General features: G+C 70.7%; 58 protein-coding genes, 1 pseudogene and 1 riboswitch (2 of these 60 cut by a window edge). Of the genes and pseudogenes, 20 read left to right on the top strand and 39 right to left on the bottom strand.

The genetic code is table 11. From position 1 onward, the window contains the following. On the top strand, positions 1–424 hold the final stretch of the coding sequence (locus LY40_RS20855) for a M20 family metallopeptidase (protein ID WP_258937908.1). 701 nt of this gene lie to the left of the window's left edge; the window shows 424 of its 1,125 coding nt (coding positions 702–1,125); its start codon lies off the left edge, out of view; it ends in the stop codon at positions 422–424. A gap of 185 nt (positions 425–609) precedes the next feature. Here LY40_RS20855 and LY40_RS20850 read toward each other — a convergent pair whose 3' ends face one another. The 7 genes and pseudogenes from LY40_RS20850 to LY40_RS20820 form a co-directional block, all read right to left on the bottom strand. Next, positions 610–2,142, bottom strand: a complete 1,533-nt coding sequence (locus LY40_RS20850) for a bifunctional uroporphyrinogen-III C-methyltransferase/uroporphyrinogen-III synthase (protein ID WP_183779977.1) — start codon at positions 2,140–2,142, stop codon at positions 610–612. A gap of 211 nt (positions 2,143–2,353) precedes the next feature. Next, positions 2,354–3,295 carry a hydroxymethylbilane synthase gene (hemC, locus tag LY40_RS20845; RefSeq protein WP_183779980.1) on the bottom strand — a complete coding sequence of 314 codons (942 nt, stop codon included), beginning with the start codon at positions 3,293–3,295 and terminating at the stop codon, positions 2,354–2,356. After that, positions 3,292–4,632: a glutamyl-tRNA reductase gene (locus LY40_RS20840; protein ID WP_258937907.1), complete on the bottom strand. Its 1,341-nt coding sequence runs from the start codon at positions 4,630–4,632 to the stop codon at positions 3,292–3,294. Before LY40_RS20840 ends, hemC begins: the two co-directional genes overlap by 4 nt. Next, positions 4,629–5,408: pseudogene (locus tag LY40_RS20835) on the bottom strand (redox-sensing transcriptional repressor Rex); the annotation flags it as partial. The gene LY40_RS20840 and the pseudogene LY40_RS20835, both read right to left, overlap by 4 nt. Positions 5,409–6,545: 1,137 nt before the next feature. Beyond that, positions 6,546–8,291: a molybdopterin-dependent oxidoreductase gene (locus LY40_RS20830; protein WP_258937906.1), complete on the bottom strand. Its 1,746-nt coding sequence runs from the start codon at positions 8,289–8,291 to the stop codon at positions 6,546–6,548. 302 nt (positions 8,292–8,593) lie between these two features. Beyond that, the gene (locus tag LY40_RS20825; protein ID WP_258937905.1) at positions 8,594–8,965 is read right to left on the bottom strand and encodes an ArsC/Spx/MgsR family protein; all 372 of its coding nucleotides are present in this window, start codon (positions 8,963–8,965) and stop codon (positions 8,594–8,596) included. An 85-nt stretch (positions 8,966–9,050) separates the two neighbouring features. Then, positions 9,051–9,749 carry a YqeB family protein gene (locus LY40_RS20820; RefSeq protein WP_258937904.1) on the bottom strand — a complete coding sequence of 233 codons (699 nt, stop codon included), beginning with the start codon at positions 9,747–9,749 and terminating at the stop codon, positions 9,051–9,053. Positions 9,750–9,869: 120 nt separating this feature from the next. On the opposite strand from LY40_RS20820, the gene LY40_RS20815 reads away from it, so the two are divergent. After that, on the top strand, positions 9,870–10,103 hold the full coding sequence (locus LY40_RS20815) for a glutaredoxin family protein (RefSeq protein WP_183779992.1): 234 nt from the start codon (positions 9,870–9,872) through the stop codon (positions 10,101–10,103). Positions 10,104–10,246: 143 nt separating this feature from the next. On the opposite strand, the gene LY40_RS20810 is transcribed toward LY40_RS20815, so the two are convergent. Then, positions 10,247–11,872 (bottom strand): AMP-binding protein, encoded by a 1,626-nt coding sequence (locus LY40_RS20810; protein WP_258937903.1) that lies wholly within the window; start codon positions 11,870–11,872, stop codon positions 10,247–10,249. Positions 11,873–12,075: 203 nt separating this feature from the next. On the opposite strand from LY40_RS20810, the gene LY40_RS20805 reads away from it, so the two are divergent. The 3 genes from LY40_RS20805 (at position 12,076) to LY40_RS20795 (ending at position 15,515) form a co-directional block, all read left to right on the top strand. After that, complete coding sequence (locus LY40_RS20805; RefSeq protein WP_183779997.1) at positions 12,076–12,735, top strand: sigma-70 family RNA polymerase sigma factor; 660 nt, start codon at positions 12,076–12,078, stop codon at positions 12,733–12,735. 175 nt (positions 12,736–12,910) lie between these two features. Next, the gene (locus LY40_RS20800; protein ID WP_258937902.1) at positions 12,911–14,260 is read left to right on the top strand and encodes a DUF5667 domain-containing protein; all 1,350 of its coding nucleotides are present in this window, start codon (positions 12,911–12,913) and stop codon (positions 14,258–14,260) included. 139 nt (positions 14,261–14,399) lie between these two features. Then, a complete protein-coding gene (locus LY40_RS20795) occupies positions 14,400–15,515 on the top strand; it encodes an HAD family hydrolase (RefSeq protein ID WP_258937901.1) in 1,116 nt (371 codons plus the stop codon). 142 nt (positions 15,516–15,657) lie between these two features. On the opposite strand, the gene LY40_RS20790 is transcribed toward LY40_RS20795, so the two are convergent. The 16 genes from LY40_RS20790 to LY40_RS20715 all read right to left on the bottom strand — a co-directional run bounded on the left by LY40_RS20790 (position 15,658) and on the right by LY40_RS20715 (position 31,381). After that, the gene (locus tag LY40_RS20790) at positions 15,658–16,650 is read right to left on the bottom strand and encodes a lysophospholipid acyltransferase family protein (protein WP_258937900.1); all 993 of its coding nucleotides are present in this window, start codon (positions 16,648–16,650) and stop codon (positions 15,658–15,660) included. Positions 16,651–16,662: 12 nt separating this feature from the next. Beyond that, positions 16,663–17,685 (bottom strand): NAD-dependent epimerase/dehydratase family protein, encoded by a 1,023-nt coding sequence (locus LY40_RS20785; protein ID WP_183780003.1) that lies wholly within the window; start codon positions 17,683–17,685, stop codon positions 16,663–16,665. Positions 17,686–17,968: 283 nt separating this feature from the next. After that, positions 17,969–18,070, bottom strand: a complete 102-nt coding sequence (locus LY40_RS20780; RefSeq protein ID WP_005453035.1) for a 30S ribosomal protein bS22 — start codon at positions 18,068–18,070, stop codon at positions 17,969–17,971. Positions 18,071–18,273: 203 nt separating this feature from the next. Then, complete coding sequence (locus LY40_RS20775; RefSeq protein WP_183646522.1) at positions 18,274–18,489, bottom strand: helix-turn-helix domain-containing protein; 216 nt, start codon at positions 18,487–18,489, stop codon at positions 18,274–18,276. 145 nt (positions 18,490–18,634) lie between these two features. Then, on the bottom strand, positions 18,635–19,441 hold the full coding sequence (gene proC / locus LY40_RS20770; protein WP_183780005.1) for a pyrroline-5-carboxylate reductase: 807 nt from the start codon (positions 19,439–19,441) through the stop codon (positions 18,635–18,637). Positions 19,442–19,594: 153 nt separating this feature from the next. Next, positions 19,595–20,416, bottom strand: a complete 822-nt coding sequence (locus tag LY40_RS20765; protein ID WP_183780007.1) for a thioesterase family protein — start codon at positions 20,414–20,416, stop codon at positions 19,595–19,597. Beyond that, positions 20,413–20,772, bottom strand: a complete 360-nt coding sequence (locus tag LY40_RS20760) for a hypothetical protein (protein ID WP_258937899.1) — start codon at positions 20,770–20,772, stop codon at positions 20,413–20,415. Before LY40_RS20760 ends, LY40_RS20765 begins: the two co-directional genes overlap by 4 nt. Positions 20,773–20,935: 163 nt before the next feature. Then, entirely contained in the window at positions 20,936–21,712 is a 777-nt protein-coding gene (locus LY40_RS20755) for a sugar phosphate isomerase/epimerase family protein (protein ID WP_183785046.1), read from the bottom strand. Between the two features lie 12 nt (positions 21,713–21,724). Next, positions 21,725–23,650: an Rv0497 family membrane protein gene (locus LY40_RS20750; RefSeq protein ID WP_258938064.1), complete on the bottom strand. Its 1,926-nt coding sequence runs from the start codon at positions 23,648–23,650 to the stop codon at positions 21,725–21,727. 55 nt (positions 23,651–23,705) lie between these two features. After that, a complete protein-coding gene (locus LY40_RS20745; protein ID WP_183780011.1) occupies positions 23,706–24,674 on the bottom strand; it encodes a Ppx/GppA family phosphatase in 969 nt (322 codons plus the stop codon). Positions 24,675–24,701: 27 nt separating this feature from the next. Then, entirely contained in the window at positions 24,702–25,394 is a 693-nt protein-coding gene (locus LY40_RS20740; RefSeq protein ID WP_258937898.1) for a response regulator, read from the bottom strand. Beyond that, positions 25,391–26,677, bottom strand: coding sequence for a sensor histidine kinase (locus LY40_RS20735; RefSeq protein WP_308216683.1), 1,287 nt, complete (start codon positions 26,675–26,677; stop codon positions 25,391–25,393). The genes LY40_RS20740 and LY40_RS20735 overlap by 4 nt, the downstream gene beginning before the upstream one ends. Before the next feature lie 371 nt (positions 26,678–27,048). Further along, positions 27,049–27,798, bottom strand: a complete 750-nt coding sequence (locus LY40_RS20730; protein WP_183780017.1) for a phosphoglyceromutase — start codon at positions 27,796–27,798, stop codon at positions 27,049–27,051. A gap of 885 nt (positions 27,799–28,683) precedes the next feature. Next, the gene (locus LY40_RS20725; protein ID WP_372497726.1) at positions 28,684–29,184 is read right to left on the bottom strand and encodes a type III secretion system chaperone family protein; all 501 of its coding nucleotides are present in this window, start codon (positions 29,182–29,184) and stop codon (positions 28,684–28,686) included. A 29-nt stretch (positions 29,185–29,213) separates the two neighbouring features. Next, positions 29,214–30,530 carry a D-inositol-3-phosphate glycosyltransferase gene (mshA, locus tag LY40_RS20720; RefSeq protein WP_372497714.1) on the bottom strand — a complete coding sequence of 439 codons (1,317 nt, stop codon included), beginning with the start codon at positions 30,528–30,530 and terminating at the stop codon, positions 29,214–29,216. After that, on the bottom strand, positions 30,527–31,381 hold the full coding sequence (locus LY40_RS20715; protein WP_258937895.1) for an alpha/beta fold hydrolase: 855 nt from the start codon (positions 31,379–31,381) through the stop codon (positions 30,527–30,529). Before LY40_RS20715 ends, mshA begins: the two co-directional genes overlap by 4 nt. Positions 31,382–31,753: 372 nt before the next feature. Here LY40_RS20715 and LY40_RS20710 point away from each other — a divergent pair, with 372 nt between their 5' ends. After that, positions 31,754–32,725, top strand: coding sequence for a TerC/Alx family metal homeostasis membrane protein (locus tag LY40_RS20710; protein WP_183785058.1), 972 nt, complete (start codon positions 31,754–31,756; stop codon positions 32,723–32,725). 378 nt (positions 32,726–33,103) lie between these two features. On the opposite strand, the gene LY40_RS20705 is transcribed toward LY40_RS20710, so the two are convergent. Next, on the bottom strand, positions 33,104–34,309 hold the full coding sequence (locus LY40_RS20705) for a L,D-transpeptidase (RefSeq protein ID WP_258937894.1): 1,206 nt from the start codon (positions 34,307–34,309) through the stop codon (positions 33,104–33,106). 70 nt (positions 34,310–34,379) lie between these two features. Here LY40_RS20705 and LY40_RS20700 point away from each other — a divergent pair, with 70 nt between their 5' ends. Next, positions 34,380–35,111: an SDR family oxidoreductase gene (locus LY40_RS20700; protein ID WP_183780024.1), complete on the top strand. Its 732-nt coding sequence runs from the start codon at positions 34,380–34,382 to the stop codon at positions 35,109–35,111. A gap of 241 nt (positions 35,112–35,352) precedes the next feature. Here the strand turns inward: LY40_RS20700 and LY40_RS20695 are convergent, their stop codons facing one another. Beyond that, entirely contained in the window at positions 35,353–36,402 is a 1,050-nt protein-coding gene (locus LY40_RS20695; protein ID WP_258937893.1) for a UDP-N-acetylmuramate dehydrogenase, read from the bottom strand. Between the two features lie 25 nt (positions 36,403–36,427). On the opposite strand from LY40_RS20695, the gene LY40_RS20690 reads away from it, so the two are divergent. The 8 genes from LY40_RS20690 to purU all read left to right on the top strand — a co-directional run bounded on the left by LY40_RS20690 (position 36,428) and on the right by purU (position 43,246). After that, positions 36,428–36,916 (top strand): DUF2505 domain-containing protein, encoded by a 489-nt coding sequence (locus LY40_RS20690; protein ID WP_183780031.1) that lies wholly within the window; start codon positions 36,428–36,430, stop codon positions 36,914–36,916. Beyond that, complete coding sequence (locus LY40_RS20685) at positions 36,898–37,704, top strand: class I SAM-dependent methyltransferase (protein ID WP_258937892.1); 807 nt, start codon at positions 36,898–36,900, stop codon at positions 37,702–37,704. Before LY40_RS20690 ends, LY40_RS20685 begins: the two co-directional genes overlap by 19 nt. Before the next feature lie 200 nt (positions 37,705–37,904). Further along, entirely contained in the window at positions 37,905–38,540 is a 636-nt protein-coding gene (locus LY40_RS20680; protein ID WP_183780034.1) for a maleylpyruvate isomerase N-terminal domain-containing protein, read from the top strand. 509 nt (positions 38,541–39,049) lie between these two features. Further along, positions 39,050–39,901: a GNAT family N-acetyltransferase gene (locus LY40_RS20675; RefSeq protein ID WP_258937891.1), complete on the top strand. Its 852-nt coding sequence runs from the start codon at positions 39,050–39,052 to the stop codon at positions 39,899–39,901. 89 nt (positions 39,902–39,990) lie between these two features. Next, positions 39,991–40,932, top strand: coding sequence for a lysophospholipid acyltransferase family protein (locus LY40_RS20670; protein WP_258937890.1), 942 nt, complete (start codon positions 39,991–39,993; stop codon positions 40,930–40,932). After that, positions 40,925–41,752: a DedA family protein gene (locus LY40_RS20665; RefSeq protein WP_258937889.1), complete on the top strand. Its 828-nt coding sequence runs from the start codon at positions 40,925–40,927 to the stop codon at positions 41,750–41,752. The genes LY40_RS20670 and LY40_RS20665 overlap by 8 nt, the downstream gene beginning before the upstream one ends. Next, positions 41,643–42,341, top strand: coding sequence for a maleylpyruvate isomerase family mycothiol-dependent enzyme (locus LY40_RS20660; RefSeq protein ID WP_258937888.1), 699 nt, complete (start codon positions 41,643–41,645; stop codon positions 42,339–42,341). Before LY40_RS20665 ends, LY40_RS20660 begins: the two co-directional genes overlap by 110 nt. Positions 42,342–42,370: 29 nt before the next feature. Next, complete coding sequence (gene purU / locus LY40_RS20655) at positions 42,371–43,246, top strand: formyltetrahydrofolate deformylase (protein ID WP_183780042.1); 876 nt, start codon at positions 42,371–42,373, stop codon at positions 43,244–43,246. Here purU and LY40_RS20650 read toward each other — a convergent pair. The 3 genes from LY40_RS20650 to LY40_RS20640 are packed head-to-tail and all read right to left on the bottom strand — an operon-like array spanning position 43,199 to position 46,415. After that, on the bottom strand, positions 43,199–44,113 hold the full coding sequence (locus LY40_RS20650) for an ABC transporter ATP-binding protein (protein WP_258937887.1): 915 nt from the start codon (positions 44,111–44,113) through the stop codon (positions 43,199–43,201). The two genes, purU and LY40_RS20650, sit on opposite strands and share 48 nt — an antisense overlap. Continuing rightward, entirely contained in the window at positions 44,110–45,303 is a 1,194-nt protein-coding gene (locus tag LY40_RS20645) for a FecCD family ABC transporter permease (protein WP_372497715.1), read from the bottom strand. Before LY40_RS20645 ends, LY40_RS20650 begins: the two co-directional genes overlap by 4 nt. Then, a complete protein-coding gene (locus tag LY40_RS20640) occupies positions 45,300–46,415 on the bottom strand; it encodes a FecCD family ABC transporter permease (RefSeq protein WP_258937886.1) in 1,116 nt (371 codons plus the stop codon). Before LY40_RS20640 ends, LY40_RS20645 begins: the two co-directional genes overlap by 4 nt. Before the next feature lie 304 nt (positions 46,416–46,719). Here LY40_RS20640 and LY40_RS20635 point away from each other — a divergent pair, with 304 nt between their 5' ends. From LY40_RS20635 to LY40_RS20625, 3 genes are all read left to right on the top strand, one after another. Further along, entirely contained in the window at positions 46,720–46,857 is a 138-nt protein-coding gene (locus LY40_RS20635; RefSeq protein ID WP_183780054.1) for a hypothetical protein, read from the top strand. Beyond that, positions 46,854–47,504: a LysE family transporter gene (locus LY40_RS20630; protein WP_258937885.1), complete on the top strand. Its 651-nt coding sequence runs from the start codon at positions 46,854–46,856 to the stop codon at positions 47,502–47,504. Before LY40_RS20635 ends, LY40_RS20630 begins: the two co-directional genes overlap by 4 nt. Positions 47,505–47,512: 8 nt before the next feature. Continuing rightward, a riboswitch (guanidine-III (ykkC-III) riboswitch) is annotated at positions 47,513–47,577 on the top strand. Between the two features lie 14 nt (positions 47,578–47,591). Continuing rightward, positions 47,592–47,906, top strand: coding sequence for a DMT family transporter (locus LY40_RS20625; RefSeq protein ID WP_183780061.1), 315 nt, complete (start codon positions 47,592–47,594; stop codon positions 47,904–47,906). On the opposite strand, the gene LY40_RS20620 is transcribed toward LY40_RS20625, so the two are convergent. Together LY40_RS20620 and LY40_RS20615 are read right to left on the bottom strand one after the other, a co-directional pair. After that, positions 47,903–48,094, bottom strand: coding sequence for an MbtH family protein (locus LY40_RS20620; protein WP_258937884.1), 192 nt, complete (start codon positions 48,092–48,094; stop codon positions 47,903–47,905). The genes LY40_RS20625 and LY40_RS20620 overlap by 4 nt on opposite strands. Before the next feature lie 88 nt (positions 48,095–48,182). Further along, positions 48,183–49,499, bottom strand: a complete 1,317-nt coding sequence (locus tag LY40_RS20615; protein WP_258937883.1) for a lysine N(6)-hydroxylase/L-ornithine N(5)-oxygenase family protein — start codon at positions 49,497–49,499, stop codon at positions 48,183–48,185. A gap of 167 nt (positions 49,500–49,666) precedes the next feature. On the opposite strand from LY40_RS20615, the gene LY40_RS20610 reads away from it, so the two are divergent. Further along, positions 49,667–50,614, top strand: coding sequence for a methionyl-tRNA formyltransferase (locus LY40_RS20610; RefSeq protein ID WP_183780070.1), 948 nt, complete (start codon positions 49,667–49,669; stop codon positions 50,612–50,614). A gap of 195 nt (positions 50,615–50,809) precedes the next feature. Here the strand turns inward: LY40_RS20610 and LY40_RS20605 are convergent, their stop codons facing one another. The 8 genes from LY40_RS20605 to LY40_RS20570 all read right to left on the bottom strand — a co-directional run bounded on the left by LY40_RS20605 (position 50,810) and on the right by LY40_RS20570 (position 55,254). Then, complete coding sequence (locus LY40_RS20605) at positions 50,810–51,214, bottom strand: type II toxin-antitoxin system VapC family toxin (RefSeq protein ID WP_183780073.1); 405 nt, start codon at positions 51,212–51,214, stop codon at positions 50,810–50,812. Then, positions 51,211–51,450 (bottom strand): FitA-like ribbon-helix-helix domain-containing protein, encoded by a 240-nt coding sequence (locus LY40_RS20600; protein WP_183780076.1) that lies wholly within the window; start codon positions 51,448–51,450, stop codon positions 51,211–51,213. The genes LY40_RS20605 and LY40_RS20600 overlap by 4 nt, the downstream gene beginning before the upstream one ends. A gap of 62 nt (positions 51,451–51,512) precedes the next feature. Next, positions 51,513–52,526 (bottom strand): NADP-dependent oxidoreductase, encoded by a 1,014-nt coding sequence (locus tag LY40_RS20595; protein WP_258937882.1) that lies wholly within the window; start codon positions 52,524–52,526, stop codon positions 51,513–51,515. After that, positions 52,523–52,963: an SRPBCC family protein gene (locus LY40_RS20590; protein ID WP_258937881.1), complete on the bottom strand. Its 441-nt coding sequence runs from the start codon at positions 52,961–52,963 to the stop codon at positions 52,523–52,525. Before LY40_RS20590 ends, LY40_RS20595 begins: the two co-directional genes overlap by 4 nt. Before the next feature lie 56 nt (positions 52,964–53,019). Further along, the gene (locus tag LY40_RS20585; protein ID WP_183780085.1) at positions 53,020–53,559 is read right to left on the bottom strand and encodes a YbaK/EbsC family protein; all 540 of its coding nucleotides are present in this window, start codon (positions 53,557–53,559) and stop codon (positions 53,020–53,022) included. Positions 53,560–53,725: 166 nt separating this feature from the next. Further along, complete coding sequence (locus LY40_RS20580; RefSeq protein WP_183780088.1) at positions 53,726–54,022, bottom strand: DUF2516 family protein; 297 nt, start codon at positions 54,020–54,022, stop codon at positions 53,726–53,728. A gap of 83 nt (positions 54,023–54,105) precedes the next feature. After that, the gene (locus LY40_RS20575) at positions 54,106–54,852 is read right to left on the bottom strand and encodes a hypothetical protein (protein ID WP_183780091.1); all 747 of its coding nucleotides are present in this window, start codon (positions 54,850–54,852) and stop codon (positions 54,106–54,108) included. A 6-nt stretch (positions 54,853–54,858) separates the two neighbouring features. Continuing rightward, a complete protein-coding gene (locus tag LY40_RS20570) occupies positions 54,859–55,254 on the bottom strand; it encodes a helix-turn-helix domain-containing protein (protein WP_183785068.1) in 396 nt (131 codons plus the stop codon). A gap of 540 nt (positions 55,255–55,794) precedes the next feature. Here LY40_RS20570 and LY40_RS20565 point away from each other — a divergent pair. Further along, on the top strand, positions 55,795–56,258 hold the 5' portion of the coding sequence (locus tag LY40_RS20565; protein ID WP_258937880.1) for a hypothetical protein. It continues 223 nt past the right edge of the window; only the first 464 of its 687 coding nucleotides appear in the window; it begins with the start codon at positions 55,795–55,797; its stop codon lies off the right edge, out of view.

The following is a 56,258-nucleotide window of genomic DNA, read 5'->3' as shown; positions in this document are numbered from 1 at the left end:
CGGGCTGAACACGAACTCCGTGCCGGACTCGGCGGTCGCGACGGTCGACATCCGCACCGTGCCCGGCCAGGACCACGCCACGATCACCGACGACCTGCGGAGCCGGGTCGGCGACGACGCGGCACTCGAGGCGCTCATCGACCTGCCCGCCGTGTGGACGGACCCTGCCGACGACTGGGCCGCGTCCGTCGCCGCGATCGCCGCCGACGTCACCGGCCGGCCTCAGGGCAGCGAGCCGCGGGCGGCGACGTACTTCACGGACGCGTCGGTGCTGACGCCGGCGCTGGGCGGCGTGCCGACCGTCGTCTGCGGCCCGGGCGAACCCGAGCTTGCGCACGTCACCGACGAGTGGGTGTCGATCGCCAAACTCCGCGAGTCGGAGGAGACCATCCGCCGGGTCGCCGCCCAGTGGTGCGAAGCATGAGCACCGCCTGATCGCGTGTCCTGCACTCAGCACCGCGTGTCCTGCGCCCAGCACCGCGTGTCCTGCACTCAGCACCGCGTGTCCTGCACTCCGACACCGCAACACGGTCCCCGAAGCCGCACCACGGGCCTGGACAGCGAAACGCCCCGCCGCACGGGGTGTGCGGCGGGGCGTTTCGGCGAGACTCAGGAGCGGCGCGTGCGCTTGGCCTTCTTCGGCGGCGGCAGGGCGCCCTCGGCGCGCAGCTTCGCCGCGTGGGCGGCGAGGGCGTCGACGAGCACCACGGCGTTCGGCGTCTCCGGCTGCACGTCGACGCGCAACCCGAACTCCGTCGCCGTCTCGGCCGTCTTGGGGCCGATGCACGCCACGAGCGTGCGGGCGTGCGGCTTGCCCGCGATGCCGACCAGGTTCCGCACGGTGGACGACGAGGTGAAGCACACGGCGTCGAACCCGCCCGTCTTGATCATCTCGCGGGTCTCGGCGGGCGGCGGCGCGGCACGCACGGTGCGGTAGGCCGTCACGTCGTCGACCTCCCAGCCCGCGTCGGTCAGCCCGGCCGACAGCGTCTCGGTGGCGATGTCGGCGCGCGGCAGCAGCACGCGGTTCACCGGGTCGAGCACGTCGTCGTAGGGCGGGAACTCCTTGAGCAGGCCTTCGCTCGACTGCTCGCCCTCGGGCACGAGCTCCGGCTGGATGCCGAACGAGCGCACCTTCTCGGCCGTCGCCTCGCCGACGCAGGCGATCTTCACGCCGGCGAACGCGCGGGCGTCGAGGCCGAACTCGGTGAACTTCTCCAGCACAGCCTTCACCGCGTTGGCCGAGGTGAACACGATCCACTGGAACCGCCCGTCGACCAGGCCCTTCACCGCACGCTCCATCTGCGCGGGGCTGCGGGGCGGCTCGACGGAGATCGTCGGCACCTCGTGCGAGGTGGCGCCGTGGCTGCGGAGCCGCTCGGCCATGTCGCCGGCCTGGTCCTTCGTGCGCGGCACGAGGACCTTCCAGCCGTACAGGGCGCGGGACTCCCACCACGACAGCTGCTTGCGGTCCGCCACGATCGATCCGACGGTGACGATCAGCGAACCCGCCAGCTCACCTGCGTCGGCGCCGAGCGAGGCGAGGGTCGTCTCGGTCGTCCGCTGCGTGTTGATGGTGCCGTTCGACGTGACGGCCACGGGCGTGTCGGCGGGCACACCGTTGTCGACGAGCTGCGAGGCGGCCTCGGCGAGGTGGCTCGACGTGCCGTGCAGCACGATCGGGCCCTGCGCCTGCGCGACGCCCTTCCAGTCGACGTCGCGGGTGAGGTCGACCTCGGTGTGCGTGCCGCCGAGCGGCAGGCCCGCGTACGCCGGGACCGCGGTGCTCGGCGCGACACCCGGCACGATGTCGAACACGACCTCGGTCTTCGACACGGCCTGCACCTCGGCCACGACCGCGGGCTGCGTCAGCGGGTCACCCGCGACGAGACGCAGCACGACGCGGCCCGACTCGGCCTCGGTGGCCAGGTCCTTGGCGACGTCCCCCGGCTCGCCGACGGCGGGACGCGCCTCGGCCTCCTCGCGGGCGTAGGCGAGCGCGCCCGCCGGCACGTCCGGGTCGGTGACGACGACGTCGGCCTTGGCCAGCAGCTCCTGGGCGCGGACCGTGAGCAGTCCCGCGTCACCGGGGCCCGAGCCCACGAAGGCGACGCGCCCCGTGGTCTTGCTTGGGGGGGTCATGTGCTTCGTCTCTCCTCATGCAGCGGCCGCACCGAGGCCGGCGGCCGAACTCGTACTTGTCCTTCTGCGGTTCTCTGACGTTCCCGACGCGAATGTCACGTCCGTTACGTGTTGCCTGCGTGCTCCGGCTGCGGCGCCTGCACAGCGCAGGCGCCGGCCACGCACCCGACGCCCACCGGGTTCCCGCCGCGGCGGAAGCGAACGCGCCGACTCAGGACGAGAGCGCGCCTGCGCCCAGGTCGAGCAGCTCGGCGGCGACCGCGCGGCCCAGTTCGTCGGCGTCCTTCGTCTCGGCGATCGCCGAGGCCTTCAGGATGTTCACGGAGTCACCGTCGACCCCGGTGGCGGCGATCCCGCGCAGCGAGAGACGGTCGACGACCTGTCCCTCGCTGTCGAGGTCCTCCACGACATCGGCGAGCGCTCCCACGGGTGCGCTGCAACCGGCTTCGAGCGTGGCCAGCACGGCCCGCTCCGCCTTCGCGGCGACCCTGGTCGCTTCGTCGTCCACAACGGACCGAAGCAGTCGCTCGGCCTCGACGTCCTCGACCCGCGTCTCCACCGCCAGCGCTCCCTGTGCGGGCGCGGGCAGCATCTGGAGCGGATCGAGCGTCTCGGTGATCTCGTCGACCCGGCCGACCCTGGCGAGACCCGCCCTGGCCAGCACCACGGCGTCCAGTTCCCCGGACGTGACCTTGCCGATGCGGGTGTCGATGTTGCCGCGAATCGGCACCACGGTCAAACCGAGGCCGAGGGCCTTCAGCTGCGCGATCCGGCGCGGCGAACCCGTGCCGACGACCGAACCCGGCGGCAGTTCGCCCAGCGTCAGGCCGCCGCGGGCGATCAGCGCGTCACGCGGGTCCTCCCGCGGCGGCACGGCGGCCAGCACGAGGCCGGACTCCGGCGCCGTCGGCAGGTCCTTGTACGAGTGGATCGCGACGTCGATCTCGTCGGCCAGCAGTGCCTCGCGCAGCGCCGACGTGAAAACGCCAACGCCGATCTCCGCGATGGGCGCGCTGGAGCGGTCACCGGGCGTGGAGACCGTGACGATCTCCACCTCGTGACCGGCTTCGGTCAGCATGTTCGCGATCGTCTGCGTCTGCGCCACGGCGAGCTTGCTGCCGCGGGTGCCGATGCGGATCGGGCTGTCAGTCACGGGGTGTCACCGTCGATCTGGTCGGTGGTGGTCATGGGGGCCGACGGGCTGGACACCGTCTTCGGCGCCTGCGGGTCGAGCTCGAACAGCTCGCGCAGCGCCGTGGCGTAGTCGGTGTCGCTGGTCTCGGCGGCCAGCTGCTTCACACGCACGGTCGGGGCGTGCAGGAGCTTGTCCACGACGCGCTTGACCGTGCGGCCGACCTCCTCACGGGTGTCGGCGTCGATCTCGGGCAGCCGCCGGTCGAGCCGGAGCAGTTCGGCGTCGACGACCTCGGCCGCCCGCTTGCGCAACGCCGTCACCGTGGGTGTGACGGCAGCGCTGCGCTGTCCCGCCAGGTAGGCGCGGACCTCGTCCAGGACGATGCCCGACGCCTTGGCGGTCTGCTTCTCCGTGGTGCCGCTGCCGGAGTCGTGCATCCGGCGGCGCACGGTGTCGAGGTCGACGAGGCGCACACCGTCGAGGCCGCCAACCTCGGCGTCGACGTCACGCGGCAGGCCCAGGTCGCACACGACCAACGGGGAGCTCCGCGGCCCGACGTGCCGGGTCTCCAGCACGGTGCCCTTCGCGCCGGTGCACACGACGGCCACGTCGGCGTCGGACACGGCGCCTGCCAGCTCGGCGAGCGGCACCGCCGTCGCAGGCACGCCCTGCTCGGTGACCGACGCGGCGAGCCGTTCGGCGTTCGCCTGGGTGCGGTTGGCCACCACGATGCTCGCGATACCCGCCTTGCGCAGGTGGGACGCGGCGAGCGCACCCATCGAGCCCGCGCCCACGACGAGGGCCCGCTTGCCCGCGAGGTCACCGCCCGCGTCCTCCGCCTCGGCCAGCGCCGCCGACACCACGGACGCGCCCAGTTGGTCCAGGCCCGTCTCGCTGTGCACGCGCTTGCCGACGCGCAACGTCGTCTGCACCAGCTCGTGCAACGTCCGCCCGACGGTGCCCGCCTCGCTCGCGGTCGCGTACGCGGCCCGCACCTGGCCGAGGATCTGCGTCTCCCCCACGACCATCGAGTCCAGGCCGGACGTGACGTTGAACAGGTGCTCGACGGCTGCGCCCGCGTAGTGGACGTAGAAGCTGTCGTAGAGCTCGTCGGGAACCATGCCGGCCTGACGGGCCAGCACCGACGCGATGTCGTCGAGGCCGCCGTGGAACGTCTCGACGACGGCGTAGACCTCGATGCGGTTGCACGTCGAGACGGCCATGACCTCGGAGACGTGCTCCGCCTGCTGCAGCTCGTGCAGGACCTTCGGCACCTCGGGCGCCGGGATGGACACGCGTTCGAGCGTGGTCAGGTTCGCCGTCCGGTGGGACAGGCCGAGCGCGAGGATGCTCATGACGGCACCACCGCACTGCTCGCGTCCGTCGCTTCAGCCCCAGCCGCTTGGCCGTTCACCTGTCCGTCCGCCCTTCGTGCCACGTGGAAGGAGAGGATCTGCAGCTCCACGGCAAGATCCACCTTCCGAACCTCGATGTGTTCCGGAACCTGCAGCACCACCGGCGCGAAGTTCAGAATGCACTGCACTCCGCCTGCGACGAGCCTGTCGCACACCGTTTGTGCTGCGGTCGGCGGCGTCGCGATGACCCCGATGGAGATCTCCCGCTCCGCGCACACCTCGGGGATGTCGTCGAGGTGCGAGACGGGCAGTCCGCCCACCGGCACCCCGATCAGATCCGGGTCGATGTCGAACAGCGCCTCGACCGGGAAACCGCGACCGGGAAAGCCGCCGTAATTCGCCAACGCATGTCCGAGGTTACCGATTCCCGCGACCGCGACGCGCTGCTGCTTGTTGAGCCCGAGGGTGCGTTCGATCTGGCCGATCAGCACCTCGACCTCGTATCCGACGCCCCGCGTGCCGTAGGAACCGATGTAGGAGAGGTCCTTGCGGAGTTTGGCGGAATTCACACCCGCGGCGGCCGACAGCTCCTCGCTGGAGACCCTCGTGCTGCCATGCTCCTGCATGCTCGACAGCACGCGCAGGTACACCGCCATGCGGCCCACCGCGGCTTCGGGAATGGCCTTGACCGGCGCCTCGCCGTCGGTGACGGCGGGCAGCTCGGTGGTCGGGGTGTTGTCGTCGAACGCCGCGGCGGCCCTGGCGCCGGTCGCCGGTTTGGCATTCGCTCCGGCCTTGCCGCCGGCGGCGGCTTTACCGCTGGTGGCCGCCTTGCCATTGGTGGCCGCCTTGCCATTGGTGGCCGCCTTGCCGTTGGTGGCCGCCTTGGCGTTGGCTGCGGCTTTACCGCTGGTCGCGGCGCTGCCGTTGGCCCTGGCGTTCGGGGCCTTGCCGTCTGCCGTGGTCTTCGGGACCCTGGCCTTGCCGTTCGTGGCGGCCTTGGCGCCGGTGCTCGCCGCATCGGTTGCGGATTCGCCGTCGGCTGTCGTTTTCCCGTTCGCGGCCGATTTCCTGGCGAGGACCTTCTTGGCCGGGCTCTTCCTCCCCGAGCCCGGCTTCGCGCGCTTGTTCGCGCCGCCCTGCGCGGAGCCGGGCTCCGCGGCATCGTGCTCGGCGACATCGTTTGCGGCGGCCTGGTGCTCGCCTTCGGCCTGGGGGTCGACCGCGCCGCCGGACTGAGCGTCCGCGGCCGGAGCGGCATCGGCCGGGGTGTCGGCCGGAGCGTTGTCGGACTGCGCGATATCGGGCAGCGGGTTATCGGGCAGCGCCGTATCGGCCGGTGTGCCGGATGGGTCGACATCGGCGGGCGTGGCCTCGGGGGATGCGTCGGATTTCGAACCGGATTTGTTCGCGCGGCGCGACCGGGCCAGGCCGCGGACGGAGGAGGCGATGTTCCGCCGGCTCCGCTGTGCCATCACGCTCCGACTCCCGTCCCTCGGATTTTTTCGAGACGAATCCCTTGACCAGCAGGCGGCGACCGTGTTCGATGCACGGCGCGTCACCGGCGTGGAGAACACGGTAGTTCATTTGTGAACGCGTGCACAAAACAGCAGGTAAGGGCGTTGACCTGCGCCACAGCCCCCGTTTTCCTGACGCGTTGTCATTTCCGGAGGCGGCCGCCGACCGCCCCCACCCTTCGACACGACCCATGCACGCGTGTTGCGGATTCCAGGGGCCGTGTCGCGGATTCCAGGGCTCGTGTTGCGGCTTCCAGGGGCCGTGTCGCGCGTGTCCTGCACTCGGCACCGCGTGTCCTGCACTCAGCACCGCGTGTTCTGCACTCAGCACCGCGTGTCCTGCACTCGTGCGTCTCCGCGCTGATCCCGCCCGTCGCCCTCCTGTGAGCCCGCGGACTACTCCGCGGTGAACGTGATCGTGTGGTGGCCGGTCGCACCGTCGGGCAGCACGCCCATGCGCTCGGAGGTCTGTGTGTAACCGGACTTGTCGGTCGCACGGCAGGCGAGCCGATGGTTCCCGGGCCGGTCGACGTCGAGCGCGATGTGCCACATCCGCCACGTGTCGTCGGAGACATCGGCCGAGAGGGTCGCCTCCTGCCAGCGGCCGCCGTCGAGCCGCACCTCGACCTTGGCGATCCCCGTGTGCTGCGCCCAAGCGATCCCCGCGGCGATCACGCGCCCCGTGGGCATCGTGGCGCCCGACGACGGCCGGTCGATGCGCGACTGCGTCTTCACCGGCGCCTCGCGCGCCCACCCGCGGTCGAGCCAGTACGCGCGGCGCTCGTTCCACGTCGTCACCTCGAGGTCGGTCACCCACTTCGTCGCCGACACGTATCCGTACAGACCGGGCACCACGAGCCGCGCAGGAAACCCATGCTCGAGCGGCAGCGGCTCGCCGTTCATGCCGAGCGCGAGCATGGCGCCGCGGTCGCGCTCGAGCAGCACGTCGATGGGAGTGCCGCAGGTCCAGCCGTCGGAACTCGACGAAAGCAGCTGCTGCGCGCCGTCGCGCACGCCGGCGTCGCGGAGCAGTTCACCCAGGTCGACTCCGGTGAACGTCGCCGTGGAGATCAGCTCCCCGCCGACCTGGTTGGACACACAGCACAGCGTGATCCGGCGTTCGATCAGACCGCGGCGGCGCACGTCGTCGTAGGTGAGTTCGAGTTCACGATCGACCATGCCGTGGATGCGCAGCCGCCAGTCGTCGGCGGGGACCTGCGGCACGGACAGCGCGGTGTCGATGCGGTAGAAGGCGTCGTTCGGAGTGAGGAACGTCGGCGTGCCCAGCTTGGCGAAGTCCGCGTCGTGCGGCGGTGCGGACAGCCGCCGGGTCCCGCGCAACGGCGGCGCCGACGCGCGGGACGACGTCGCATCACGGGCCCCGCCCACGAATCCGCCCGTCAGCCCGGCCACTCCCGCGACTGCGGCCGCGCCACCGGCCGCGACGAGGAACCGCCGCCTCCCGGGTAGGGCCTCCGAGGCGCGGGGACCGTGCGGCGGCGCGTCGTCGGCCTGCCCGGTTTCGGCGTCAGCCGCGTCGTCGGCCCGCCCGGCGTCAGGGTCGGCTGCGTCGGGGTCGGCTGCGTCGGGGTCGGCCGTGTCGGGGTCGGCCGTGTCGTGAGGGGTGACGGTCGTCGCCGCGGTGGTGGGGGCCGGGGGCGCGGCACGACGGTGGAGCAGCAGCCACGTCGCCACCCCTGCGGCGAGACTCGCGAGCGGGGCGAGCGCGGCGAGCCTGCCGACGTCCGGGCGCGTCACCACGGCGACCAGCCCCAGGACGCCGACGGCGACGATCAGCACCGTGCCGGGCGCGGGGCCGCGTCGTGACGCCAGCGCCGCCGCGACGGCCAGTCCGAGCAGCACCCCGCCCATGCCCACCAGGAGTGCGAGCTTGTCGGCCGTGCCGAAGGTGGCGATCGCGAAGTCCTTCAGCCACGACGGGGTCAGGTCGATCGCCGTGTTGCCGACCGCCAACAGCGGCGACGCCTGGGGCCCGACGAACGCCGCCACCAAGTGACCGGTCGCCAGCGCCGCAGCCAGCGCCACGACCGCCGCGATCACGAGCCGCGCTCGCGGCACGCGCCGGGGTGCCGTCGTTGCCGGCTGCGCGGATTCCTGCGACGGATCGTCAGTCGTGGCCATGCCTTCATCGTGACGCCGAAACCGGCGCGTGTGACCAGGTCAGACCCTTACGACTCCCTTACACTCACCTGCCGCGAACCGCTACCGCCCGTGTTGCGGGTTCCGGGGGCCGTGTTGCGTTCCCCGGGGCCCGTGTTGCGCCCGCCCGTCACCCGACCGCCGCCCCTCATCCACCCACTGACGCGCGACTGCATCCATGGGCCCCGTGTTGCGGGGGCCGCAGGCAGGCGCATGTGCTGCGCTCAGCGTCCGTGTCCGAGCCCGCCGCCGCGTATGTCCTGCGCTGAGCCTCAGCCTCAGCCTCAGTCGCGGGCGAGGGCGTCGCGGACGGCGTCGTCGGTGCGGGCGACCACGGCGGTGCCGTCGTCGGCGGTGATGATCGGCCGCTGGATCAACTTCGGATACTCGGCCAGCGCGGCGATCCACTTCTCCCGCCCGGAGTCGTCCCGCGGCCACTCGGTGCGGTCCTTGAGGACCAGGTCCTTCGCGATCTGCTCCTGCGTACGGGTGATGTCCCACGGTTCGAGGCCGAGCCGGTCGAGGACATCGCGGATCTCGTCGGCCGTGGGCACGTCCTCGAGGTACTTGCGCACGGTGTACTCGGCGCCTTCGGCGTCCAGCACGCCGAGGGCAGTCCTGCACTTCGAACAGGCGGGGTTGATCCAGATCTCCATCGCTGCCTCTCGTGGTCGCAGGCCGGGTGCTGCAGTGAGGTTAGCCAGTGGCAGCGGGAGACGGCGACGTCGGACGCGGCCGGGATCAGGACACGCGTCGTACGTGGAGCTGCTTCTTGTCGGTCCTGGCGACGAGCCCGGCGGCGAACAGGGCGTCGTCTGCCTCGATCCGCGCCGTGTCGTCCTTGCCCACTTCGAGACGGCGGCGCAGCAGGGTGTGTTCCTGGGTGGCGAAGCCGGGGCTGCCGTCGACCCAGCGTTCGTACTCACCCGCGTGCGGATCACCGTCCCGCCACGGCCAGGAGTGCCGCTCGAACGCGGACCGCAGATCGCGTTCCCGCAGGTCCTGGGCGCCCGGCAGGCGCACCGGTGCGGCGTCCCCGCGGAGGAACACGAGCGTCGCGCGGTCGCGGAATACGGCCGTCGTCGTGGCCCGTTCGGTCCATGCTTCACGCCCCTCGACCTGGGACTCCACGTGGTCGTCGAGCACCCGCAGGGACAGCGCCTCACGGAAGGTGAACAGCATCAGCACGACCCCGACGGCCACGCCGAGCCCCGTCATGACCGTCACCGACCAGCCCTGCGGCAGGTCACCGAGCAGGTGCAGCCATCCCGGAGCCCCGATCGGCGTGTCTTCCAGCACGTTCGCCAGGCCGCGGAACAGCGGCCCGCCGGCGAATCCGAGCAGCACCCCGACCGCGACCGGCACCGCGATCACGAGGGCCGGAATCGCTGCGGGGATGCGGACGTCGGTGACGGAGTCGGCGGCGTAGTCGCTGGTCACACGCGGAAGAATGCCAGATCGTCCCGCATCGCGAGGTCGTGGCCGGTGGGTTGGCGTTCACCGGGCTGGGCGATGCGGGCTGGGCGATGGTGGACGGCGAACGGAAGCGATGATGGGTGCATGCATCACGTCACCGTCATGACGCGCGCAGGATGCCACGCGTGCGAGATCGCCGAGGCCGACGTCGCCCGGATCTGCGGGGAGCTCGGCGCGACGTGGTCGGCCGTCGACGTCGACGCCGACCCCGAGCACCAGGCCGAGTACGGCGATCGTGTCCCCGTGCTGCTGGTCGACGGCGATGAACACGGGTATTGGCAGGTCGAGGAGGGCCGGCTCCGCGCGGCCTTGAGCTGACGCACGCCGGGGTACGCCGCGTTCGCCGCGCTGCACCCAGCGGCCGCTCGTGCCCGAGTGCAGAACACGCGTGGCCGAGCGCAGAACACGCGTGGCTGAGTGCAGGACATGCGAACGCCCACCGGGATCCGTTACACGGCGGGTTACGTGCGGAGCTGCACCCTGCGGAGCTTGCCGACCGCGGTGTAGGGCAGTTCGTCGACGAACTCCACCCTCGAGGGCACCTTGTACCGCGCGAGCCGCTCCGTGCAGACGTCGACGATCTGCTGCTCCGACAACGCCGCGCCGGATTCGGGACGCACCACGGCGCGCACGGATTCGCCGGTGCGGTCGTCGAGCGCGCCGACGACCGCGACCTCGGCGACCCCCGGCAGCGTGAGGATCACGTCCTCGACCTCACGCGGGTAGACGTTGAAGCCGTTGACGATGATCAGGTCGTTGGCGCGGTCGACGAGGTGCAGATCGCCGTCGGCGTCGAGGTAGCCGACGTCACCGGTGCGGTACCAGCCGTCGGCGTCCGGGCCGTGAGCACCGTCGGGCCAGTAGCCGCTGAACAGGTTGGCGCCGCGGATGGCGACGAGCCCGGTGAGGCCGATGTCGTCGCCGAACGCGTCGTCGGGGTCGGCGGGGTCCAGCGGTGCGTGCGCCGCGGAGCCGTCGCTGTCGACGAGGCGCAGCTCGACGCCCGGCAACGGCCTGCCGACCGAACCGGCCTTCGCCTGGCCGGTGACGAGGGTGGACGTGACGACGGGTGCGGCTTCGGTGAGGCCGTATCCCTCGTAGACGGCCTGCCCGGTGGCGTCGGTGATGGCGTTCAGCACGCGGGGATGCAGCGGTGCGGCGCCGGACATGAAGATGCGGACCGTGGCCATCGCGTCGGCGAGTTCACCGGCAGGCCTGTCCGCGAGGTCGGTGTACATCGCGGGTACGCCCACGACCGTGGTGATCTCGTGGGCCTGGCAGGCGTGCAGCGCGTCCCGTGCGTCGAATCGCTGGGCCAGCACGACGGTGGCTGCGGTCGCCGTGGGCAGGAGCAGGCCGGGGCCGAGGCCGTAGATGTGGTGCAGCGGCACGGCGAGCAAGGTGCGGTCGGGCCGGTCGCCGGTGGGCAGGACGGCTGCGAGCTGCCGCACGTTGGCCAGCAGCGCCCGGTGCGACAGCATCACGCCGCGGGCGGGGCCGCTCGTGCCGGAGGTGTAGAAGATCGCGGCGATGTTCTCGCCACCGGCCCGCGGCTCGACGGGATGCGACGGCCGGGGCTCGGCGTCCGGTGACTCCGCGGTGGGCTCGTCCGCGGGATCGGCGGGGTGGCCGAGGTCCGGGGCGATGGCCGGCACGTCGCCGAGGTCGGCGTGCGCGACCAGGAGCCGGGCACCACAGTCGTTGAGCCGTTCGCGGGCCTCGGCGTCCGGGGCGGCGGGCGAGACCGGGACGGCGATCGCGCCCGCACGGAACACGGCGAACAGGCCGACGACGAGTTCGCCGCAGGTCGGCAGCCGCAGGCCGACGCGGTCGCCGGGGCGCACGTCGGAGTCGAACAGGCGGCGCGCGAACGTATCGACCGCGTTGTCGACGTCGGCCCAGGTCAAGGTGGCCGCCGAGGAGGGGTCGACGACCCCGTCGGCGTCGGGGCGCTGCCGCGCCGCAGCCACGACGAGGTCGGCGACGTTCTCCCCCGCGACCTCGGTGTTCACGTCCTCGGTGCTCCCACCCCCGGCAGCCCCGGGGCTTATGTCTCCGCTGTCCGGTTCCTCAGCGCCCGCTGCCATCCGCGAACCTCCTCATCCCCCGCCCAGTGTGCCCGTCACGGTCGCGCGTCATAGCGGCCCGACATCACCGTCTCCCGATTGCAACGAGGACACCACTACCTACTAGGCGGTAGCTACGCGTATGCTCCCGTGACGACGTAGTGGCGGTGATCACTCAAGATCACGAATGCGTCCGGGAACGACCCCGGAGGAGGTGCAACACGATGAGCCTGCCAATCGCTGTTGCTGCTGGTCCAGCACGTACCCCCCTGCATGTCGTACCCGATCCCGCCCCCGAGGCACCGGATCCGACGGCCGAGGGCTGGGATCTCGTGCACGCCGCCCAGAGCGGCGACCGGGCGGCGTTCGGCCGGCTCTACGACCGCTACGTCGACGGCGTGTACCGCTACGTCCTCCTCCGAGTGGGTGATCGCCACCTGGCCGAGGACGTCACGAGCGAGACGTTCCTGCGCGCCCTGCGGCGGATCACGTCGATCAGCTACCAGGGCCGGGACGTCGGCGCCTGGTTCACCACAATCGCCCGCAATCTGGTGCTCGACCACGTGAAGTCGAGCCGGTTCCGGCTCGAGGTCGTCACCGACGAGGTTGCCGACCCCACGACACCCGGTGCCGCGGTGGCGGGCGCGGCGGGAGCACCGGGACCGGAGCAGCAGGTGATCAGCCGCGACACGGGCGACGAACTCGTCCGCTGCATCAGCGACCTCGGCGACGACCAGCGCGAATGCGTCATTCTGCGGTTCATCCAGGGCTACTCCGTGGCCGAGACCGCGCGGATCATGGACCGGGGCGAGGGTGCGGTGAAGGCGCTGCAGCATCGCGCGATCCGCAGGCTGGCGAAGCTGCTGCCCGACACGTTGCGCTGATACCCCCCGCGTCCTGCCGCTGGTCAGGTCACTCCGTCGGCCACGCGCTGTAACGTGCGCCACCCACAGGGTCGACACCCCGTAACCGATACAGCTGCGACGTCGTTGTCCCCGGCAGACACACCGAGACGTCCAGGACCGGCCACGCGCCGGCGAGCCGGGAGGCGTTGCCACCGTGGAGCCTCCACGAATCCTGCGGTCATTCCGCGCGCGGCGATCCCGCGCCTCCCGTGACGAGGACGAACGCTTCGCGCGCGCCGTCGAGACCGGAGAGGCCGGCCGCAGCGGCGAGTTCGCCGACGAGCTGGCGGTCATCGCGGCGCTGCGCAACCTCGGCAACCGCGCCCCCGGCGGCCACGGCACCGGAGGCCACAGCACCGGAGGCCAGAGCACCGGTGACCGGAGCGTCGGCGACCACGGCACCGCGGCCGGCGACGAACGCGACGGATCGCTGACCCCCGCGGCGCGCATGCGCATCACGGACCGCGTGCTCGCGCCCGGGCCGCACCCGACCGCCGAACGCCACGTCGCAGGACCACCACCGCAACCACAGCCGGAACCGCAACCGGAATCGGAGCACCCACGACCGGGCCCACAGCCGCAGCCGGCACGCGGCGAACACCGGCCCGACGGGAACTCGCGGCGCCGGGTGCCGGCCGTCGCAGCGGGCGTCGCCGTTCTCCTCGGGGTGGGGGCCGCCGCACTCACCGCGTCCGGCGACGCCAGGCCGGGCGAGTCGTTCTACGCACTCAAACAGCTGCGCGAGGATGCCTCGCTGGCCATGACCTTCGACGACGAGGACCGCGCGTTCCAGCGGCTCGACTACGCCTCCGACCGGATCGCCGAGCTGAGGTCGCTGGCCGACGACGGCGCGCTCGACCGTTCCGCCCTGCACACGGGCATGTCCGATTTCACCGAGCACGCCCGTTCGGCCGTCGCCGCGCTGACGTCCCTCGCCACCACTTCAGGCGGCGACCAGCTCGACCGCCTGCGCGGCTGGGCCACCGCCGAGACGTCGCGGCTGACCCCGCTGCCAGGCACGGCCGACGGGACGCACCTGCTGGTGCGCATCCAGCAGCGGGCGGAAGCACTCGACGAACGCATGTCGTGCCTGCAGATCACCTCCGGCCGCGCCGACGACCTCGGCGCGCTGCCCACCACCGGCGACTGCCATCCCACGACACCCGGCGGCGGACGACCGGGCGACGGCGACCACTCCGCGGCGCCGGACGCCACTCCGGGCTCCGGTGACACGCGGCCGGGGCCCACCCCGGACGACGACACGGCCACCCTGGCCGGTTCCACGACGACGGACCCGGCCGGGACGGCAGAGCCGGTCACGGCCGTCCGCGCGACCCCGCCGTGGTCACCGCCCGCGGACGTGCCATCGGCGCACGTGGTCCGCACGGTGCCCGAACCGCCCACCGGACCGCGCCTGCCTGCCGAACGGCCGCAGCAGCCTGCGCCGGTCTCGGTGACGGCGATCCTGTCCGGCCTCACCGGCCTGGACGCGGATCACGACTGACGGGCCGACCGCATGCGATGCTCCTCGACCGGCCGAGCGGAGTAACGGCATAGCCCGGGGTGAGCACCGAAAAGCACTCCGCGACCAACCGTTATCCTGACTACTTCAGTGCACAGCCAGGTGAAGGCCGAACTCGACCGTGGAGGCGGTGTGCGTGGCACTGTGGCGGGCCCGCAGTAAGAAACAGGAACGCGAACGGCTCGCTGCCCTGGCAGGTGAGGCGTCGGCCGACGCTGCCGTGGCGATGGAGGCCGAAGCAGCCCAGGCCGAAGCCGAAGCAGCCCACGCTGAAGCCGAGGCCGCACAGGCAGGCGGCACGACACGGTCGGACAGCACGCTCCAATCCGATGACACGGCGCCGGGTGCCGGTACGGCAGTGGCCGAGCCGCTGGAGGCAGGCAGAACCGAACCGGCCGGCGAACTCACACCGACGCTCGACACCGCCGAGAGCGCGGACGCCACCGACGTCGACGAGGCTCCCCCGCCCGCACCCCCGGACCTGACCGCCGCGGCGTTCTTCGACGTCGACAACACCATGATGGTCGGCGCCTCCATCTTCCACTTCGCCCGCGGCCTGGCCTCGCGGAAGTACTTCACGGCATCCGACCTCGCCGGGTTCGCGATGCAGCAGCTGCGGTTCCGTGTCGGCGGCAAGGAAGGCAACGTCGACGGCATCCGCGAGCAGGGCCTGTCGTTCGTCGCCGGGGCCACGGTCGAGCAGCTGACCGAGGTCGGCGAGGAGATCTACGACGAGCTCATGGCCGACAAGATCTGGGCGGGCACGCGCGCGCTGGCGCAGATGCACCTGGACGCGGGCCAGCGTGTGTGGCTCGTGACGGCGACGCCGGTCGAGTTGGCGGCGATCATCGCCCGGCGCCTCGGGCTGACAGGTGCGCTGGGCACGGTCGCCGAAAGCATCGACGGCGTGTACACGGGACGGCTGGTCGGGGACTTGCTGCACGGCAGGGCAAAGGCACACGCGGTGCGAGCGCTCGCCGCGAGGGAAGGGCTGAACCTGCGGCGGTGCACGGCCTACTCGGACTCGCAGAACGACGTGCCGATGCTGTCGGTCGTCGGCACCGCCGTGGCGGTCAACCCGGACGCCGAACTGCGCGACACGGCGCGTGCGCGCGGCTGGGAGATCCGCGACTTCCGCACGGGCCGCAAGGCGGCGAAGATCGGCGTTCCGTCGGTCCTCGGTGCGGGCGCGGTCGCCGGTGCGGTCGCGGGCGCGGTCGCCCACCGCCGCCGCTGAGCCACCACTTCGTCATGCCCGGTGACCACCACCGCGGTCGGCTCGTGTCGCTAATGCCCCCAAGGGCACTTTGGTTGCATTGAGTGCAACCAAAGTGCCCTTGGGGGCGCTCAACGCAATGCGTGGCAGTTACGAAGAGTCGTCAGCCGCTGAAGATGTTGCGGCGGCGGGCGAGGCGCCGGTACAGCATCTGCTGGATCGACTCGCGCACCTGGTCGTTGAGGTTGAACACGCTCATCGGATCGTCGACGGCCTCGGGGCCGTAGCCGTCGGTCGGGATGGGCTCGCCGAACTCGATCGTCCATTTCGTCGGCAGCGGCACCGCGCCGAGCGGCCCCAGTAGTGGGAAGAACGGCGTCACCGGGAAGTACGGCAGGCCCAGTAGCCGAGCGAGCGGCTTGATGTCACCGATCTTCGGGTAGATCTCCTCGGCCCCGACCACGGCGACCGGGATGATCGGCACCCCGGCGCGCATGGCCGCCGACGCGAACCCGCCGCGTCCGAATCGCTGCAGCTTGTAGCGCGCCGAGAACGGTTTGCCGACGCCCTTGAACCCCTCCGGCCACACGCCGACGAGCTCGCCGGCCCGCAACAGGCGTTCGGCGTCGGGGTTGCAGGCCAGCGTCTGCCCCGTTTTGCGAGCGAGCGTGCCCAGCACCGGTGCCTTGAACACCAGGTCGGCGCCGAGCATACGCAGGTGGCGCCGCTGCGGGTGCCGTTCGCGGACCGCGAGCGCGGTCATGATCGAGTCGATCGGCAGCACGCCGGAGTGGTTGCCGACGAGCAGTGCGCCGCCGTCGACGGGCAGGTTCTCCCCGCCGACGGCGGCAACCCGGAACCACTTGTCGTACAGCAGCTTCAGCGGCGGCAGGATGAGCGTGTCGGTCAATTCGGGGTCGAAGCCGAACTCGTCGACGGCGTAGTCGCCGGTGAGGCGCCGGGCAAGGAACGTCAGCAGCCGGCCCAGCGGATCGTCCGCCCCGTCGGCGGCCGACTCCGACGCGGGCGCGGTGGGCAACTCGACGACCGACGCGTCCCGATCGGCGTCGCCCGCGTCCGCCTCGCGGGCGGGATCGCCGCCGGGCGCCCCGCCGGTGTGCAACCGGATGACCTGTGCCGACGACCCGCTCGACATATCCGTTCCCTCCTACCGCCTGCCCACCGCCGTGAGAACCCCTGCGAGGCGCTCGCCGTCGACGACGGGCCGGATACCGCGCCCGGTGAGGAAGTCGTCGAACGCGTCGCGGGTGTTCCAGCGGGGCGTGTAACCGAAGTCGTTCTTGAGCCGGGTGGTGTCGACGACGCGGCCGAAGTTCAACAGGCTGACCTGGTCGGCGGAGAAGTCGACGATGCGGGCGCCGCGCAGGACCTTGCCCACCGACGGCAGCGCGGTGCGCGGTAACGGCAGTTCGACCCTGCCCGCGCGGCGGATGGCCTGCCCCAGCGTGAGCACCCCGTCCGCGGCGACGTTGTACACGCCCGGCCGGTCTTCCAGCGTGGCGATCTCGAGGGCGGCGAGCGCGTCGGACGAGTGCAGCATCTGCAGGCGTGAGTCGAACCCGAGCACGGTCGGCACGACGGGCAGCGCGAAGTAGCGCGTGAGAACGGTGTCGACGTCGGGGCCGACGATGTTGGCGAACCTGCCCATCGTCACGGTGATGTCGGGCCTGCGCCGCATCAGCCCGCGGACATAGCCTTCCATCTCGACGGCGTCCTTGGCGTAACCCGACGGCGAGGTGGGGCCCAGTTCGGTGTCCTCATCGAACACCGCGGGCGAACGCGCACCCGCCCCGTACACCGCGGCCGAGGACTTCACGACGAGCTTGCGCACCAGCGGCGACTTCTGGCACGCGGCGAGCAGCCGCATCGTGCCGATGACGTTGACCTCTTTGACCGCCACCCGACGGGTCGGTCCCGCGGGTTGGGCGTGCGTGGAGGCGTGGACGACCGTGTCGACCTTCGCCGAGCTGATGATCTTCGCGATCAGCGGGTTGCGGATGTCGGCGCGCACGAACTCGGCGTGCCCGGCCCTGCGGAGCAGCTCCGGCCGGGGCGGCGAGGTGTCGACGCCGATGACGCGGTCGAGTTCCGGGTTGTTACCCAGTCGTGCGAGCAGCCTGCTGCCCAGATCTCCGGCGACACCGGTCACGAGAACGTTGCTGGGCGGCATAGGCGGCATTGAACCCCCTGGGTACGGCTGGCTGACGCTCGAGAACTCGGCGTCGGCACTGATCGTACGCGCTGGGCGCCGCACCGCAGAGCTGATCCCGCGCACGGGTTGATCACACGCAGCCGACTGGCCACAAGCGGGGGCCGATCACACGCAAGACACGAGCCCGGCCGGTCCGACCGGGCTCGCCATCACTTCAGGAGGTGCCTTTCGGGCGCACCACCGGCGAACCCGCGCGTCCGTCCGGGGAACCGGCGGACGCGCGGGCGCGGAGTCCCTGGGCTTACTTGCCCTGCTTGCGGCGCTGGACGCGCGTGCGACGCAGAAGCTTCCGGTGCTTCTTCTTGGACATACGCTTGCGGCGCTTCTTGATGACCGAGCCCACTCAGAACTCCTTCAACCGATAGATCGTGACGATGCGCGGGCGCCACACGAACGCCGGCACCACGAGTTCGCGGCGGCCTGCCGAGTCACGTCCGGGTGCGACGGGTGTCGCGGAACGTGACTCGTGCGTGGGGCGAGGCGCGCGCACGGCCTACCAGGTTACCCGGGGCTCGCCGCGCGTTTTCGAGCCGGTCCTCTCCACGCTCATCCGACGTCGAAGTACGCGTTGTCCAGATAGTCGTGGACAGCCTGTTCCGGCACCCGGAAGGACTTGCCGACGCGAACGGCCGGTAGCTCCCCCGAATGCACTAAGCGGTAGACGGTCATCTTGGAGACGCGCATCAGCGACGCCACCTCCGCGACCGTCAAGAACTGGACCTGCCGTGGTCCTGGCAGGTCGTCGTTACCTTTCGCCGGCATAGGTCTCACCGTGTCCCTTTTCGGGCACGTGTCCCGCCACGCGGCTTCCCCTCCGTGTGGCTTCGACACGTACGTGCTAATGCGAGGGTAGCGGGACTGGTGTGGCGGATGCGACGGCCGTCGAGGCGATGGCACGAGTGTGTGGTTACTCCTCGTGGGCCTTGCCTAACTCGACGGAGCGATCACGGGCCGATTCGATGGCGTCGAGCAGGGCTGCGCGCACACCGTGCTTCTCGAGTTCGCGAATGCCATTGATAGTGGTGCCACCCGGTGAGGTGACGTTCTCGCGCAGCATGACGGGGTGCTCGCCGCCTTCGTCGAGCATCTTGCCCGCGCCGACGGCCGCCTGGACGATCAGCTGCTGCGCCACGGCGCGGGGCAGGCCGAGCAAGATGCCCGCGTCGATCATTGCCTCGACGAGGTAGAAAAAGTAGGCGGGCCCGGAGCCGGACAGCGCCGTGACAGCGTCCTGCTGTGACTCCGGCAGCACGACGACCTTGCCGACCGACGACAGCAGCCGCTCGACGATCTGCAGCTGTTCGTCGGTGGCGTGCTTGCCCGGCGACACGGCGCTCATGGCCGCGCCGACGAGCATCGGCGTGTTCGGCATGACCCGAATCACGGGCGTGCCCGCGGGCAGCCTGCGTTCGAACAGCGAGGTCGGCAGGCCGGCGCACATCGACACGACCAGCGAGCCGGGGCCGATGAGATCGGCCAGCTCGTCCAGCAGCGGTTCGATGTCCTGCGGTTTGACGGCGACGACCAGCACGTCGGCACGTGTGGCCGCCTCGGCGACCTCGACGCCCTTGACGCCGTAGCGGTCGGTCAGTTCCGCGGCCCGCTCCGGATGACGCTCGGTGAACAGCAGGTCGCCGGCGTCGTACCCGGCGTCGAGCAGTCCGGACAACAACGCCTCGCCGATCTTCCCGGCGCCCAGCACGGCAACAGTCATGGTTCCGAGCCTAAGAGTCGCGCGGAGCGCGTCCGTGGGGGGTGGTGGCCGGGCCGGCGGGCGGGCGCAGCGGCGCGAAGCGCGTCCGTGAGAGATGCTGAGTGCCCCGAAGGGCACCTTCGGGGCACTGAGCCGTCGCGGTCGGGTGGTCGCTCAGCCCAGCGGGGCCAGTGCCAGTTGGCGGGCCTGGCAGACGATGCGGTTCTGGGAATCGACGACCAGGGCGTCGGAGTCGAACCAGCCTTCGTGGACCGACCGGCTCTCGACGTGGATCCGCAACCATCCCGGGGCGGGACGGGTGCGGACCAGTGCGGTCAGTTGGGCTGTCGGTGCCCAGCCGATGCGTCCGAGGTTGAGCACCACGGGCGGGTTGATGTCGCCGGCGAGCAGCGCGAAGTACGGGTCGGCGACGCCGCCGCGTGGCCGCACCCACAGCCGCAGTCGCGGTGGATCGCCCGTGCGGCCCGCGAGGTATCCGGCCGTGCTGGGGTCGATGCGCACGTCGCAGCCCTGTGCGAGGTGGAACACGCCTTCGGGGTCGTTGCCGTCGAGCGTGACGCAACCGGCCGGGGGTTCGGCGGGCGCGGACGGGGCGTCGTGCCAGTCCGGTTTCCGCACCGGGAGCCGGCCTGCGGTGACGCGCGCTTCGACGCAGCTGCGGCCGCGCTGTTCGAGCGTCACGGCGACGACGGTGGCCCGCCTGCCGACCTTGCGGACGTCGGTGCGCAGCAGCACCGGGCCGATCGCGGGCGGGCGCAGGAATTCCGCGCTGACAGCGAGCGGGTCGATGGCGGGTTCGCCCGTTTCGCGGACCGCGGCGAGTGCGGCCTTCGCCAGCAGCGCGATGAGGAATCCGCCGTGCGGGTGCGTCCCGATGGACCATTCCTGTCGCAGGTCGGCGGTGAAGGTGCCGTCGCCGAGGGAGCGCGCGTCACATGCCGCGCCGAAGTCCGCGGCCGTCTCGGGGGTGCTCACGGACGGCCGGCCGCCGACACGACGCCGGATACCGGCGCGCCACCGGACGTCACGGTGCGGGCCGCTGCGTTCCCGGCCGTCGCGAGGCCGGTACGGATCGCCGTGGAACGGATATCGACGCGCACCTTCTCCCCTTCCCCCTCCGGCGCTGGCCGGGTCGGCGTGCGGCAATCGGCGGCCGAGACCTCCCTGGTACGGCCGTACCGGCTCCCGTGCCCGCGCAGGATAGGCAGAGTCGGACGGTGGTGCCCACCGAAAGCGTTGCGGGCACCCGATTCGAGCAATGTGTTCACACCACGTGCACGCAGCATCACATCGAAAACGATACGGATGGTCACTGCGCGCAACACCCCCACCCGTCGGAAAAGTTGATCTTGAAACTGCCGGTGACGCACCTACATTGCGCCTCACGGGTGGCTGCGATGCGAAGCCGACGTGGCAGACAACACGCCGTCGTGCCTGCGGACGACCACCGCCGCGACCCGCGCCCGCCGCTCCGGCAGCCGGTCCCGGGAGCCGTCAGCCCAGGTGCAGGCGAGTGAACAGGAGCGCCTCGCTGAGCATCTTGGCGCGCTGGTCCTCGGTGCGGGCGCTACGCGTGTTCACCTCGAGGACGATCTGCCCGCCGCGGGCGCCGAAATCGTCCGCGCCGAGCTCTTCGAGCAGTTCGGCACACGGTTGCGTGCCGCGGCCGGGCAGCAGGTGCTCGTCCTTCGCCACCCCGGTGCCGTCGCCCATGTGGACGTGCGTGAGCCGGTCACCCATCCGCTTCGCCAGCGCCAGCGCGTCCATGCCCGCGGTCGCCGTGTGCGAGAGGTCCAGCGTGTAGTGAGCGTGCCCGACGTCGGTCGGATCGACGGACGGGCGGAACGCCGACACCTCGCGTCCGCGCGGTGTCCGCACCGGGAACATGTTCTCCACGGCGATCCGCACCCCACTCGACGATTCGAGCTCGGCGACCAGGTCGGCGAACGCCTCGGCGTACCGGCGCTGCCACCGGAACGGCGGGTGCACCACCACGGTCGGCGCCTCCAGATCGACGGCCGCCTCGACCGACCGCCGCAGCCGCACCACCGGATCCGGCGACCACACGCGCTGAGTGATCAGCAGACAGGGCGAGTGCACGGCCAGCACCGGCATCCCCGTCGAGGCACTGTGCCGCCGCAGTGCGGCCACGTCCTGACTTTCCGGATCGGCCCAGACCATCACCTCGACGCCGTCGAAACCCAGCGTGCTGGCCAGCTCGAACCCGGAGCGGGCACGGAGCGGCCACACCGATGCCGTGGACAGTCCGATCGAGGTCACGCGCTACTTCGTCACCAAAAGCAGCGCCGCGGGCGAGACCGTCACAACGAGGCCGACGAGCACGGCGAGCACCGTGGTCTGCAGGTCGTCGGCACGGCGGACCTTACGCACGACCAGCACCAACCCGACCGTGACGACCAGCGCGGCGATGAGCGCGGCGGCGGGCAGCTGACCCCACAGCCAGTTGAACCCGAGCCACACGGCGGCACCGCCCGCCACGCCGCCCGCGAGCTGGGCGCCGAGCGCGAGCCACTGCTTCGCCGGCGACGGTTCGTCGGCCGGCTCGTCGCCGGCCGGTGAGCGGCCCGCGGCGAGGTCGTCGTCGGCGTATCCGTCGTCGTAGGCGTACGGGTCGTCGTCGTACGCGAGGTCGGCGTCCCGCGGATCGTCGCCGTAGCGATCGTCCGCGTAGTCGTCGTAGTCCTCGGCGTACTCGTTGTCGTAAGCCCGATCGTCGTAGGCCCGCTCGTCGTAGGCCCGCTCGTCGTAGGCCTGGTCGTCGTAGGCGTATCCGTCGTACGCCGGGTCGTCGTAGGGCGCAGCATCGCCGTAGGCCTGCTCGTCGTAGGCGTACGGGTCCTCCGCGTAGCCGCTCGCGTACCCGTGGTCGTAGGCACCGGACTCGTCGTAGCCGTCCTCGTAGCCCGCGTAGCCGGAGTCGTAGCCGCCGCGGGTGTCGGCCGCGGCGGCCTGTGCCTGACTTCCCTGCGCGGCACTGCCGATGGCGGCGCCGATGCCCGGTTGGGCGGCCTGCGGGTCGTCGTCATCGTCGTCGAAATCCGGGACGAAATAGCCCGTCGAAGGGCCTGCGTCCGGGTCGTCCGCGGGAGCCGCCGCCCCGGGAGCAGCCGCCTCGGGAGCAGCGGCACCTGCCGCGGCACCGGTGTCGGCACCACCCTGCTGCTGGGCGTCGAGCGTGGCCGGGTTCGCGGGCTCGGGCGGGACGACCGGTGTCACTCCGACTTCGGTGTCCTGCTCGGCACGCTGCTGTTCCCTGGCCTGCGCCTGCCGGCGCTTACGGCGCCAGTTGGCCAGCCCGGCGGGCGGTTCGTCACCCCGCACCGGACCGGGCGCGGGTCGCTGTCCACCGGCAACGGCGGGGAACTGTTCGGTGTTCGACTCGGGCTCGGCCGGCCTGCCACCACCACGCCACGGCCTACGCCTGCGGAGCGGCGGCGCGGGCGGTGGCGGAGCGGCCTGGGCGGCGTCGGCGCCGTCCGAACCGGCCTCGGGCCCATCGGCCTGCACAGCTGGCTCGTCCGGCGGCTCGTGCTGCGGCGAGAAGAAGAACCCGCCCGAGGACTGCTGCGAGGCAGGCGGCGCGTCGGCCGCCGGCGGAACCGGCGGCACGCCGTTCCGCGTCGGGGCCTCCGGCGAGGCCTGCTGTGGGGACTGTGCCGGGGCGGACGGGGCTTGGGCGGACGGAGCTTGGGCGGCGGGCGCCTGCGGGGGCTGGCCCGGTTGCGGCGGCGCCTGCGGGGCTCCTGCCTGCGGCGCCGCGAAACCACCCGAGTTCTGTTGCGGCCCGCGGGCGCCCGGCTGGGGCGGCCTCGCGGCGTCGGGAGCACCGTTCGCGGGCGGCATTCCGGGAGGCGCACCGTTCGGGTTCACACCACCGGGTGTACCGCTCGGCTGGGCCCCGTTCGGTTGCGGACCGCCGGGCGGGACCGCACCCGGCCTGCCGGCGTGCGGCTGAGCACCGCCGGGAGCCCCGTTCGGTGGTGTGGACGACTCGGCCGGCCCGCCCTCCGAACGCACCCGTTCGATGATGGCCTGCGGGGCCGTATCGGTGATGCTCGGCTGCTCACCGGTTTCGTCGGCAGCGCGACGCCGCCGCCGGCGCGGTGCGCCGCCGGCTTGTCCGCCGTGTTGGGCGAGCAGTTCGGCAACGGTCTTCTGCTGCCGATCGCCGTCGCTGTCTCGAGTCATCCCTTCCACCGTGCCCGTCGCCAATCGTCTACGTCCAGTGTGGCCCGAACGCGTCTCATCCCCGGCCCCGGCCGGTCACAAGCGCAGTCTGGTCCTCGCCGTTGGAAAGGTCCAGCCTGCGCAAGATCACGCCTTCGCGCAGCGCCCACGGGCAGATCTCCAACCGCTCGAGCGACAGTGCCCGCATCGTGGCCTCGGCCACGAGCGCACCCCCGACCAGCTGATGAGCCCTGCTCCCGCTGACGCCCTCCAGCTCGGCCAGGTCCTCCGAGGACATCCGGGTGATGAACGAGAGGAGCTGCCGGAGTCCCGTGTCGGTCAGGACGCGGGCCACCCGCGGTCCCGCCGACGACGGCGCCGCGCCGGTGAGCCGGGCCAGCGACCGGAACGTCTTCGATGTCGCAACCACCCGATCCGGTTCCCCCACGCCGCGGATGCGCTCCGCGAGACCGGAGAGCTGTTCGTCGAGCCACGCCGTCGTCGCGACGAGCTCGGAACGCTTCGGCGGATCGTTCGAGAAGCGCGTCCGCGTGATGCGGCCGGCACCGAACGGCAGCGACTCGGCGAGCTCGGGGCGTTCGTCGATGCCCATCGCCACCTCGAGCGAACCGCCGCCGATGTCGAGCACCAGCAGCTGCCCCGCCGACCAGCCGTACCAGCGACGGGCGGCAAGGAACGTCAGCTTCGCCTCGTCCTCGCCGGTAAGCACGCGCAGCTCGACGCCCGTGGAGTCGGCCACCGTGGCCAGGACGTCGTCGGTGTTGTGGGCCTCGCGCACCGCTGAGGTCGCGAACGCCATGACGTCCTCGCACCCCCACCGCTCGGCCGAGACCTTCGCCTGCTCGACCGCGTCGACCAGGCTGGCGATGCCCTGCTTCGTGAGCTCACCGCGGGAGTTCAGCTGCTCCGCCAGCCGCAGCACCGTCTTCTCCGAATGCATCGGTGTGGGGTGCCCTCCACGGTGCGCGTCGACGACGAGCAGATGGACGGTGTTGGAACCGACGTCAAGAACCCCTAGGCGCACGAGTATCCACGGTACCGGGCCTTGCGTTCAGGCCTCGAACTTGTAACCGAGGCCACGCACCGTCACCAGGTACTGCGGCTGGCCGGGGTCCGGTTCGAGCTTGGACCGGAGCCGCTTGACGTGGACGTCGAGGGTCTTGGTGTCACCGACGTAGTCGGCACCCCACACCCGGTCGATGAGCTGGCTGCGCGTGAGCACGCGGCCCACGTTGCGGAGCAGGTATTCGAGCAGGTCGAACTCCTTCAGCGGCAGCGAGATCTCCTCGGTGCCGACCGTCACCACGTGCCGTTCGACGTCCATCCGCACCGGCCCGGCCGACAGCACCAGCGGCGCGGCCTCCGGCTCGGCGGCCGTCGTGTCGCCGCCCCGCCGCAGCACGGCGCGGATCCGCGCGATCAGTTCGCGGGCTGCGTAGGGCTTGGTGATGTAGTCGTCCGCGCCGAGTTCGAGGCCCACGACCTTGTCGATCTCGCTGTCCCGCGCGGTCACCATGATCACTGGGACCGACGACCGGGCGCGCAGCTGTTTGCACACGTCCGTGCCGCTCATGCCGGGGAGCATGAGGTCGAGCAGCACGAGATCGGCACCGTTGCGGTCGAACTCCTCGAGCGCCTGCTGGCCGGTCGTCGCGAGGGCGGCGGTGAAGCCCTCCTTGCGGAGCATGAAGGCCATCGGGTCGGCGAACGACTCCTCGTCCTCGACGATCAGAACCCTGGTCACTGCGTTGTTCCTCCCGGTTCGGTGCGTTGCCGCACGCTGGTGACCAGCGGCTGCCCGGTCGGGTCGTCGCTGCGCTGGTCGGGGGTCTCGGTTGTGGGGGCCGTACTCACGGCCGGAACGCCTCCGGTGTCGTCGGAGTCGGAGGCCGTGGCCGAATCGACCGGGTCGGCCACGACGGCACTCGTCCGCGCGGGGATCCGCAGCGTGAACGTCGACCCGACGCCCGGCCTGCTCCACAGCCGCACCTCGCCGCCGTGGTTGGCGGCGACGTGCTTGACGATCGCCAGGCCGAGGCCGGTGCCGCCCGTCGCACGGGAGCGGGCCTTGTCAGCGCGGTAGAAGCGCTCGAACACGCGCTGCTGCTCGTCGAGCGCGATGCCGAGACCTCGGTCGGTGACGGCCAGCTCGACGTGGCCGTCGGTCAGTCTGCGACTGATGGACACGGGGCTGGACTGCTGCGAGTAGGCGATCGCGTTGTCGAGCAGGTTCGACAGGGCCGTGACGAGCAACGTGCGGTCCCCCTCGACCTCGAGGCCGCTGGCCCCGTCGGTCGTGACCGTGATGTCGGAGGTCTCGGCGGCCAGCTTGGTGCGCGACAGCGTCTCGGTGACGACGCCGTCGACGTCGACGACCGTCATCTCCGGCAGCTTCTCCGCCCCCTGCAGGCGTGACAGCGCGATCAGCTCGGTGACGAGCTTGCCGAGCCGGTTCGACTCGCGGAGGATCTTCTCGCTGAACCGGCGCGCCTCCTCGGCGCTGTCGGCGTCGAGTACGGCCTCGGCCAGCAGCGCGATCGCCCCGACCGGGGTCTTGAGTTCGTGACTGACGTTGGCCACGAAGTCACGGCGCGTCGCCTCCAGCCGGACCGCGTCGGAGTGGTCGACGGCCTCCACGATCGTGAAGCCGTCGCCCAGCGGCCGCAGCTGCGCCACGACCGCCTCCGGCTGCCTCCCGCGGACCTCGTCGGGCGAGATGTCGACCTCGAACGCCTCGTCACTCTCGACCACGCGCTGCGCCGCGTCCCGCACCCGCCCGTCGACCTGATTGCCGCGCAGCAGGCCGAGCTCCTCGGCACGCGCGTTGTGCAACACCAGGTCGCCGAAGCGATTGAGCATCACCACGCCGGTCTCCGACGACCGCACCGAACGCAGCAGCAACTCGGCGGCCGTGGGGCCTGCCGGCTCGGGAACGTCCCGGCCGCGGGTGCGGAAGAAGAAGAAACCGACAGCGATGCCGACCACCAGAGCGGCAGTGGCCAGCAGGACCGATCCGGACGCCGTCACGCTTCGCATCGTAAGCATTCGCCCGGGTGGTTGTCCTAGTCTTGGAGGCCGAGCGGTGACCGGCCTGACACTCCTGGGCCACGTGTTCGCCACCAGGCAAGATCCAGTTCACCTGCCGTACCCCGAACGCCGTTGCCGCCACCGTTCGACCCACCCGCTGCCGCCTCACGTACCCGCGCTCCGCCCCGCCCGTGTTGCGGATTCCCGGGGGTCGTATCGCCCCGACCGTCGCCCCTCGTCGATGCGCTGTGCCACGTGCCGACGACCGACCAGGAGCCACTCGCCGGGGCACACCCTGCCGCCGACACGCGTAGGGGCCGCCCTCCCGTTCGGGAAGGCGGCCCCTACGACGTTTCCGCGGTGGTGCGGCCTCAGCGGCCCTGATTGGCGACCGCGGCCGCCGCCTTCTCGGCCGTCTCCGGGTCGAGGTAGGTACCGCCGGGGTTGGTGGGCTTGAGCTCGGCGTCGAGGTCGTACCGCAGCGGAATCCCGGTCGGGATGTTCAGCCCGGCGATGTCGGCCTCGGAAACGCCGTCGAGGTGCTTGACCAGCGCGCGCAGCGAGTTGCCGTGCGCCGCGACGAGCACGTTCTTCCCCGCCCGCAGGTCGGGCACGATCGCCGACTCCCAGTACGGCAGCAGCCGCACCACGACGTCCTTGAGGCACTCGGTCAGCGGCAGGTCGCCGTCGATGTCCTGGTAACGCGGGTCGGCGTCCTGGCTGAACTCGCTGCCACGCTCGATCTCCGGCGGCGGCGTGTCGTAGGACCGGCGCCACAGCATGAACTGCTCCTCGCCGAACTCGTCGGCGATCTCCTTCTTGTTCTTGCCCTGCAGCGCGCCGTAGTGCCGCTCGTTGAGCCGCCAGCTGCGGCGGACGTCGATCCAGTGCCGATCGGCGCCGTCGAGCGCGATGTTGGCCGTCGAAATCGCCCTGCGCAGCAGCGACGTGTGCACCACGTCCGGCAGCAGGCCCGCCTCGGCGAGCAGCTGCCCGCCGCGCGTCGCCTCGTCCTCGCCCTGGTCTGACAACGGGACGTCGACCCAGCCGGTGAACAGGTTTTCCGCGTTCCATGTGCTCTGCCCGTGGCGCAGCAGCACGAGAGTCCCAAGTTCGGCCATGTTTTCAGCGTGCCATGCTCCGCCGATTCGAGTAGCGCGACCTCGGCCACTGCGTTACCGGGTTCGTCCGCACTACCACGTGATCTACACAGAGTGTCTTCAACGCGCGGAGAACTCGATACGAACTCTCGATCGGGGCGTATCTCTACAGGTCAACGACGCTAACGAGGCCGCAGTGTGTTCAACCTTTCGGCGAAATTCACTCGAATAGAGTAGCCAGTAGTCTTGTGATTACAGTGCCGAGTCTGACAAGTTGACACTTGAGCCCGCACGGCCCGGAACCACGCACTCCCCGGGCCGAGCAACGCGGGAACAGATCGCAGCTCGTCTCCCCCTGCCGAGCTGCGGCCCGCCGGCCCCGTTGGCATCCCCCTCGTCACCGGGTCCGAACAGGCGGGAAGGTCCACGGGGCGGCTCGAGTTCGCGACTCCCCCCTCCCTCGAGCCGCCCCGTCGACCGCTCGGGGCAGCCTGCTCGCGGAATGCGCTCGCCGGTGCGTGGTCTCCTCGCCGAGCCCAGGGGCCGAGCCCCCTGGAACCCCACGGTGCGTGCTCCTCACCCCGGCGAGCGCCGGGCACGATTCGTGCGAACCAGCGTCGGAACCGTGCGAACACGGAGACGCTGCGCCCGTGTTGCGACCTCCGGGGTCCGTGTTCTGCATTCGGGTACGCGTGTTCTGCACTCAGACGCGCATGTGCTGCATCCGGACGCGCGTGTGCTGCGCCCGCCCGTCGCCCGACCCCCACCCCTCAACGCCGAGCTGTCGCGCGACTGTGCCGGCACGCGTGTCCTGTGACCCACGCAGGCGTGTCATCGCAGGGCTCCGCCGGACGTGTTGCTCCGCCGGCCGTGTTCAGGAGCCGACCGCGACCGACGCGGCCGGTGTCAGTCCTCCGTCAGCGTGCCCGGTTCGTGGTTCGAGGCCGGTTCCACCAGGTGCTTGAACGCCTGCAGATTGGCCAACGACTCGCCGCGGCTCACGCGCCAGTCCCACTCCCGTCGGATCGAACTCGCGAAGCCCAGCTCCAGCAGGGTGTTGAAATCCCCGTCGGCTGTTTCCAGCACCTGCCCCAACACGGTGTCGACCTCGTCGGCCGAGACGGTGTCCAGTCCCAGGCGGCCCACCAGGCAGATGTCGCCGGCCGAGTCCAGCGTGTAGGCCACGCCGTACAGCTTCGCGTTGCGCCGCAGCAGAAACCGGTAGACGTCCTCGTAGGCCTCGTCCGGACGCCGGCAGACGAACGCCTCCACCGCCAGCGAATGCTCCCGCACCACCAGCCACGCGTTCGTCTGCAGCTTCTTCACGCCCGGCAGGGTCACGAAGTACACGCCGTCGCCCCGCCGGTCGTACGGCACCTCCGAAGCATCCAGCGCCGACTGCACGATCGCGTCGACGTCCCGCGCGTCGCGTTCGCTCACACCGCCACCTCCAGGGCTGTACGGCGGAACGCGCCGCGGGCGTCGGCGTAACTGTCGAGCAATGCGTCCGTCGTCCGCTGCCACGAGAACCGCCGGGCGTGCCGCAGCGCACCCGCGGCGAGCGTGTCCCGGCGGCGCAACGCCGCGTCGGCCAGCGCACCGGCCCAGTCCGGCGCCCGGTGCGATCCCACGAGCAGCCCCGACGTGCCGTGGTCGACCGCAACGGGCAGCCCGCCCACGGATGCGGCGACCACCGGCGTCCCACAGGCCTGCGCCTCCAGGGCCACCAGGCCGAACGACTCGTTGTGACTCGGCACCGCCACGACGTCCGCGGCGCGGTACACGTCAACGAGCCCCTCGCCGGCCTGCGGCGGCAGGAACCGCATCAGATCGGCGATGCCCAGGTCCGCGGCCAGTGCCTTGAGCGACTCCGGCTGTTCCAGACCGGTTCCCGACGGTCCGCCCGCGATCAGCACCACCAGCCTGTCGCGCAGTTCGGGGCGACGCCCGACCAGTTCCGCCGCCGCACGCAACAGCACGTCCGGCGCCTTCAACGGCTGGATGCGGCCCGCGAACGCCAGCACCACCGCCTCGTCGCTCAGCCCGAGGATCCGCCGCGACCGCGCCTGCGATCCCGGCCGGAACCGTTCCAGGTCGACGCCCGGTGACACGGTCCGCACCGCGCGCGGGTCGGCGTCGTAGAGGTCGACGAGCTGCTCGGCCTCGACGCCCGTGTTGACGATCAGCTGGTCCGCCTCGTCGACGACCTGCTGTTCGCCGATCACCCGCGTGCGGGGTTCCGGTGTGTCGCCCTCGGCCAACGCGGCGTTCTTCACCTTGGCGAGAGTGTGGGCGGTGTGTACCAGCGGCACGCCCCACCGGTCGCGTGCGAGCCAGCCGACCTGGCCGGACAGCCAGTAATGCGAATGGATGAGGTCGTAGTAGCCCGGTTCGTGGAACGCCTCCGTGCGCAGGACGCCGTTCGTGAAGGCGCACAGCTGCGCGGGCAGTTCACCGCGCGACAGTGGTTCGAACGGGCCGGCGGGGATGTGGCGTACGAGCACGCCTGGGGCGAGTTCGGCGACCGGTGGCTGGTCCGACGACGTGGCGCGCGTGAACACCTCGACCTGCACGCCGCGCCTGGCCATCTCCTGGGCCGTCTGGGCGATGTAGACGTTCATGCCACCCGCGTCGCCGGTGCCCGGCTGCTCCAGCGGAGACGTGTGCACGGTCAGCACCGCCACCCGGCGCGGCTGCTGCGTCGCGGCCGCCTGCCGGTACGCGTCCGCCTGCCGGTACCAGGGGATCTTCACCGGTTCACCTTTCTGTACGCGTCGCGGGCGAAGGCCACCAGCTCCTCGCCGAACGTCTGCGCGTCCTCTGCGAACGGAAGATGGCCCACCCCAGGCAACCAACGTCGGCGGGCCCCCGGAATCTTCCCGGCCGCATACTCGGCGGCGGTGATGTCGACAACGGCGTCGCGCTCGCCGTGCAGCACGAGCGCGGGCACGTCGACGGCTTCGAGCACGTCGGCAGAGCCGATGTCCCTGCGGAACAGGCCCGCGCGCACGTGCGGGGGCACGGCGAGGATGCCGTCGACGAGCGATTCGCCGTCCGATCCCGCCGTCATACCGCCGCACAGCCGCTGCACGGCGGGACGCGCGAGGTCGACGTCCGCCGAGAGCGCATCCGGCAGCGCCTCCCGCATCGCCCACCCGACGGCGCCACCCGGGTGACCACGGCCCAGCTCGGTGATCGCGCCGGCGTAGACGATGCCCGCCAGCCCCGCGGTGCCGTGGACACGCAGGTAGTCGGTGATGACGAGCCCGCCGTACGACCAGCCGACCACCACCGCCGGCCTGCCGGCCAGGTCCAGCACCGCCGCGAGGTCGTCGGCCCACACCCGCGGGTCGTCGTAGCCGTCGTCGGGGACGTCGGAGCGGCCGTGCCCACGCAGGTCCATCGCGACCATGCGGAACTCGCCGGCCAGCCGTGGGTCGGACAGCTGCAACTGCCATGCGTCCGCCGACTGGGCCCAGCCGTGCACGAAGACGATCACGGGCGGACCGCCGTCGGCACCTGCCGCGTCTGCTGTGTCCGCCGCTGCGCCGTCGACGATCGCGCCGATCCGGACCCCGTCTGCACCTGTGACCTCGGTTCGCACCCGGGCAGTCTCTCACCCGCTCTCACCCGGTCGAGCAATCCCGGCCGGAGGCGGACGCCACGACGGCGTCGCCGAACGCAGCAGCGCACGGTGCGGCCGCCGGCGACCGGCGGGCCGGGGCGGCCCCGACGGACATCACACCCGGTCGGAGCCGCCCCGGGTTGGCAACGGCGGGCGTCATACCGGACACTTGACCGCAGAGGGGAGTACTTCCGCCCTGGACCTCGCCGGTCAATACGAACGCACGGATTGCGTTCTCGGCAGGTCGCCCGCGAGCCGCGGGTGAAGGAGACCTCGAACGCTGCAACGTTCGCGGAGGTCTGTGTGCTCGTCCAAGCCGCCGGTTCCGGCTCTTCCGGAGCCGCCGAAACCATGGGTTCGCCCATGCTCTGGACGATCAGCATCGCGGTGCTGGTCGCCCTGCTCGTCGCCGACTTCGTGATCACACACAAGCCGCACGAGGTCTCCATGAAGGAGGCCGTCGGCTGGTCGGTGTTCTACCTGGCGCTGCCGTTCGTCTTCGCGCTGTTCGTGTGGCTGGCCTACAGCGGCGGCCAGGCGACCGAGTTCGTGACGGGTTTCGTCGTCGAGAAGTCGCTCTCGGTCGACAACCTCTTCGTGTTCATGCTGATCCTCACCGGGTTCGCCGTTCCCGCCGCGGTGCAGCAGCGCGTGCTGCTCTACGGCATCGTCGGCGCGCTCGTGCTGCGCGGCATCTTCATCGCACTCGGCGCGGCCATGCTGCAGGCGGGCACCTGGGCGTTCCTGGTGTTCGGCCTCATCCTGTTCGTGTCCGCGTTGAAGATCCTCGTGGAAGCGCTCAAGGGTCACCAGGACGAGAAGGACCCGTCCGAGATGCGCTCGGTGAAACTGATGCGGCGGTTCACGCACGTCACCGACGACTACCGCGGCACGAAGATGGTCGTCCGCGAGGCGGGCAAACGCGCGCTCACGCCGTTGGCGATCGTCGTGGTCGCCGTGTTCGCGACCGACATCGTGTTCGCCGTCGACTCGGTGCCCGCGGTGTACGGCATCACCGAGGACCCGTACCTCGTGTTCGCGACCAACGCGTTCGCCCTGCTCGGCCTGCGCGCCCTGTACTTCGTGCTGCAGGCGGTCCTCGCCAAGCTGATCTACCTCAACCACGGCCTGGCGATCATCCTCGCGTTCATCGGCGTGAAGCTCGTGCTGCACTGGGCGCACACCGTGTGGCCCGCGGTGCCGACCATCCCGACGCCGATCTCGCTGCTGGCGATCATCGGCATCCTGGGCGCCGTGACCGTGCTCAGCCTGCGGGTGTCCAAGCGCAACGAGAACCGGGAAGCGGCCGACGCGAAGGCGTAGACTGGGCCGCTCAGGCCCTCACCGGCACCTCAACGACGAGGAGTCGACCATGGTTCTCGATATTCTGATCGTCGCGATCGTCGTCCTGGCGGCCATCATCACCGCTGGGTCGCTCATCGAGGTCCACAAGGACTGACGAGCACCCTCCCGGCCGCCGGGACGACGGCCGCAGACTTCGCCCGCGCCCCGCGGGATCCGTTGTCGCGGCACCCGTCGCCAACGGGCCGGTTGTGGACCGACTCTCGAGCCCCGAATGTCAGCGCCGGCGTTTCGGCGCCGGCTCGTCAGCGGTGGCTTTTCTCGTGGCCGCTCCCGGGAGTTCCCGAGCCGGGAGTCCTCAGCCGGCCATCCCTCAGCCGGCCGTCACAGCGCCGGCCGTCACAGCGCCGACTTGGACTTCCACGTCTCCCAGTCGAGCAGCCAGTCCATGACGTCCGACGTCGTCGGGAAGTCGGCCTTCGAGCCGGTGACCTCGACGGGGTCGCCGAGCATCGCGGAGTCGAAGTACGCCTTGGCGTCGTCGGGCAGCAGGTTGACGCAGCCGTGCGAGGTGTTCCGCTTGCCGATGTTGGCGGCGTTCTCCTGGTTCTCGTGGATGTACTCGCCGTGGTTGGAGATGCGGCAGCACCAGGTCTTCTTGACGTCGGTGTAGCCGTACTCCTCGTTGTCGAAGATCGACGTCGGCTCCTTGGTCATGACGATGACCGTGCCGTTGGGCGTGTTGAGGTCGGGGTTGGCGTCCTCACCGTTGCTGCACGGATAGTTGGCGACCTCGGCACCGTCGCGATACACGCGCATGCGGTGCTCGGGTGTGTGCACCTTGACGACCTGGTTGCGGCCGATGCTGAACTTCGTGGTGACGTCGGCCTTGCCGTACGCGCCGCCGCCGTAGTGCACGCCGTAGAGGTTCGCGGCGACCTCGACCTCGGTGTTGGCAGGCCAGTACTCGCGGGGCCGCCAGTCGACCTGCTGGTCGTTCAGCCACGCCCACGCACCCTCGACCTGCGGTTCCGTCTTGACCGACAGGGCGCGCTGCGCGGCGGCGCGGTCACTGACCGGGGCTTCGAACTTGACGGTGACCGGCTGGCCGACACCCACGACCGCGTCGTCGCCGGGGTACAACGTGGCGCGCACGACCGCGGACGGCTGGACCGTGCTGAACGAGCCGTCGAACTCGGCGGTGCGGCCGTCGCTGTCGGCCGCCTTCGCGGTGTAGGTGTAGCTGCGGCCGTAGCCGAGGGATTCGCCGACGGTCCACTCGGTCTTGTCGTCGTTGAGGCTGCCTTCGACGGCTTTTCCGTCCTCGTTGGTGAGCGTGACCTCGGTGAACGTGCCGTCGGTGACCGTGAGCTTGACCGGCGCGGTGACGTCGACGTCGGTGGCATCTGCCTGCGGCTTCGCGGTGATCTTTGCCTGCGGCTTGGCCGGGGTGTCACCGTTGCCGCCACCGGTGCCTGCGCCCGTGGTGTCGTCACCGCCAGTGCACGCGACGAGCACCCCCGCGGGTGCTGCCACTGCGGCGGCCTTCAGCACTCTCCGCCTGCCGACGGCGCGTTCGCTTCCCCCGCTTTGTCCGAACCTCACGTGTGCCTACCTCCCTGGCCGCGCCAGCACCCCCGCCAGCACCACAACATTACCTGGCAGCATGCCAAGCATGAGCACGCGAACCGCAGTCATCACAGGTGCCAGCGCCGGGATCGGCGCAGCCGCAGCCCGTTCTCTCGCCCAGGCCGGATTCCACGTCGTCCTCGGTGCGCGCCGCCGCGACAAACTCGAGGCGCTCGCCGCGGAAACGTCAGGCACCGCCCTGACACTGGACGTCACGGACGCCGATTCCGTTGCCTCGTTCGCCGAACAGGTTTCGGAGTGCCACGTGCTGGTCAACAACGCGGGCGGCGCGTGGGGCCTCGAACGGGTCGACGAGGCCGACGAGGACCACTGGCGCTGGATGTGGGAGACGAACGTGCTCGGCACCCTGCGCATGACCAAGGCCATGCTGCCGAAGCTCGTATCCTCCGGTGACGGACACGTCATCACGGTGACGTCGATCGCGGGGCACAGCGTGTATCCCGGCGGCTCGGGCTACACATCGGCGAAGCACGCCCAGGCCGCGCTGCACGAGACGCTGCGCGCCGAGCATCTGGGCGACCCGGTGCGGTTGACGGAGGTCGTTCCGGGCGCGGTACAGACCGACTTCTCGGTCAACCGGTTCGACGGCGACGCCGACCGGGCGGCGAAGGTCTACGACGGGTACCAGCCGCTGACGGCCGAGGACGTGGCCGACGTCATCTCGTTCGCCGCCACGCGGCCGTCCCACGTCAACCTCGACCAGATCGTCATGAAGCCGCGCGCCCAGCTCGACGGCAAGACGTTCCACCGCGAGTGAGGGGTTCGGCGGGCGGTCCCAAGGGCACCTTGGGCATTGAACGCAGCCACGCGTAAAGCGTGTCCGTGAGGGGCGGTGCTCGGGCCGGCGGGCGGGCGCCCCGAAGGTGCCCTTGGGGGCGTTCAACGCCCCGGATGTTCCCTTGATGTTGCCGCTTACCGTGGCCGTACCGCTTGCCGTGGCCACGGCGAGGGCCTGCGTCAGGGGCGCCGGGACACGCCCGCCGACACTCCCCGAGCGCTCACAGCTCGCAGTTGATGAGCAGCGGTTCCGGGCGGAGCGTGACGCCGAACGTGCCGGACACACCGTCACGCACCTCGCGGGCCAGCGCGAGCAGGTCCTCGGTGCGCGCCTCGCCGCGGTTGGTCAGGGCCAGCGTGTGTTTCGTCGACAGCGACACCCGCCCGCCAGGGCCCTCGCGTCCCTTGGTGAACCCTGCGCGTTCGATGAGCCACGCCGCGGAGAGCTTCACCCCGTCGTCGGCGGGGTACTGCGGTACGGACACGTCGTCGCCCACGACGCTGGCGATGCGGCTCAGCACGTCACCCACCTGCGCCTCGGGCACGATCGGGTTGGTGAAGAACGAACCCGCGCTCCACGTGTCGTGGTCGTCGGGGTCGAGAACCATGCCCTTGCGGCGGCGCAACCCCAGCACCGCCTCGCGCGCCGCCGCGGCGGGCACCCGGTCGCCGACCTCGACGCCGAGTGTGCGGGCCAGTTCGGCGTAGCGGATCGGCGCGGACAGACCGTCCTCGCGAAGGTGGAACCGCACCGACAACACCACGCCGTTGTCAGTTCCCTTGAGCATGCTCGTCCGGTAGGCGAAGCCGAGTTCGCCGGCGGCGAGGGTGCGCACCTCACCGGTGGTGCGGTCGTAGAGCTCGATCGAATGCAGCACGTCGCTGATCTCACAGCCGTACGCACCGACGTTCTGGATGGGCGTGGCGCCCGCCGATCCGGGGATGCCGGACAGGCACTCCAGCCCGCCGTAGCCCTCGGCGACGGTCGCGGCGACGTAGGCGTCCCAGTCCTGCCCCGCCCGCACGGTCGGCCCGTCCCATCCGGTGTCGGCGATGCGCACGGCGGTGCCGTCGAACCCGTCGTCGGATACGACGAGGTTCGAGCCACCGCCGACCAGCAGGACGGGCTCACCGGCCGCGTCGAGGTCGCCGACGAGGCCGGCGAGTTCGGCCGACGTGGTCGCCGTCACGAACCGGCGCGCGGGCCCGCCGAGGCGCAGTGTCGTGTAGTTGCGCAGGTCGCGGCAGGTGGACGTTTCGACAGTGCTCACAACCCGCAACGGTACTGTCCCGGTCATGGCTTCCCGTATCGAGCATCGGGCGACGTTCCCCGCCTCCGTCGCCGACGTCGTCGCCGCCCAGTCCGACGAGGCCGCGTTGCGCGCGCGGCTGGACGAGATCGGCGGCGTCGGTGCCGCGCTCGAGGATCACGCCGTCGACGGTGACGAGGTGCGGTACACGCTGGTGCAGGGCGTCCCTGCGGACAAACTGCCGTCGGTGGCTCAGAAGTTCGTCTCGGGTGACCTGATGGTGCGCCGCGAGCACACCTGGAACGGGGCCGAGGGCACGATCCGCGCGCAGGTCGACGGCATTCCGGGCGAGATCACCGGGACCGTGTCGGTGGAGCCTGGCGGCGACGCGAGCGCGCAGCAGGTCACGCGCGGCGAGGTGACGGTGAAGATCCCGCTGGTGGGCGGCAAGCTCGAAGGGCTGATCGCGGAGCAGGTCACGACGCTGCTCGAGCGGGAGGCCGACTTCACGACGTCGTGGCTCGCGCGCAGCTGAAGCGCGCCGAGCCGCTCGGCTCGCCGACCAGAGGAACCACGAACCCGAATCGCCTGCGGCGCGTCGACCGCTGGCTGGTCACCGACCTCGGGGTGCGGCGCGCGCTGCGCGCCGAGGCCTCGCCACTGGTCGTCGACCTCGGCTACGGCGCGTCGCCCGTGACGACCGTGGAGTTGGCGACGCGGCTGCGCACGGCGGTCCCGGACGTGCGTGTGCTCGGGTTGGAGCTCGACCCGGAGCGGGTGGCCGCGGGCGAGGCGGTCGCCACTCCGCCAGTACTGGACTTCCGGCGCGGCGGATTCGAACTGGCAGGCAGCAGGCCGGCGGTGGTTCGGGCGTTCAACGTGCTGCGGCAGTACGACGAGTCGGACGTCGAACCGTCGTGGCGGGCGATGCTCGAACGGATCGCACCGGGTGGGCTGCTCGTCGACGGCACGTGCGACGAGATCGGCAGACTGTGCACGTGGGCGACGGTGTCGCATCGAGGCCCGGTGTCGCTGACGCTCTCGTGCCGCGTCGCTTCGCTGGACCGTCCGTCCACTGTGGCCGAACGCCTACCGAAGGCGTTGATCCACCGGAACGTTCCGGGTGAACGCATCCACGATCTACTGTCCCGATTGGACCAATGCTGGGCGACGGCAGCGCCGTTCTCGGCGTTCGGCCCACGGGCGCGGTGGACGGAGACGGTGCGTCTGCTCGCCGCGTCCGGTTGGCCGGTCCTGAGCCGCCCGGCGCGGTGGCGCCTCGGCGAACTCACCGTCCCGTGGACGTCGATCGCCCCACGCTGACCCGCACGTCCTGCACAGGGCACGCCATGTTGCGTCTTCCAGGGCCCGTGTTGCGGTTTCCAGGGGCCGTGTTGCGCTTTCCGGGGCCCGTGTTGCGGTTTCCAGGGGCCATGTTGCGTTTCCCAGAGACCGTGTTGCGCACTCCGGGCAACGACCTCCGCACGCGGCCCACGGACCTGGCCGCCACCTACGATCGGCGCATGGAGAACCGTGATCGCGCGTTCCTCGCTGCCGGACGAATCGCGCTCGGCCTCGTCGGCGACCCCGCCGTCGAACGGAACTGGGATTCCGACAGCTCCCTCGAGCGGATGACGGTCGGCATGCTCGCCTGCCACCTCGGCAGGCAGGTCGTGCGGGCCGCGGAGATCCTGCCCGTGCCGGCGACGGACCCGCCGATCGACAAGACCGCGGACCACTACCGACGTGCCGCGTGGGTGCTGGCCGATTCACTCGACGACCCGGCGAACGACCGGACCCGGGACGAATCCGAGGCCGCTAGCGGGTTCGACGCCATGGTGCGCAGATGCCGAGAGGCTTTCGACCAGGTGGACGATCTCCTGCGCAGCAACCGAGCCCAGCGGACCGTCACGATTCCTTGGCAGGGGTGGAGCCTTCGCCGCACCGACTTCCTCCTCACCCGGCTGGTGGAGATCGTCGTTCACTCCGACGACCTCGCACGCAGCGTCGACGTCGCCACGCCGACTTTTCCCGCGGATGCATTCGCGCCGGTGCTCCACCTCCTGGCAGATCTGGCCACGGAACGTCACGGTCAGGCTCGGTTGATCAGCGCGTTGGCCCGCACCGAGCGGATGCCGACGACTGTCAGCGCCTTCTGATCGACGCCAGCGGGGTCGTGTTGCGTTTCCCAGGGGCCGTGTTGCGCACTCCGGTGGACGTTTTCGTTACGCGGCCCCGCCTTGTGCTGCGGGATTCCCGATGCGACAGTGCCGCGACAGGTCGCCCCGGCCGGCAGGTGCGGCACTCGGACGAGCCCGGGTGCCGATCTCTTCGTCCCGGAGGGGGCGATCTCGACGTGGTGAGCGCAGAACTCTCGCCGGCGAGCGCAGCAAGTCGAGGTTCCGAATGCAGAACACCCGGTGCTGACTGCAGCAGTCGAGGTTCCGAATGCAGAACACGGGTGGCCGAGTGCAGAACACGCGGGGTGCAGAACACGCGCGACGAGCAAGACGTCGGCCGGCCTTGGTGGGGGTAGCCCCACCAGGGGTCTCGGGGTCCGCCCGGACATGTCCCTGACATCGGCCGCATCCCCTGGTCAATGCCGTTTCTCCGGTGTTTTTCTCCTCCTTGTACGCATTCGATGCACACCCGAGGAACGGAGAGCGCCATGCCCGTGTTGTCCACCGCGGCCACGCGGACCTACACGGCCCGCATCGCCGACACCCGAGACGAGGTCCGTGCCGCGCAACGGCTCCGGACGGCCGTGTTCGCCGGCGAACTCGGCGCCGACCTGACAGCCGCTCATGCCGGCGAATCGCAACACCAGCACCGGAATCTGCAACACGGCGACACGAATGCAGAACACGCGGGTCTGAACGCAGGACACGCGGTGTCGAATGCAGGACACGCGGTGCTCGACGCCGACGCGTTCGACGAGCTGTGCGATCACCTCATCGTCACGCACGAACCGACCGGCGAGATCGTCGGCACGTACCGCATCCTTCCGCCGCACCGCTCGCCCGTCCCGTACTCCGCCACCGAGTTCGACCTCGGTGCCCTCGACCCCCTCGCCGGCGAGATCGTCGAGGCGGGCCGTTCCTGCGTCGCTCCCGCTCACCGCAACGGTTCCGTCATCACGCTGATGTGGTCCGCACTCGCCAGGTACACGCTGCTGGCAGGCCATCGCTACCTGGGCGGTTGCGCGTCGGTGCCGCTGGCCGACGGCGGCCACGCGGCGGCGACCGCCTGGCATCTCGCGGCCACCCGGCACGCTTCACCGGCCGAGTACCGCGTGCGCCCGTACCGTCCCTGGCTGCCACCGCACCGCGCCGACCACCCGCGGTACGCCGACCTTCCACCACTGCTGCGCGGCTATCTGCGCCTCGGTGCCTGGGTCTGCGGACCGCCCGCCCACGACCCGGATTTCGACGTCGCGGACTTCTACGTGCTGCTGCGACTCGCCGACGTCGACGACCGCTACCTGCGTTACCTGCGTTACCTGCTCGGAGACGACCGGTGAACGCGGGAGCGGGCCCGTGGCAGGCGAGTTCACCATGCACTCCCCGCTGCGTCACGCACCAGTTGCCGCCGGTGTCGACCATGGAGAGCGTGCGGCGAACCGTGGCCCTCGCGAAAGTCCTGACCGGCACTCTCCCCGACGACACCGACGGTGACCACGACACCGGCGACACCATCCGGCGCCGAGCGGCGGCGGCCCTCGACACCCTGGGCGTCACGCTCACGGCGACGGGCCCGCTCGCCGTGGCGGGGTCTCCACGGCGCACCGACGAGTGCCCGGCGACCGGGTGGCACCCGGGGACAGCGGCGCACGAGTGGGCACAACACGACCGCATGGCTGCAATCGCGCGGCAGCGCGTCGATGAGAGGCGGCGGTCGGGTGACGGGCGAGCGCAACACAGCCCCCGGGAAACGCAACACGGCGGCGTCGGGACGCTCGTGGTCGCGAATCACGTGTCGTGGCTGGACATTCCGGCGTTGCTGGCTCTCGAACCGTTGACGTTCCTGGCGAAACGTGAGGTCGCGAGCTGGCCCTTCATCGGCAGGCAGGCGCGGCGGATGGGGACGTTGCTGCTCGACCGGTGGTCGCTGCGCGGGCTGCCGGCCTCGGTCGACGCCGTCGCCGAGCGTCTCCGCGCAGGCGAGACCGTCATGGCCTTCCCCGAGGCGACGACGTGGTGCAGCGGCCCGGGCGGCCCGTTCCGCCGGGCCGTGTTCCAGGCCGCGCTGGACGCCGGCGCACCGATTCGTCCCGTCACGCTGTCCTACCGCCAGCGCGGCGAACCGTCCACGATCGCGGCGTTCGTCGGCGACGACGGCCTCGCCTCCTCGCTGCCCCGCGTGATCCGTGCCCGCGATCTGACGATCCACGCCGAGTGCCACCGCCCCCTCGAACCGGCAGGCGACCGCCGCGCGCTCGCCCACCGCGCGCAGCGCGCCGTTCAGGGCGAGTCTCAACGCCTCACGCGCGCCGTCCACGCGACGGGTTCCCGCGGGCACACCGGCACCGACGCCGGGGCCGCGCATGTTTGACGTGCTGCACGACATCACCACGCTGCTGCAGAGCCACCTCGACGAGCCGTGGCTGTGGCTGGTGGTGTTCGCGATCGCCGGGCTGGATGCACTGCTTCCGTTCATGCCCAGCGAGTCGACCGTGATCACGATGGCGGTGCTGCTGGGTACCTCCGACGTGACGGCGCTGGCCGGTCTGACCGCGGTGGCGGCGTTCGGCGCCTGGGCGGGTGACTGCGCGGGCCACGGGATCGGCCGCGGGCTGGGCCCGTTCGGCATCTCGCGGCTGGTGCGCAGCGAACGCGGCAGGCGCAACTACGCGTGGGCCGCCGACCGGCTCGACAGGCACGCTGTGGTGTTGATCGTCGCGGGTCGCTACTTCCCGGGCGGGCGGGTCGCGTCGGCGCTGGCGACGGGCGGGCTGAGGTATCCGTTCGGCCGGTTCGCGCTGCTCGACCTCGCGGGCACGACGATCTGGGCGGTCTACTCGGTGCTCATCGGGGCGGCGGGTGCGGCGAGTTTCGCCGACGATCCGGTTGCGGGACTGCTCGCCGCGTTCGCACTGGGACTGCTGACCTTGGGTTTCGTCGAGGGTGGCAGGCGGCTACTGTCGCGCCGTGAACACCGACGCGGCAAATCCGAACCACACCCCCAGCCCGCGGAGCAACGACCGTCCGCGGAGCAACGACGGTCCGCAGGGCAACGACGGTCCGCTGAGCTACGAGACCCTGTTGACGGCGTTCGACGAGCAGGGCGACGCGTTGCGGGAGGCGGCGCTGGCGGCGGGCCCGGAGGCGACGGTGCCGACGTGTCCGGAGTGGACTGTCGCGCGCCTCGTTAGGCACGTGGCGGCGGTGCAGGCGTGGGTGCTGGCGTGCATCGCCGATCCGCACGGCGGTGAACCGCGCGGCGAGCGCCCGCCGAAGGAGTGGGACGAGATCGTCCCGTGGTGGGACGGCACCCGCGCGGAGCTGCGCCGGGCGTTCGACAGCGGCCCGGAAACACCGGCCCACATGCCGTTCCCGTGCTACGAGGCGAATCTCCGCGCATGGGCCCGCAGGCAGGCACACGAGGCCGCCATCCACCGGCTCGACGCCGAACTCGCCGCAGGACGGGACGCCACGACGTTCGACACGATGTTCGCGGCCGACGGCGTGGACGAGGCGTTGTCGATGATCATCCACCGCAGGAGGGCGGACTGGTCGGCGGTCGAGGCGCGCGGCACGGTGCTGGTGCACGCCGAGGACGCCCGCAGGCTGTGGTCGCTGGCGCTCGCGCCGGGGCAGCCGCCCGCACTGACGGGCCCCGCCGACCCCGACGTCACCCTCAGCGGCGGTGCGGACGCCGTCTACAAGCGGCTCTGGCGCAGGCCTGCCGACGTGTCGATCACCGGCGAAGCCACGCTCCTCGATCCGCTCGAGACCCCCTGACCAGCGCGAACTCCGTCGGCGGATAATGGGTGGCCGTGCCCGATACGCGCAAGTACGTCATCAAGTTCGGCTGCCCCGACCGCACGGGGATCGTCGCCCGCATCTCGTCGTTCCTCGCCGAGCTCGGCGGCTGGATCACCGACTCGGCCTACCACACCGACCCGGACACGGGCTGGTTCTTCACGCGGCAGGTGGTGACCGCCGAGTCCGTCCCGTTCGACATCGACGAGCTGCGCGCGCGGTTCGCCGGTATCGCGCGGTCGCTCGGTGCGGAGGCCGACTGGAAGGTCTTCGACAGCGCCGAACGCAGGCGCGTGGTGATCCTCGTGTCGAAGGAGGGCCACTGCCTGTACGACCTGCTGGGCCGCGTCGCCTCCGGGGAGTTGGACGTCGACGTCGCCGCGGTGATCGGCAACCACGAGCACCTCGCAGACATCACGCGTGCGCACGGGATCCCGTTCCACCACGTGCCGTTCGGCACCGGCCCCGAGTCGAAGGCCGAGGCGTTCGCGCAGGTGGCGAAGCTGGTCGACGCCCACGACCCGCACGCGGTGGTGCTGGCGCGGTTCATGCAGATCCTCCCGCCGGAACTGTGCGAGGCGTGGCAGGGCCGCGCGATCAACATCCACCACAGCTTCCTGCCGTCGTTCATCGGCGCGCGCCCGTACCACCAGGCGCACCTGCGCGGCGTGAAGCTGGTCGGCGCGACGTGCCACTACGTGACGGCCGACCTCGACGCGGGGCCGATCATCGAGCAGGACGTGATGCGGGTCGACCACACCGATTCGGTCGACGACATGATCCGCAAGGGCCGCGACGTCGAGAAGGTGACGCTCTCGCGCGGCCTGCGGTGGCACCTAGAGGGCCGCGTCCTCGTGCACGGCAACCGGACCATGGTGCTGTGACGCGGGCTGCGCGTCCCCGCCCGTCGATCCAGGCACCGGCTCCTGCTCCGTCGAGGCCGGTGTGGCCGCGGACGCCGAGCGGGCGGTGCGGGCCGCGGGGACGATCATCGGCGTGCCGGTCTCGGGGTCGTCGATGACGCGGCACGACAGGCCGAACACGTCCTCGACGAGGCCGGCGGTGACGATCCGCGACGGCTCGCCCTGCGCGGCGACGATCCCGCCGGGGCGCATGACGACGAGGTGCGTGGCGTAGCGGCACGCCTGGTTGAGGTCGTGCAGCACGGCCACGAGGGTGTGCTCGCCGTCGTCGTGCAGGTCCGCACACAGGTCCAGGACCTCGATCTGGTGCGCGATGTCGAGGAACGTCGTCGGCTCGTCGAGCAGCAGGATCGGCGTCTGCTGGGCCAGCACCATCGCCAGCCACACGCGTTGCCGCTGCCCGCCGGACAGTTCGTCGACGACCCGCTGCGCCAGGTTCGCGACGCCGGTGAGCCGCATCGACTCGGCCACGACGGCCTCGTCCTCGGCCGACCACTGCCGGAGCACGCTCTGGTGCGGGTACCGGCCGCGGGCGACGAGGTCGCCGACGGTGATGCCGCCGGGCGCGGTGGACGACTGCGGCAGCAGGCCCAGCCGCTTGGCCACGTCCTTCGACCGCCGCGACGTGATCGCCTTGCCATCGAGGTGCACCGTGCCCGCCTTGGGTTTGAGCATCCGCGCGAGCGCTTTGAGCAGCGTCGACTTGCCGCACGCGTTGGGGCCGATGATCGCGGTGAACGAACCGTCGGGGATGTCGACGGACAGCTCCCGCGCGACGGTCGCCTGGTCGTAGGCGAGCGTGAGGTCTTCGGCGCGCAGCCTCGTCATGCGTACCTGCCCTTTCCGCGCCATTCGGACGCCAGCAGCCAGATCAAGTACAGCCCGCCGACACAGCCCGTGGCCGTTCCGACGGGTAGCTGTGCCGCGGGGAACAGTTGCTGCACCAGCAGGTCTCCCGTGGCCAGCAGCAGTGCCCCGACGAGCGCGGTCGTCACCAGACCCGGCGCCGACGTGCGTGTGAGCCTGCGCGTGAGCTGCGGCGCGGCCAGCGCCACGAACGTGATGGGTCCAGCGGCGGCGACGGCGAACGCGGCGAGCAGCACGCTCACGCCGATCAACAACGTCCGGTCACGCCCGGTGCGCACGCCGAGCGCACCCGCGGTGTCGTCGCCGAGTTCCATCATCGACAGCGACCGCGTGCGCGACAGCGCCACCGGCAGCAGCACGGCCAGCGTGACGGCGGCCGCGACGACGTGTTCCCAGCCGCGAGAGTTGACGCTGCCGACGAGCCATGCCTGCGCGGTGAGCGCGTCGTGCAGGCTCGCGCGCGTGATGAGCATCGAGTTCGCGGCGACGGCGAGCGCGTTGATACCGATGCCCATCAGCACGAACCGCAGGCCGCTCACGCCGCGGTGGTACGCGAGAACGTAGATCAGCAGAGCTGCGACGACGCCGCCGGTCAGCGCACCGAGCGAGACCTGCAGCATCGTGCCGCCGAGCACCGTGATGACGACGAGCGCGCCGGTCGCGGCCGCACTGGTGAATCCGATGACGTCGGGGCTGCCGAGCGAGTTGCGGGTGACGGTCTGCAGGATCGCACCGCTGACGGCGAGCATCGCGCCGACGAGCACCGCCACCAGCAGCCGCGGCAGCATCAGCGTGTAGACGACGAAGTCGCCCGTCTCGTCGCCGCGGCCGGCGAGGGAGGCGAGCACCTGGCCGAGGGTCAGCGAGTACTCGCCCGCGGTCAGCGTCACGACCATGACGGCGGCGAGCAGCGCCGCGACGACGGCGCCGACGACGAGCGTCCGCGGTGCGATGCGCAGCGAAAGGCCGCCCGCACGGACGACGCGACCGGTGACGGCCCGCGCGTCGGTGGCCCGGGTGCCGGCGGCATGCGTATCGACGGCCCGTGGGTCGGCGGGTCCGGTGTCGGCGGGTCCGGTGTCGGCGGGTCCGGTGTCGGCGGGTCCGGTGTCGGCGGGCCGGGTGTCGGCGGGGTTCGGCGGCGGGGTCACAGGGCTGCCAGCTTTCGTTTGCGGCACAGCGCGAGGAACACCGGCACACCGACCACCGCCGTGACGATGCCGACCTGGATCTCCGCGGGCGGTGCGATGACTCGGCCCACGAGGTCGGCGCCGACGAGCAACGTGGGCGCCAGCACGAGCGAGTACGGCAGCACCCAGCGCTGGTCGGGTCCGGCGAGGAACCGGGCGACGTGCGGGACGGCCAGTCCCACGAACCCGATCGGCCCGACGGCGGCCGTCGCCGCGCCGCACAGCAACGTGATGGCGACGGCTCCGGCGATGCGGATGCGGTCGGGGTGGGCGCCCAGTGCGCGGCCGAGGTCGTCACCCATGGCGAGTGCGTTGAGCGGGCGCATCAGCAGCAGCGCCGCCACGATGCCGACGGCCATGAACGGCAGGACCGGCAGCAGCACGTCGTAGTAGCGGCCGGACAACGAGCCGACCTGCCAACGCCGGAACTCTTCGAACGCATCCGGCGCGGTGAGCATGAGGCCGCTGTTGACGGCGAACAGCACCGCGGTGACGGCTGCACCCGCGACGACGAGACGTTCGGGGGTGGCGCTACGCGAACCCGCGCTGCCGAGCGCGTAGACGACCACACTGGCGACGGCTGCCCCGGCGAACGCCAGCCACACGTAGCCGAGCACGGTCGTGATGCCCAGGTAGGTGAGCGCCAGCGCGACACCGGTCGAGGCGCCCATCGTGATGCCGAGCAGCCCGGGATCGGCGAGCGGGTTGCGGGTGAGCGCCTGCATGAGCGCGCCCGCGAGGCCGAGACTCGCGCCGACGAGCACGGCGAGGATCGTGCGCGGGATGCGGTACTCGTGGATGACCACGGCCGCGTCGGAGCCGTCGCTGTGCCACAGCAGGTCCCAGGTCTGCAGCAGCGGAATCCCTTTCGACCCGAACCACACGCTCGCCAGCGCCAGGAACAGCAACGCGCCCGCGGCCACCAGGAGCCCGGCGCCCCGCGCCACGGTCCCCCGCGTGGTGACACCGGTCGCCGTGACGGACCCGGTGTCCGTGGCGGTCCCGCTCGTGGCGGACGGCCCGGACTGGGCTCGGGGTCCGGGCTCGGCTTCGGTCCCGGCGGTCGACGGCATAAGGTGAGGCTAACCAATCGAGTGACTCACCTCGACGTGTGCCTCCCCACGCCCCGTGTTGCGTTCTCCGGGAGCCGTGTTGCGTTTCCCAGGGGCCGTGTTGCGTTCTCCAGGGGCCGTGTTGCGCCCTCCCGTCGCCCGACCACGACCCCTCACCGACGCCCTGCCGCGCGGCTGTGTTGATGGGGCCACGTTGTTGACGGGGCCGTGTTGCGCCTTCCGGCCCCTGTTCTTCGCTCGGCGCATCCGGCGCGGACGCGAAAATCCGTTGCCCCGGTTGGCAGCACACCCGCAGGGTGTGCACATGACCTGCCCGCGCACCGCGCTCGACGCCACCTCGGCCACCCGCGCACCCGTCGTCGGCGTACCTGCTGTCGTCGGCGTCACGGTGCAGCGACAGCAGCCGAGCGGCATCGGGAGGTCGACCACCGCGCAGCCGTGACCGGGGCGCTGCTGGCAGGGCTCGTCGCCGGATACGGCATCGCGATCCCCGTCGGCGCGGTCGGCGCGTACCTGGTCACGCTGGCGGCTCGCACCCGGAGGAGCGTCGCCGTGGGCGCGGCCCTCGGGGTGGCCACCGCGGACGGTGGATACGCGCTGCTGGCGGTGGTGGGCGGTCGCGCCGTGGCCGCCGTCCTCGAACCCGTGGCGACGCCGCTGCGGTGGACGTCCGCGGCGGTGCTGGTGGCGATCGCCGTGACAATCGCAGGCTCGGCGATCATCGAACACCGGCAGCGCACCCGTGGGCGGATCACGTCGCCGGCACGCGGGACACCCGCCACTCCCGGACGCGCCTACGCCGTGTTGTTGGCGATCACGTGCCTGAACCCGACCACGCTCACCTACTTCGCCGCGCTCGTCCTCGGCGACGGCGCCGGTATCGACCGCGCGGGTCCGGCTGGGCCGGTGGCGTCGGCGGTGTTCGTCGCCGCGGCGTTCGCGGCGTCGGCGAGCTGGCAGCTGGCGCTGGCGTTCGCGGGCTCGGCCCTGGGCCGCGTCGTCTCGGGCCCGCGGGGACGGCTGCTGACGGCTGTGGTGTCGAGCACCATGGTGATCGGGCTCGCTGCCATCACGGCGCTGAGCGTGTAAAACCTGTCGTAGGACCCGAATCAGGGTTCCCGGACGAGGGAGCCGTACCCGGAAACGCGACAAGACGGCCGTCGGAAGGGACCTGTCATGTCGTGGCTGATCCTGATCGTGTCGGGGCTGTTCGAGGCCGTCTGGGCGACCGCACTGGGGAAGACCGCGGGGTTCACGCGGCTGGGGCCGTCGATGGTGTTCCTCGCCGCTCTCGTGGTGAGCATGGCCGGGCTGGCGTACGCGATGCGCGACCTGCCGACCGGAACCTCCTACGCCGTGTGGGTGGCGATCGGCGCCGTGGGCACCGTGGTCTACGCCATGGCCACCGGGGACGAAGTGGTGTCCCCGCTGAAGGTGCTGTTCCTCGTCGGCATCATCGGCTGCGTCGTCGGCTTGAAGGCCGTGAGCTAACGGATACTCGAGGGGCGAAGATCGGTCCACTCGGCGTCGACGTAGCGCAGGCAGGCCTCGCGGGTGTCCTCACCGAACACCATGCGCCAGCCCGCGGGAACGTCCACGAACGACGGCCACAGCGAGTGCTGGTCCTCGTCGTTGACGAGCACGTAGAACCGGCCTTCGTTGTCCTCGAACGGATTCATCGCTCACTCCTCATGTCCGTTGTCCACTGTGCAGGGACCGCTTTCCGGGGGATGGTCCGGAGATCGTCCTCGGCCATGTCCGTGTTCGTCACGACCCGCTGACGGCGAACTCGGCCGTCACCCGGGAGCTGCGTCGCTGCAGGACGGAGTCGAGGATCTCACCGGAACGGATCGCGTTGTTCGACAGCAGTGACGACGTGATGCCGTGGGTGTGCTCGGTGGCGCCGCCCTGCAGGTACACGCCGGCCGACAGGGCGGCACCGCCGTGCACCCGGTAGTCGCGTTCGATCCGCGGCCTGCCCGCCGGATCACGCGTGACGTGCGAGGCGAGCCCGTCCAGCTGGGCGTCGACGTCGGCGGGCAGGTATCCGGTGGCGTACACAACCACGTCGGCGTCGAGTACCGATTTCTCCCCGTTGCTGAGCGATTCGACCGTCGTCCGGACACCGTCGGCGGTCTCGACCACGTCGGTCGCGCGGGAGGCGTGAAAGAAGCGCAACCGCTCCTGCCCGAGCACCCGTTCGCGATACAGCCGCCGGTACAGGTCCTCGATGAGTTCCAGATCGACGACGGAGTAGTTCGTGTTGGCGTGATAGTCCATCAGGCGGTCCTTGACATCCTGGGGCGCGCCGAAGAACTCGTCGACCGATGCCGGGTCGAAGATCCGGTTGGCGAGCGGGCTGTCATCGGAGGGGCTGTAGCCGAAGCGGGAGAACACCGCGCACACCTCGGCGTCCGGGAACGTCGAGTGCAGGTGCGCCGTCACCTCCGCCGCACTCTGCCCCGCGCCGACGACGACGAACCGCCGCGCGTCGCCCGGCACGGACGGCACGCGCTGCAGCAGTTCGCTGTTGTGCCAGACGCGATCGGACAGCTCGGCGCCGTCCGGTATCCGCGGCCGCAATCCGGTCGCGAGCACGACGTTCCGCGCTCGGTACACCGCTCCGGAGGAGGTGCGCACATCGACGCAACCGATCTCGTCGCCGTCGAACACCGGCTCGATCCCGGCGACCCGGGTGCCGTACGAGACCATGTCGCCGACCTGCGCGGCCGACCATCCGAAGTAGTCGTGGAACTCGGCCCGTAGCGGGAACAGCGTCTTGTGGTTGACGAACTCGACCAGCCGCCCGCGGTCGTGCAGATAGGACAGAAAGCTGAAGCGGCTCGTCGGATTCCGTAGCGTCGCGAGGTCCTTGAGGAACGACACCTGCATGGTTGCGTCATCGATGAGCATGCCGCGGTGCCAGCCGAACGAGGCCTGCTGTTCGAGGAACTGTGCCGTGACGGGCTCGGCCGCGTCCTCGTTGTACTCGGCGACCGCGATGGCGAGGGCCAGATTCGACGGCCCGAAACCCACGCCGACGAGGTCGTACACCGGTACATCGCCTGCGAGCCCCTGAGTCATACCAGTCCTATCGCCGAGACAGCCAGACAGAGGCTACCCTAACCTAACTAAGGGCTGCCTCAGTTAGACCTTTTGAGGGTGATCCTCGACTCCGACGTCAAGGGTTGTCAGCTTAGGCAAGCCTTGCTTCACTGGGTGCGTTTCGCCCACGACGTTACGGAGGACCGATGCGGGTCGTCATGTTCGGCTACCAGACGTGGGGGCACCGCACCCTGCGTGCGCTGCTCGATTCGGAGCACGTGGAGGTGGCGATGGTCGTCACGCACCCGAGGTCCGAACATGCCTACGAACGGATCCTGGCCGACTCGGTCGAAGACCTCGCCAGGGAGAACGGTGTCGAGGCGGTACTGGCGCAGCGACCCGACGACGCGCTCGTCGACAAGCTCCGTGAGGTGGCGCCCGATCTGATCGTCGCCAACAACTGGCGCACCTGGCTGCCGCCGGAGATCTACAACCTGCCCACCCACGGCACGCTCAACATCCACGACTCACTACTGCCCGCCTACGCCGGGTTCTCCCCCATCATCTGGGCGCTCATCAACGGCGAACCCGAGGTCGGCGTGACCGCCCACATGATGAACGAGGAGCTCGACGCTGGCCCGATCGTCGGCCAGAAGTCCGTGACCGTCGGCCCGCGCGACACGGCCATCGACCTGGTCCACGCCACGGTGGAGAAGATCGAACCACTGGTGGCCGAGGCGCTGGAGTTCATCGCCGGCGGGCGCACCGACTGGACTCCGCAGGACCGGTCGAAGGCCAGCTTCTTCCACAAACGTTCACTCGAGGACAGCCGCATCGACTGGACGTGGCCCGCCGCGGACCTCGACCGGCTGGTGCGCGCGCTGGCCGACCCGTATCCGAACGCCTACACGTACTACAAGGGCGAGCGGATCCGCATCATCGAGGCGTCCGTGTCGGACGGCAAGTACGGCGGCACCCCGGGACGCATCTTCTATCCCGAGGGCAAGGGCGTGGCGATCGTCGCGGGTGCCGACGCGCGCTTCGGCCGGAACCACGGACTGCGCATCGAACGGGTGCGCACCGAGGACGGCACGGAATACGCGGGCACGGAATTCTTCACGAAGATGGGCGGCTACCTGACCTCGCACCCGTGAGGTGACGCCCCAAGGACACCTCGAGAACACACCCCGAGGACACCGAGACGCGCCGCCGGTTCGCGCCCCCGAAAAGTGCGCGAACCGGCGGCGACCACTGTCGAGCCGAGGCAGCACCGGTGGATCTCCTCGGCGACCGAACCCGGCGGACGCGGCGACCGGGCCGACGGATGTCACCGGCAGCGCCGGTCGCCGTCAGCGGAGTAGTTCGACCTTGCAGTTCAGTCCGGGTGCGCTGCTCAACCTGATGTCACCCGTCAGCAGCGGCATGTCCAACGCGGACGCGAGCACGACGTAGAGCCCGTCGTAGAACGTGATCGTGTGCCGCAGTGACCAGGTTTGTTCCAATAGGACCACCTGGTCGTACCGATCGTCGACGAGTCCGCGCAACGCCCGCAGGCCGGTCAACGCCTCGTCCCCGGTGATCTCGCCGCGCCGCTCGAGGGCCCGCAGTGCCTGACCGACCTCGGCGTCGATCAGATACGGCGCATGCACCCGACTGTCGGCGAGCAACTTCCGCAACGCCGCGCCGACGCCGTCCTTCCGCGTCAGCGCCGCGACGAGAGCCGACGCGTCGACGACGTACTCACTCGCGGTCACTCGCCACGCGCCTCGCGAAGCACCTCGTCGATGGAGCCCGCCGTCGCCCCCGGCGTCGCACAGGCGGCGAGGTTCTCCTCGACGGCCCGTACGTAGTCGGCCTTCGCACGTTCACGCGCAGCCTCGATGAGGTACTGGCGCATGTACGCCTGCAGCGACTGCCCCGCCTCGGCCGCTCGACGGCGGAACACGTCCGCGACCTCGTCGGGCACGTCTTTGACCTGGATGGTGGTCATGACATGACCATACCGAGATCGGCGCCGAAATGCATGCACTTCGGCGCCGATCCACCACCGTCTCACACGCGGACGAGCATCTTGCCCGTGTTGGAGCCGGCGAGCAGGTCGAGGAACGCCTGTGGCGCACTGCGAATGCCGTCGACGACGGTCTCGCTGTAGACGATCGATCCGTCGCCGACCAGCGGCGCGACCTCATCGACGAACCGCGGGCGCGCGTCGAGGTGGTCGCCCACCAGGAAGCCGCGCATCGTGATCCGCTTGGCGATGAACTGCACCAGGTTGCGCGGGCCCGGCTGCGGCTCGGTCGCGTTGTACTGCGAGATCATCCCGCAGATGGCGATCCGCCCACCGAGGTTCATCGAGCCGATGGCCGCTTCGAGGTGCTCGCCGCCGACGTTGTCGAAGTAGACGTCGACGCCGTCCGGCGCAGCGGCCTTCAGCTGGTCGGCGACGGGCCCGTCCTTGTAGTTGAACGCCGCGTCGAACCCGAGCTCCTCGGTCAGCCACCGCACCTTCTCGGCGGACCCGGCACTGCCGATCACCCGGGACGCGCCGCGCAGTTTCGCCAGCTGGCCGACCATCGACCCGACCGCACCGGCCGCGCCCGACACGAACACGGCGTCACCCTCGGCGAACCGGGCCACGTCGAACAGACCCGCGTAGGCCGTCAGCCCCGGCATGCCGAGCACCCCGAGGTAGGCCTGCGCGGGCGCCGACGTGACGTCGATCTTCGCGGCGTTGTCGGTGTCGACGATCGCGTGCGTGCGCCAGCCGAGCTGGTGCAGCACCGTGTCGCCGACGGCCAGGCCGTCGGCGTTCGACGCGACGACCTCGCCGACCGCACCACCCGTCATCGGCTCGCCGACCTCGTAGGGCGCGGCGTAGGACTTCGCCGAGCTCATCCGCCCGCGCATGTACGGATCGACCGACAGCCACGTGTTGCGCACGAGCGCCTGACCGGGCCCGGGCCGACCCGCGTCGACGTCGGCGATCTCGAAGTTCGCCATCGTGGGCTCGCCGTGCGGCCGCTCGGCGAGCCGGATCTCCACCGCGTTGTCACCGGACTCCGTCATGCCGTGGCCACCTTTTCCAGGTTGTCGAGCACACCGTCGTAGATGCGCTTGAGGCCGGCCGGCGCGAACGTCTTCTCGAAGAAGCCGCCGATGCCGCCTGCTCCCTGCCAGGTGGTTTCGATGCGCACGGTCGACTTGTCGCCGGCCTCCTCGACGGTCCACGTGGTGACCATGCTCGAGTTGGCGTCGGTCTCCACGATCGTGCCCGGCTTCGGTTCGGTGACCGTGGCGGCGACGTCGCGCACGCGCTTCGACGTGGCCTGCAGCTTCCAGGTCGCGACCGTGCCCGCGCCGGTGCCACCGTCGCTGACGGCGTAGTCGCGGTAGGCCTCGGTGAGGATCTTCGGCCTGGTGTCGGTGTAGTCGGCGACGAGCGTGCGCACCGTGTCGGCGGGCGCGTCGATCGTCCGCTCGGCTATGGCGGTGACCTGTCCCATGTGCTCTCCCTGTTGATCGTGTGGCGGGTCGCGTCCGGCCGGGCGCTGACCCGGTTCTACTTGGCGAGCTCCTCGATGACCTCGGCTCCCGGCAACGCGGCGAGTGCCGACCCGGTGACGAGCAGTTTGCTGCCGCGGATGCCGCTGCCCACGATGAGTTCCGGCGCACGGGCGACCGCGGCGTCGACGAGGACCGGCCAGTCCGAAGGCAGGCCGATCGGCGTGATGCCGCCGTAGGCCATGTTGGTCAGCTCGACAGCCTCTTCCATCGGGGCGAACGACACCTTGCGCACGTCCATGCGCTTGCGAATGACGTTGTTGACGTCGGCGCGGGTCGTCGCGAGTATGAGCGCGGCGGCGTAGCGCACCTCGCCAGCACGTTTACCTGCGACGACGACGCAGTTGGCCGACGCTTCGAGCGGCGACGAATACGCCTCGCAGAACGCGGCGGTGTCGGCCAGCTCCGGATCGATCTCGGCGACGCCGACCGGCGCCTTGACGGAGTCGAGCGCGCCCGCGACCGGTTCGGCCATGAGGTCGGGACGCTCGACGGCCGACTGCACGGTGAGCGTCCCCGCGATGTTCCAGTCGTTCACATCGCCACCGTAGGTCACCCCGTCAGCATCGAGTCGCGGCGCATCGACGCGCCGAGCACCACCGGGTCGGCACCGGGACATCACCGGGTCGGCGCCCGGGTCACGGGACGACGCTCGGGATGACAGGACGCGTGCCCGGAGTGTCGCCGGGCCGAGGATCAGCGCGTCACCAGGAGGAACCGCCGCGCTGGACCTCGATCAGCTTGGGGCGCACGTCGACGATGTAGACGAGCGCAGCCACGATGCCGGCCAGCCAGAAGATCAGCCCGGCGCCGTAGAAGTTGAACAGCAGCATCGCGAGCGTCGCACCACCCGTGATGCCCAGCCACATCGGCTTCGTGTGCCGGTCGGCTGCGGTGTAGGCGTCGGAGCGCTGGGTCAGCGCGTGTACGAAGGCGACCAGGCCGACGAGAGTGCCTGCCCAGTCGATGGCGAACACGATCCAGTACGCGAGATACGGCACGCCACTCAGCGTACGTCAGACGCCGAACACACTTCGGGCTCCGGTTGCGGTAACAACCGGAGCCCGAGGTGTGGACGGTCAGCTCAGTTGTCGCTCTTCGAACCGGTGGAGCCCGTCGACTTCTTCGCGGCGCTCGTGGTGCGGCGCGTGGTGGTCGATTTCGCGCTCGACGTGGTCGACGACTTGGTGGTGGTCTTCGGCTTGGCGGGCGTGGTGGCCTCATCGACGCTCGCCTCGGCCTTCTCTGCGGCGTCGGAGATCTTCTCCGCGGTCGCCTCGACGACCTCACCGGCGTCCTCGCCCGCGCCGCGCACCGTGGACGTCACCTTCGAGACGACGCCGTCGATGCCCTTGCGCACGTCGGCCGTGGCACCGTCGACACGCACCTGCACGGTCTGGAACGTCTCGCCGAGCTGGTCGGTGGCCTTCCTGACCTGCGGCTGCGCGAGCAGCTTGTCCCAGGCCTCCTCACCGGACTCGGCCAGCCGGTGGTACAGCTTCAGCGCGGCGTCGGTGTACTCGTCGAGCAGCTTGCGCAGCTCGGCCGGGTCGAGCTTGTCGCGGAGCCCCTCGAGCTCAGACGGCAGCTCCTCGAGGTTCTTCTTCGCGTCCTCGAAGCCCTTCTTGGCGTCCTCGACGCTCTTGCGGACGACGTCGCCGCCGTCGGTGTAACGCTCCTTGGCCTTGGCCAGCGCGTCGTTCACGGCGTGGCTCGCGAGGTTGCCTGCGCCCAGGGCGGCGAGCAGCGGGGTCTTGAGCTGGTCGACGGGGGTCTTGGCGCCGTCGTTCTCGGTCTTGGCGGATTCGGTCTTGGCGGTCTCGGTAGCCATGTCGGCTCACTCCTCGGCGTGCGGCTGTTCGGGTTCGGTTCCGGGCGTGCTCTCTTCGCGGTTCTGCCTGCGGAACGACTCGTAGACGTCGAGCAGAACCGTCTTCTGGCGCTCGGACAGCTCGGTATCGGCGCGGATCGCGTCGAGCACCGGGCCCCCTTCCGGCAGGTCGTCGAGAATTCCGGCCTGCACGTAGAGCGCCTCCGCCGAGATTCGCAACCCTTTGGCGATCTGCTGCAGGATCTCCGCGCTGGGCTTGCGGACCCCGCGTTCGATCTGGCTCAGATACGGGTTGGAAACACCGGCCAGTTTGGACAGCTGCCGCAGGGAGATCTTGGCGCTGCTGCGTTGTTGGCGGATGTACGACCCGATGTCCCGGCCGAGGTCGGCCATCTTGTCCATCGGTCCGGTCGCATCCTCATCCGTACCGGCGCCGGGTCGGCCGTCGCGGTCGCCGTCGACATCGTCGTCACGATGCTCGGCACCGTCCGACTTCCCCGTCACGCCTGCCACCTCCCTACGACGTTTTCCACGGTAACCACGAGTGCTAGCTATTGCAAGCACCCTGCTTGCACCCTTCGCGTGTGACGCCGAACACTCGTGACCGATCCGGGTGGCCCCGCCTCATCTGCGCCTTCCTCCGCAGGTCAGGTGTTACGGTCCCGACCGCCATCCCGGGGGAGCGCGCACCGCGCGGGGATACGAGGAGGGGGACATGAGTGACGGTTACGCCGTCAACATCGCCGAGCTGGGCACACTGATCAGGACACTCGAGGACGGCGCCGAACAGGTCCGCGACCGTCAGTGAGGCCGCGTGGCCGTTGGTCGCCGCGCAGACCCGCCGGATCGCCGACAGTCTCCGTTTCGACCTGCAGGCCGAGCGGTCGCGATGACACAACCGGCCACGACGACGTCACAGCAGGCCACGACAGGATCGAGTTGATGGTCACGGCACACGATTCGTTGCAGGACACGGTCGCGTTCGCCCTGCGGGACAAGCCGTTCACGTGGCTGCGGACCGAAGAGGTCACACCCAGTCCGCAGCACGTCGACACCGTCGCGCGGCAGTTCGGTGCGTCGGTCGTCCGCGCACTCGGCTTGCCACCCGGGCCGTTTCTCATGTTGATCAGCCGCGTTCCGATCCGGTCCATCCAGGACACATGCGTGCCGTACCAGAAGCCGTTCCGGTCCCATCGACGGCGCTGCATAGCAGCCGCCATACCCATGGTGCCGTTGCTGAGGATGCTGGCCCTGAGCCTAGGGGCTACGACCGGCGAACCAGGTGTGCTGTTGGGGCTCGTTGCAGTCGGTGCGCTGCTACTTCCGGCATGGACGGCCGCGTTCGTGCTCAAGTTCCGCCGCCCCGGGCCGACCCTCGATCACCTGGTCTCCGCGCTGATCCGCGA

Origin of the sequence: Prauserella salsuginis, from assembly GCF_024648885.1 — a bacterium.
Lineage (GTDB): Bacteria > Actinomycetota > Actinomycetes > Mycobacteriales > Pseudonocardiaceae > Prauserella > Prauserella salsuginis.
Note: the sequence above shows the minus strand (reverse complement) of the source record. Positions and strands in the feature narration are given on the sequence as shown.

Coding starts and splice junctions, on each gene's coding strand:
- LY40_RS20850 (WP_183779977.1), bottom strand. CDS start 2,142: ATGACCCCCCCAAGCAAGACCACGGGGCGCGTCGCCTTCGTGGGCTCG.
- LY40_RS20840 (WP_258937907.1), bottom strand. CDS start 4,632: ATGAGCATCCTCGCGCTCGGCCTGTCCCACCGGACGGCGAACCTGACC.
- LY40_RS20830 (WP_258937906.1), bottom strand. CDS start 8,291: ATGGCCACGACTGACGATCCGTCGCAGGAATCCGCGCAGCCGGCAACG.
- LY40_RS20825 (WP_258937905.1), bottom strand. CDS start 8,965: ATGGAGATCTGGATCAACCCCGCCTGTTCGAAGTGCAGGACTGCCCTC.
- LY40_RS20815 (WP_183779992.1), top strand. CDS start 9,870: ATGCATCACGTCACCGTCATGACGCGCGCAGGATGCCACGCGTGCGAG.
- LY40_RS20810 (WP_258937903.1), bottom strand. CDS start 11,872: ATGGCAGCGGGCGCTGAGGAACCGGACAGCGGAGACATAAGCCCCGGG.
- LY40_RS20805 (WP_183779997.1), top strand. CDS start 12,076: ATGAGCCTGCCAATCGCTGTTGCTGCTGGTCCAGCACGTACCCCCCTG.
- LY40_RS20790 (WP_258937900.1), bottom strand. CDS start 16,650: ATGTCGAGCGGGTCGTCGGCACAGGTCATCCGGTTGCACACCGGCGGG.
- LY40_RS20785 (WP_183780003.1), bottom strand. CDS start 17,685: ATGCCGCCCAGCAACGTTCTCGTGACCGGTGTCGCCGGAGATCTGGGC.
- LY40_RS20775 (WP_183646522.1), bottom strand. CDS start 18,489: ATGCCGGCGAAAGGTAACGACGACCTGCCAGGACCACGGCAGGTCCAG.
- proC (WP_183780005.1), bottom strand. CDS start 19,441: ATGACTGTTGCCGTGCTGGGCGCCGGGAAGATCGGCGAGGCGTTGTTG.
- LY40_RS20750 (WP_258938064.1), bottom strand. CDS start 23,650: ATGACTCGAGACAGCGACGGCGATCGGCAGCAGAAGACCGTTGCCGAA.
- LY40_RS20730 (WP_183780017.1), bottom strand. CDS start 27,798: ATGGCCGAACTTGGGACTCTCGTGCTGCTGCGCCACGGGCAGAGCACA.
- LY40_RS20710 (WP_183785058.1), top strand. CDS start 31,754: ATGGGTTCGCCCATGCTCTGGACGATCAGCATCGCGGTGCTGGTCGCC.
- LY40_RS20700 (WP_183780024.1), top strand. CDS start 34,380: ATGAGCACGCGAACCGCAGTCATCACAGGTGCCAGCGCCGGGATCGGC.
- LY40_RS20690 (WP_183780031.1), top strand. CDS start 36,428: ATGGCTTCCCGTATCGAGCATCGGGCGACGTTCCCCGCCTCCGTCGCC.
- LY40_RS20680 (WP_183780034.1), top strand. CDS start 37,905: ATGGAGAACCGTGATCGCGCGTTCCTCGCTGCCGGACGAATCGCGCTC.
- LY40_RS20675 (WP_258937891.1), top strand. CDS start 39,050: ATGCCCGTGTTGTCCACCGCGGCCACGCGGACCTACACGGCCCGCATC.
- LY40_RS20665 (WP_258937889.1), top strand. CDS start 40,925: ATGTTTGACGTGCTGCACGACATCACCACGCTGCTGCAGAGCCACCTC.
- LY40_RS20650 (WP_258937887.1), bottom strand. CDS start 44,113: ATGACGAGGCTGCGCGCCGAAGACCTCACGCTCGCCTACGACCAGGCG.
- LY40_RS20640 (WP_258937886.1), bottom strand. CDS start 46,415: ATGCCGTCGACCGCCGGGACCGAAGCCGAGCCCGGACCCCGAGCCCAG.
- LY40_RS20635 (WP_183780054.1), top strand. CDS start 46,720: ATGACCTGCCCGCGCACCGCGCTCGACGCCACCTCGGCCACCCGCGCA.
- LY40_RS20625 (WP_183780061.1), top strand. CDS start 47,592: ATGTCGTGGCTGATCCTGATCGTGTCGGGGCTGTTCGAGGCCGTCTGG.
- LY40_RS20620 (WP_258937884.1), bottom strand. CDS start 48,094: ATGAATCCGTTCGAGGACAACGAAGGCCGGTTCTACGTGCTCGTCAAC.
- LY40_RS20615 (WP_258937883.1), bottom strand. CDS start 49,499: ATGACTCAGGGGCTCGCAGGCGATGTACCGGTGTACGACCTCGTCGGC.
- LY40_RS20610 (WP_183780070.1), top strand. CDS start 49,667: ATGCGGGTCGTCATGTTCGGCTACCAGACGTGGGGGCACCGCACCCTG.
- LY40_RS20600 (WP_183780076.1), bottom strand. CDS start 51,450: ATGACCACCATCCAGGTCAAAGACGTGCCCGACGAGGTCGCGGACGTG.
- LY40_RS20595 (WP_258937882.1), bottom strand. CDS start 52,526: ATGACGGAGTCCGGTGACAACGCGGTGGAGATCCGGCTCGCCGAGCGG.
- LY40_RS20590 (WP_258937881.1), bottom strand. CDS start 52,963: ATGGGACAGGTCACCGCCATAGCCGAGCGGACGATCGACGCGCCCGCC.
- LY40_RS20575 (WP_183780091.1), bottom strand. CDS start 54,852: ATGGCTACCGAGACCGCCAAGACCGAATCCGCCAAGACCGAGAACGAC.
- LY40_RS20570 (WP_183785068.1), bottom strand. CDS start 55,254: ATGGACAAGATGGCCGACCTCGGCCGGGACATCGGGTCGTACATCCGC.